The organism is Microvirga sp. jy35 (assembly GCF_056148915.1).
The window spans coordinates 1-49159 of record NZ_JBWBEW010000039.1 but is presented as its reverse complement, the minus strand read 5'-3'; the positions used below and the strand labels follow the sequence as shown (position 1 = coordinate 49159).

The window sequence follows — 49159 nt, the reverse complement described above, 5'->3', positions numbered from 1 at the left end:
ACCTCTACCACGCGCTCCAGGCCTGCCTGATCCCACTGTTCCCCGCCACCGGCAGCCTGACCAAGGTCATCCCCGAGACGACCTCTTAGACCGTTCCACTAGGTTCCCTGACACTCTTTCCTTCTGTCATCATTCGCGGACGCAACCGCAAAGTTTGGTAGTAACCGAAGTCTATTGTGCTGATGCCCCACTCAGCCGGCTGCGCAACATCTGCACCCGTTACCCCCGCATCACCGCCGCGTTCTGGCGCGAGATCCTCATCGATGCGGCGGTCTTCCGCGAGTGGGTGACTAATGTCGGCCGGCGCGAAGGCATGAGCCGCATGGCCCATGTGCGGTGCGAGTTGCTGGTGCGCCGGCAGGCTGTGGGCCTGGTCGAGGACCATGCCTGCGACCTGCCGATCACCCAAGGCGAGTTCGCCGACGCGCTCGGCTTCACCACGATGCACGTCAACCGGGTGCTGCAGCAGATGCGGGCCGAGGGCCTGATCGATCTGAGCGGCGACCGGCTGAGCATTCCCGATTGGGACAGGCTGAAGCAGGTGGGCGAGTTCGACCCGACCTACCTGCATCTGGAGACTGAGCAGGCTGCCGCATGAGCCTTACCTTCCAGCCCATCCGCGTGGCAACGGGATTTGACGAGGATGGCATGCTGGTCCTCGACGAGGACCAGCGGCTGGTAGCGGTGCTGACCCATCTCTCGGACCAGTATGACGGCTTATCCGGGCAGTGGTACATGGAAGCCAAGTTCGGTGTGCTGGAAGGACTGGGTCAGCCCACATACCCTGATTTGGAGGCGGCCCAGGAAGCCATCGTCCGGCACCTTGCCAGACGGCACTGAGACGGCTTGCAACTCCATAAATGGCCTTCTTCGAGGTTGAGCGCTCATGTACCCGGAACGTCTGGAAATGGCACGGGGCTGGCCTTAGCCGCACTTCCGCACTGCTGGGACGAGCGGACTTTCGCGCGAAGCCGTGCTCCTACCAAGATTGACCCCATGCAGGCCTTGCGTGTTGAAAGGAGAAGAGCGGCTATCCCGGAACGCTGATGCACACCCCGGAAAGCTTCCGCCCACCTACCGAGTCTTCGGGCTACGGAGGAACGCGAGCAGATCAAGCGCGACATCGTCCGGCGCCTCCCACTGGGGATCATGGCCAATCTCGGGGCTGATCTTGAGCATCGCGCCAGGGATGCGCGTGGCGAGGTGCTCCTGCTCTGTCCGCGAGAAGACACCGTCTCGGTCGCCACCCAGGATTAGGACTGGACAGCGGATCCGGGCGAGATCTGGCGCGGGATCGGCCGTGAGAAGGCTGGACAGCGCGGCTTTCCAGACGTGCGCCGGGAGCTTTAGGCTCTCGGCCACAATCCGCTCGAAGAACGCTGCCGGCACCGGGCGGTGAATGGTGCTGGCCTGGAACGCGCGGACGAAGTCCTCGCCGACGGGATCGTCGAGCGCCTCGACCTCCCGCAGCAGGTCCTGCGTGACCGCGTTGCTCGCGGTCGCGGCCGAGCCGACGATGACCAGGCGTTCAACGCGCTGGGGAGCTTGAGCGGCAACTGCGCGGGCGATGAAGCTGCCCATGGAGTGGCCGACCAGGGCGGCCTCTGCGATGCCAAGCAGGTCCATGAGTTGGATGGCGTCTGCGGCCAAATCGGCGGGAGCATAGCCATTCATGGGCCGGTCGGAGTCTCCATGTCCGCGCTGGTCCGGCACGATCACGTGCCAGTCCGCCGGGAGGAGCGGGAGAATGCGGCTGTAGGATACCCAGGAATCGGAATAGCCGTGCAGCATCAGCACGGCCCGGCCGCTCTCCGGCCCCTGCGCGGCCACGTGCAGGCCGAGGCCGGACGGCAGGCGATGTTTCGCAAATCGCAAATCGGCTGACATGCCCGCCATTGTACCGCGAGCGAGAGAGGCCAAGCAATGATGGCGTGATGGTTCCACCTTCAATGGATCTGGATGGTTCCGCACTACCTGGGAATAGGATTGCCACCCGCAGGGTTCCTCGTGGTCGCGTGGCTTGACGGTGCTCCTGTGAGGTGCGGAGCGCTGAAGGTCGGAATGGAGGGCACAGGCGAGGTCAAGCGGATATGGACGGCACCAACCGCGAGAGAGCTCGGAATCGCACGCCGGGTGCTGCGGCGGCTGGAGATGATAGCGGATGAGGCTGGCCTGACGCGGCTCCGCCTGGAGACCAATCGAACTTTGACCGAGGCTCAGGCGCTCTACCGAGCGGCGGGCTACCAGGAAGTAGATCCGTTCAATGGTGAGCCATACGCCCACCACTGGTTTGAGAAGCGGCTGTGAGCTCCCCTGCGGTTCTTCTCCTGCGTGTTCTGGCGGCGTGGATCGCACGCCGCACGGTCTGACAGTACCCATGCCACACAGGCTTATCCGAAGTTCTTTCGATGGTCGCGGAATGTCGGTTCATGGCACGTTCCGGACGAGGGCCGAACTTCCGCTTTGGACAGGAACATCAGACGTTCCTGTCAGTGAACGTGTTTCGTTGCCTGACCCGGTGGAGACATTCCGTTGTGGGCTTACACAAACCGAAGTCAGGCCCTTCATCAGGGATGGACCCCGAAGAGTTTGCTCGCTGTATGAGCAGCCTCTGTGTACCCCCTTGGCACACTGCGGCCTCTCGACAGGAGACAAGACGTGGATGTCGCGCAGTGGCTACAGGGTCTCGGGCTAGCGCAGTACGAGCAGAGTTGTGCGCGACCAGCACGTGGATCGCCGATTCAGGGCATCAGCTTTGCCCAAGGAAGCATCCATGAGGGTGAACTGTTTCGGAGCGACCTCAGCGCCGCTGCCGAGCACTAGAGAATGCCGTTCACACTGATGCAGCGGGTTTGGTCGTTTAGCGTCATCAGGTGGAGCATAGGTGCCGGGAAGCAGTTTGTCGAAAAAGTAGCGCATCCTGCCGTAGCATTTACAGGCTGTTTGTTCGAGACCAGCGCGGTCGGTTACGACAACGCATCCTCGGCGCTGCGTGATGAGGCCATTAGTCTGGAGGGGACGCAGGATGGCACTAAGGGGTGACCGTTGGACGCCGAGCATTTCGGCCAGAAATTCATGTGTCAGGGGCAGGGTATCCTTGGTCTTCTACTTTCTTCCTATTGTGAAGGTTCCCCGCGATCTGAGTGAAACTCAAGCATAGCCGGATGGATTACTCCGTCAGATGGTTGCCACGTGAGGTGATCGATGACCGCGTGCGAAGTCGAGGCGATAGCTCAGGCGTTCTACGACACACTTGATGAGGCACGCGGCTGGGAGCGTGAGCTGGAGAGCTTGAAAGAGCAGCTAAGGATATACGCCCGGGCGGCCATCACAGCCCTGGATGGTCAATGCCGCCCGATCCCAGCCTCCACGATTAACCCTCTCGTTGTGAATGGGCCCCTTGAGGCAGCCCGGAGCTTCCTCATGGAGGCACAAGAAATTAGCGTCCTGTCCGCGTCATCGTTCAGAGCCGTTCTTCGAGGGCCGGATCACACATTCGACGCTGTGAACCCCGACTACTACAACCTTGTCGGCCACCGGGAACTGCTTAATACCCCAGTGCGCAGCGCTTTGCCTGAGTTGAAGGGACAGGGCTACTACGATCTGCTTGATCAGGTCTATGCAACCAGAAAGCCATTCGTGGGACGCATGCTGCCAGTGCGGCTCCAGGCAACAGCAGGTGGCCCACTTGCGGAACACCTAATTGATTTTGTCTACCGGCCGATCGAGAACGAGGCAGGGCATGTGCTTGGCCTGTTCGTCGAAGGCAGCGACCAGACTCAGTGCGCGCGAGCGTAGCCAGCCTGTCCACAGACTGTCATAGGTGAAGGCTTTGCCATCATGCACAAGCGCTGCGACCGCGCGGAGCTGAACTTCCGTCACCGACTAGATCATCGGGGTCGCGCTCAACGCGAGCACGTGACAGCCAACAAACATGGAGGAGCGCGGGCCATCGGTACCGCGCTTCTACTTTGATCCCATCCGGTATCAGCGTGCGGACATGCGGCTCATCAGTCGGCACAGGGCCTGCATGTCGGCGTCGTAGCTCTCGGGCGAAGCAGATACCGTGGCGCAGCCGCGCCGCAATCTCAGGCGCTCATCCGCGCTCATGCTGCGGATCTCAGCCCGCAGACGCTCGGCTTGCTGGGGATTGTTCGGCCGGTTCGTGCCGATGCCGCCGGTGACGGGCGGGTTGCGCCCGACCCCCGGACGCGACGGATTGGCCGTGCCGCCCCCAATGACGCCACCGCCAATACCACCAGTGCCCCCGCCACCAATAATTCCGCCACCACCCGAGGAGCCACCGCCGCCGACACCAACCCCGACGCCCACGTCGACACCGTTGGAGACGCCAATCCCGGCCCCAACGCCAGCGCTGACGCCACTAGAACCGCCGATGCTAGTGCCCACGCCAGCCGTGACGCCATCAGATCCGCCGACACTCGCGCCAAGCCCGGCATTGACCCCGCTCGATCCGCCGATGCTGGCACCGCCACCGGCGCTTACGCCCGAGGAGCCGCCGACATTGGCGCCCGCACCGGCGCTGACGCCGCTGGATCCGCCCACATTAGCACCCGCTCCGGCTGCCACGCCGCTCGAACCACCTACGTTAGCTCCGCCGCCAGCTGAGACGCCGCCGGACCCGCCGACACTTGCACCCAGGCCAGCTCCGATGCCGCTGTCACCTCCAATACTAGCGCCGAGCCCGGCCGAGACGCCGTTCTCGCCGCGGTCGCGGGATAAGGCCGGATCCCAGGTCAGACAAGTTGTCAGGAGAACTGCCGCGCTAAACACTGAAGCCCCGCGGCGAAGGCTACTCGAACCTGCACGTGAAACCATCTCGCTACTCCCTTGGAGGTACCCCGGCGGGATCCTGTGAGGAAGACTCAGCTTTAAGGAATTTAGTTCCATAGCAACGGACGAATATCTTCGGTATAGGATCCAGCTGATACTCTGATCAACACAAAGCATGATGGATCGTCTTGCGTGTCCGCGGATAAATTCGAGCTGTCGTGCGTCATTACCTTCGCCCAAAATTGGAAGCGTGGAGCCGGACCGCGCATTTCTTTGGGTTAGGTGAGGAATTGCGGAACGCGGCTTTCGAGCCGCAACCCGGCGGACTTTTTTGTTCAGTGAGCTTCGTCGTGCGTTCGCAACCAACTTTTGGAAGAGCAATCGCGCATGGAGCGGGCAAACGATTAGGTTTTGGTACCAGACTGTCCTGCAAGCGCGTCTTGATATTCCAGCTGTATTGACAGACATAAAAATGCCTGGGTCGATCAATGGGCTGGAATTGACTCAGGTTATTCAAAAGCGATGGCCTGGAATCAGCGTGGTGATCTCGTCTGGTCGTCAGCGTCCGGGAACTGATGACATATCGGAGAAGGTAGCGTTCGTCTCCAAGCCATACCTGCCGGATGCGATGATCCTCGTGATCCAGCAGACAACAACGCCGCAGATCATGACACCCCGCGCCTTTGCGTGAGCACCCCGACATTGACGGTATCCAAAAGGGTTAAACCGTTAGGAGGCAATCTTCTTAGGAACTGCCCCGCTCCACGACGGTTATTGCCTAGTCGAGCCTGATCCGTAGGACGGCTCTCTCAGCAAGTTGCATGTCGTTCGAGCTCTGATACCAGAGCACGGGGAGACTTTTGCGTCTGCGCTGGACCAGAAATTATCGCAAGGGGCAAAAAACCTATGGACCAAAACGTCGCCTACAAGGCGCAGATTCTTCCGCTTGCTCAGAACCCCCTCCACCATGTGACCACCTACCTGCTGTGCCGGAATACCCTTCTGCGCACGGGCATTGCCCAGCTTCTGACCGGATCCCAGTTTGCTCTCTTTAATGACGCGTCCACAGGTGTGCCGTCTCTTTCGGCAGCGGACGACACCGCTCCCACTCTCATCCTCATCTGCGAGAGCCTCTCGCCCGAGGGCTATGCTGAACTCCTCGAAGAGCTGAAGGGTCGCTGCCCCGGCGCGCGGCTGGTGCTCCTGGCGGATGGCTTGGAGCCGCGGGCGCTCTGGCAGTTGGTCAACGCCGGCCTGAATGGCCTGTGCCCGACGGCGATCTCTCAGGGCGCTCTCATTAAGACGCTGGAACTGGTGATGCTAGGTGAGACCTTCCTGCCAGCGTCAATCGGCCTTGCTCTGCTCGACGAGCCCTCGCTTGCCCGCAGGCCCGGGATGACGTCTCCTGCCAACGACCAGGGTGGAACACTTGGCAGGTTCTCAGAACGGGAGGCGCAGATCCTGCGGCTGCTCACGACGGGCGCCTCTAACAAGATGATCGCCCGGGAGCTTGGCCTAGCGGAAGCAACGATCAAGGTGCATCTCAAGGCGATCCTGCGCAAAGCACAAGCTGCCAACCGCACCCAGGCTGCCATGTGGGCGTCTCAGTTCTTCGGCCTCAAAGTGAATTCCCAGGATGTAGAACTTGCTGGATGAGGCGGTCAGTGGATGGACACTTTATCCTGTAGGCCGATGACCACGATCATCAGCATGACCAGCAACCCGAACGCCATCAAAATGCGGCGGTTCTGGCCGAACGGAGCCTGAGGGCGGGCACAGCGGGGGCAAACTCCCAGTCCGTCAGGGATCGTCCGTTCACAGCAGAAAATCTCCGGCACAGGTTTTCTTATCCCGTGCTTCCTACATGGCACTCAATGAGCAGGAAAACGGCTCGACAGGCTAATCTGGGCGAGCAGTGGCGCAGATTGAGCCTTGCGAAGCTACAAACTGGGAGACGAAAGACCTCCCTTAAATCCAATACGGCATCCGCGGCTTCATGTGGCTCGGGAACTTCGCGTTCATGAGCGGCTCTGCGGACGTGAAAAGCAGCCTTCGACGGAAGGCCGGGGGCGTCTCCACGATCTCAATGTCGCGTGCCGGCGACTCCAAGGAAAAGAAGTCCGGAATGCCATTACCCATGAACGGCGCTTCCTGTGTCCAGGGTGGCACCCTGAGATCCCAGCGCCGGGCCATATGCTCCCCGACGGCACCGATCCACGCGTCGTTCCAGCCGAGTTCCAGCGGCGCGGGCGCCGGGTCGAGCATCGCCTGCTGAGTATCCCTGCTGCGCTCCAGGTAAAACGCCTCCTGGAACTGGCACATCGCGTAATGAAACCAGTCTGGGTTTCCGCGAATGAGTTCAGCTACATTGGCCAAGCACTTCGGCCTGAACTTCAATGGCGGTCCCAGACCGAACCGATCAAGGCCTATCTCGAAAGCTGACAGCTTGTGTTCAACAACCTTCCGCAAGTCACTGTCCTCATCCGTCCTCCTCTGGATGTACGGCATGACAAGCTTTCTGAGGCCCTTACCCGTCCTGATGCCAGCATCGGCTGCGATCCGGAAGGCTCCCTCCAGGTCCTCGACAGTGGTGTCGGGCATTGGACGCATGGTGGCCAGGAACACCATCGCAAGCAGGAGGCGGGGCGGAGCCGCCAGCACCCGGAGCCCGGGCCTCTCCCATGAGGGATACATCCCGGTCGGGAAGTCCCCAGACTGCGGGGTGCCATCCCGGCACAGTCTGGGCAGGAGCCGATCGACCCAGCCATCCGGAAGCCATACGAACTGTCCTACCCGTTCACAGGCCTGTCGGATAGGGCCGTTCTTGCCATCGAAGGAGATGTCGACCTGTTCGATGGGGTTGCCGTCATCGTTCCAGCCATAGCGCAGGAGGAAGACGTGGCCGGAGCAGACCATGATCTCGCCAAGCATTCTCCGGTCGCGGAGCTCCTCGCCTACGAGGTTCAGAGCCTTGAGGATGAGATCAGGATTGACGAGCGAGAAGACGGACATCACGTGACGCCTTGCTAGGGATCGCCTTATCCAATGCGATTTCTACATCATGGTTTCCGAAAACGCAGGGATTGTTTCTGAGGCAAAATAACGGTCCTCGCGGTTTCTCATCAGCCTATCAGCCTCGTTTCGTTACGGGATAATGGCTGATGGCGCAGCCCACCCGCCCTAGAGAACCGACCTTCTGATCAGGCGGGAAAGGTGCCATCTGCCTGAGCGGCTGTCAGGAAAGACGAGTACAGGACCTATGAACCGCTAGTGAGCGCTCCTCGACGTCGACCAAGGATGAAGCCGTTGAATTGGTGAGTGTCAGATAGAGGAGGTTGGGCGTCGGCTCCTGAACAGGAGACCCCAGATCATAAGTAGGACGATCGCTCCAAGGACAGCTACTATCAACCCGGTGCTGTCCTCCGCCTGATACCAGCCTGCCTCTTGCCCCAGATATGAGGCCGCTATGGCGCCAATGATGCCAAGGAGGCCGGTCAGCATGAACCCGAACGGTCCCTTTCTGCCGGGTGTAACCAGTCTGGCGACGACGCCAGCGGTCAAGCCTAGCGCCACGGTCCACATGATGCTCATGAGAGCTCCTGCCGAGAGACGTCGTCCAGAGAGGCAACCCTAGTGTCCGGTTTGGGTTGCAGCCCAGAATACTGTCATCCCGCAAATGGTTAGCAGTGTGAGGCAATAACTCTAGCTCAGGTCGACCGCGGCACTAAGAAAACAGGACCGCTCATCTCGCGAAGGTCCATTGATGGCACGTCCCGGACGTGGACCGAACTTCCGCTTTGGACAGGAACATCGGACGTTCCTCAAGGTCCGCGAATTTCACTGCCTGACCCGGAGCAGACATTTGCTTCAGTGGCAAGCCTTCAGCTCGGTGTTCGGTTAGGCGCGGCACGTGCTGAACAGGAGATTCTATGACCGTCTCTGCGCACTAACTGCCTCTACCACCGCCGTAAGGACGTTCTCGATCCTGAACGGCTTGTCGTAGACAGCCGCGAACAGCTCCGGATGGCTACGGGCAATCGCTCCTTGGGCCCCGCTCAGCAGGATGATTGGGATCCGGGCCCAATCCGGATTGGACTTGATCACCTGCGCCAGCTCCAGCCCGTTCATCAGCGGCATCATGAAGTCGGTGACCACCAGCGCCGGCACCTCCTTGTCCAGCAGCTCCAGGGCCTTGCGGCCGTTCGAGGCGGTCAGCACCCGGAATCCTTCCTCCTCCAGAGCATCAACGAGTATGTCCGTGATCAGAAACTCGTCATCAACAACTAGGATCGTCGTCATTCCCCGGTCCTGCTCCCGCTCAGACAACGTGCCGTCTCAAGAACGGGTCCGGCCGTCCAGCCGGGGCGTGCCTTCCAGCGCATGCTCCGCGCCCTCGAACGTCTCCGGAAGGCTGATGCCCTGGCTGCTGATGGCCAGTTCCCGAAAGGAAGGGTCGAAGGCACTGTCCCGTACCTTCAGGATCGACAGCAGACGGCGCAGCCGCGAATGCTGGTCGACAAAGCGCAAAGTGATCAGGTTGTCGGTCACGCTGGAGATCTCAGGCATCGGAGCCAGGATCTGGCGGCTGAACAGGTCGGTCAGCTCCCGGGTGCCAACGGCCGTGACGTTCAGAGCCCGCAACTCGTTGGTGAGCGCAGTGAAGAACTCCACCAGCCGTGGGGGATGAAGTGCAGCTCGCTCAAACCCGCCAAACCCGTCGATGAATAACCGCTTCACCCCACGGCGGCGTACTGCTTCCAGAAGCTTGTGCGCAAGTCCATCTAGCAGGTTTTCCGTCGAGGGCTGCCACAAGATCTCCAGGGCTCCCGAGGCGAGCAGCGGGTCAAGATCAAGTCCGAGAGAGCGCGCCTTGAGCTTCAGGCGCTCCGGCGTCTCATAGAAGCCGAAGTGAAGCGTCGGCTCCTCTGGCGAGGCCTGAGCCAAGAAGTGCAGCCCCAGGGTGGTCTTTCCTGTGCCGGAGGCGCCAATCACCAGCGTGCTGGAGCCCTGTTGCAGGCCGCCACCCGTCATCTCATCAAGTTCTGCCACGCCTGACGTGGTCCGAGCCGTGGTGGGGCTGTCCGACATCGAGGGCTGTCCGAGAACGGCTTCGAGCCGCGGGTAGACCACCACACCCCGGTCTAGGATCTCGAACTGATGGTACCCATGCATGGCCTTCACCCCACGGGACTTGCGTACCTGGAGGCGCCGTGCCGAGCGCACACCGAAGATCTCGTCCTTGAGCTGGATCACGCCATCGACCATCGTGTGCTCGGGGCTGGACTCATCTACTCGGGAGCTGGTGAGAAAGAGAACGGTGCAGCCGGCAAAGGCCGCATGACCCTGCAACTCGGCGATGAAGGTTTTCACGTCCAGGTTGCTCTCGGCCTTCTCCCGGGCGTTGAGCAGGCCGTCGAGGATGAGCAGGGTCGACTTCGTGCGCCCGATCTCCTGACGCAGCAGCTTGACGACAGCAGTGAGCCCTTCATCGCGGAGGGTCGTGAAGGCGCTCACATAGTTGATGCCATTGCCGAGCTTGGAGGGATCGAAGAACGTCAGGGTCGAGAGGTTCTCGAACAGGCGCTCGTGGGACTCGGCGAGGAGGGTCACGTAAAGGACACGCTGACCGGAGGCGGCGTGATGGAAGGCGATCTGGTTGGACAGGATCGTCTTGCCGGCGCCGGGGTGACCCTGGATGATGTAGGACGTGCCGGCGACCAGGCCGCCGCGCAACACCGCATCAAGTCCTTCGACACCCGTCTCGACGCGGGGCAGCTCATGGGGCACAGCTTCAGCTCCTCGAAGATGCTGTCCAAAGGAAGGAGCCCCACCAGAGGCGGAGCGCAGGATCGCAAGGACAAGCCTATAGCAGCGATAGTCTTGCACCACCAGAATTGCACTCGATCAATGCCGTGGAACCCGCTGCCAATGGCAGTCCTGCGCCGGGTTACGCAGCCTTGCCCACATGTTCGTCCCGCTCGTCCACCAAGGGCGCCTTCACCTCACAGACCACCCCGGCGAGGTCATAGGTGATCTTGACGTCACCTCCGAGTTCCAGCGCCAGGCTGCGCTCGATCAGGCGTGAACCGAAACCCTTCTGCTCGGGTGGTGAAACCGGCGGGCCGCCACGCTCTTGCCAGCGAAGGATCAGATGCGGCGGATCGTCGGCCTGAACCCGCCAGGTGATTGCGATCCGGCCTGACGGAGCCGAGAGCGCGCCATACTTCGCCGCATTGGTCGCCAACTCGTGCAGCGCCAAGGTCAGGGCCAGGGCCATCTTCGGGGTCAAGCGCACATCCGGCCCGCCGGTTTCGAAACGGTCACGGTGGTACGGTGAGAGGACCTCAGCAACAACTTGCGACAGGCTGGCTCTATCCCAGTTCTCCCGTGTGAGCAGGTCGTGGGCCTTGGACAGAGCGAGAAGGCGAGCCTCGAAGGTCTGACGCACTGTGTCGCCTGATTGTCGGGAGTTGAATGTTTGCCTCGCAACAGCCTGCACCGTTGCAAGAATGTTCTTCACGCGGTGGTTCAGCTCATGCACCAGAAGACGTTGCAGGCGCTCGGCCTCCTTGTGCCTGGTGATGTCGCGGGCAATCTTCGATGCACCCACGATCCTGCCTTGGGCATCCTTGATCGGGGAGATCGTCAGGGAAACCTCGACCAGACTGCCGTCCTTGCGCTGGCGGGTGCTCTCGAAATGCTCGACGCGCTCACCCCGGCGGATGCGGGCGAGGATCCTCTCCTCCTCATCCTGCCGGTCCTCAGGGAACAGGATCGTAATGGGCCTGCCAATGATCTCCTCGGCCCTGTAGCCGAAGAGCCGTTCCGCCCCCGTGTTCCAGCTTGTGACGATGCTCTCAAGGTTCTTGCTGACGATGGCGTCATCCGACGACTCGATGATCGCAGCGAGCCATCCCTCGACCTCTTCAACACGCTTGCGTGCACTGATGTCGCGGAAGTAAACGGACAGCCCGCCATCGCGGGTTGGGGAGATGCTCAAGTCCACCCACTGATGCACAACCGGAGACACCACCTCCAGGCGTGTGGGCTGACGCTCCTGCATGGCCTTCAGAAACGCCTTCCAAGGTTCAGAGGCGGCTGCTTGTGGAAACTGCTCCAGAAAGTCCTTGCCGATCAGGTCCTCGCGACTGCGGTTCCATCGTTCTGCTGCGGCGCGGTTGACGTAGGTAAAGCGCCAGTGGTGATCGACGGCAAAGAAGGCGTCGGCAACACTTTCCAAGATGTCGAAGCTCTGCTCGCGTGACGCCCCGACGCGGTTGCTTTTGGTCCGTCCTTGCTTCGTCGAGGGTTCACACGGCATCGCGCGACCTTACGGCAGGTGTTCTGCTCCTGCTCTCGTTCCGACGCTCGTGATCGTCCAGGAGCCGCAGCGCGGCCCGCACCACTTCACTGGCGCTCCGATAGCGTCCAGCCGCCACCTTCGCAGCAATCATGGCTGTGAGTTCCGGGGTCAATGAGGCGGTAATGATCGACTTTGAAGGCATGGCAGGACGGCCCGATAAGAAAAGTTCTTACCCTTGTAGGGGTACGCTGCAAGGTCTGCAAGGAGATGGAAGGCATCTCAGTGTCCAAAGTCCAAGCCGAGCTTCGAGAATGCGGGAGTGAGCAGATCATGTCACGCCCACGCTTAACGGCCGAGATTGGCACTCCTGAGACATAAATGTTTGGTCCGCTTGAGGACTCAAGAGCCGACGTTCGTTGATCGGCCGGAAGGTGAAAGTCTGACCCAATTCAGACCTTCCCGCGTGCGCGAAATGGCTGACGGCCTCGCGGGGCGGGCGGATTCCTGGTGGTCTACCCTCACCCGAGTTCAAGGAACGCCATGAGTTCCTCCGCAGCGGCCCGGCCGGCCCGGTTGGCCCCGATGGTCGAAGCGGAGGGGCCGTAGCCGACCAGATGCACCCTTGGGTCCTTCGCGACCTGCGTCGCCAGCCGTCCGGTCATGACGATGCCACCTCCAGGCTGGCGCAGCATGAGCGGCGCCAAGTGATCGAGGGAACTGCGAAAGCCGGTGCACCAGAGGATCACGTCGGCGCGGAGCGCAGTCCCATCTGACCAGCGAACCCCTTCCTCCGTGATCTCGCTGAACATGGGGCGCCGGGTCAGCACCCCGCGTGCCCGCATCGCTGCGACGGCAGGAGTGACGGGGATCCCAGTGACCGAGACAACGGACGCAGGCGGCAGGCCGCGGCGCACCCGGTCCTCCACCATCGCCACGGCGGCGCGCCCGACCTTCTCGTCGAACGGACCATCCCGGAATTCGGGCTCCCTCCGGGTCACCCAGGTGGTCGCGGTGACGCGAGACACCTCATCGAGCAACTGGATCGCCGAGATGCCAGCCCCCACGACAATGACATGCCGGCCCGAGAATTCCTGGGCGGTGCGGTAATCCTTCGTGTGCAGTTGCCTGCCCTTGAACCGCCCGGCTCCGGGCACGTCGGGAACGTAGGGGCTCTCCCAGGTTCCCGTGGCGTTGATGAGCCCACGTGCGGACACCTGGATCCGGTCTGTCTCGACCCCGAAGTGATCGTGCCTGTCGCAGACGACCCTCACCGTCACCGGGCGATAAACCGGCAGTTCGAACCGCTTCTCGTAGGCCGCGAAGTACTCCGGGACGGCGATGCTCGCCCGCACCTCAGGGCTGCCTGTGCCGATCACCTCGGAAAAGGGCATCCCCGGCAGGTCGTGGATGCGGTTGACCGTGCTCAGGGTCAGCGAGGGCCAGCGGTCCTGCCAGGCGCCCCCCGGTCCTGGAGACTGGTCGAGCACCACGAAACCCTTGTGCGGCGCCAATCCCAGCCTCTTGAGATGGTAGGCCGCCGAGAGCCCAGCCTGACCGGCACCGATGACAACGATCTGGCCCTTGAGCGCGATGCCCGGGGCGGCGGCATTTGGTGGCGAAGAAAGTGGTGAGGGGCTGTCCATCGGCACGCAGGCTCGTCTCCTGGATGCTTCTGCAAGCCTGATCACCGCCCGCGTAGGACAACCTTGCCCTTGCGACCGGGTTCAGTGCTGGCGCGCACGGCGTCGGCGATCCGATTAAGCGGGAAGGCGGCGTCGACCGGGAGCGTAAGCTTGCCACTGGCAGCCTCGGCGACGACTTCCTCGAGCAGACGGCCGATTACGTCGGGTGCGAGGCGCGGCTTGGCACCCCAGAAACCCCGAATGGTGATCTGTTGGAAGATAGCGACAGACGGCTCAATGCGGATTGGCTGGCCGCTCAGGGCGCCGAAGATGACGATCTCGCCGCCGTCAGCCACTAGGCGCGCAAGTTGCGCCGGGCCATCCCCGCCCACGGAGTCGAGCCCGGCGCGGATCAATCCACCGCCGACAAGATCGCGGGCGCGCGCTTCCCAGCCGGGCTGCTCGGTCGACACGACGTTGGTGATGCCGGCGGCTGCAAGTTCGGCGACCGCCGCGTCACGCCGGACAAGGCTGAGTACATTGACGCCCTTTTCCGCGCCGAAGCGCGACACAAGACGCCCGACCGCGCCATTGGCACTGTTCTGCACGAGCCAGTCGCCGCGCTGAAGGCCAAGGTCGGCCAGCACCATCTTGGCGCTGAGTGGCATGGCGATGAGCTGACAAGCTGTCTCATCATCAATGCCATCGGGCACGGGGCGTGCGTACCTTGCATCGACCAAGTAATAGTCGGCCCAGGTCTGTTGGGCGCCGCCGATCACGCGCTGCCCGACTTGGAGGTTTTCGACCCCGGCGCCGAGTTCCTCCACCACGCCGAGCGCCTCCGTACCGCCGATCGCCGGCAGCGGGGGCTTGATGCCATAGGTGCCAGCCACGGTCATCAGGTCATGATTGTGGATGGGGGACAGGATCATCCGGAGCAGCGCCTGCCCCGGACCGGGCGCTGGCCGCTCACGCTTGGCAAGGGTCAACACCTCGGCCGGATCGCCGAACCTTTCGAATACAACGCTCTGCATGAGCAATTCCTTTGTCGAAATAGGTTCTTCAATTAGGTTGGGTGGTCCTGAGGGCAAGATTTGGCACGAGGCGGAAGAAACGCTTCGGTCTGCTCATGAGGCGGCGAGCAGACCTTCATTCCATCTGCTGTTCGTTACACTTTGACCCAGTGCGGACCTTAGGTGTCATTCGTCCGCCCAGCATTCGGTAACAAATGTCACAAGAGCGCCCTGAATGATCAGGGTATCAGTCGGTCGGCTCGGAGTTCCGCAAACAGGTCGAAGAAGGCATCGTCGGTGGGCTGGTAGGCGGTAAAGCCGAAACGTCGGCTCTTCGACATGTCGGTCACCACCTCGATCGGCCGTCCGAGATCGGCATCCGTGTGCCAGGGGGATGCGAGACGGCCAAGGTCCGGCTCGGCCAGACCTTCTCGCTCGGCAATGTGACGCCAGGTGGGAGCATCCTCCTTCATCTGCGCTTCCAGCGGCAGGACGGAGCCGTCGAAGGGGACAGGCTCAAGATCGAACCACTCGGCAAGGCGGCCCCACATCCAGCTCCACCGGAATACATCGCCGTTCACCACGTTGAATGCTTGATTGAAGGCAGCCGGGGTTGTCGCAGCCCATAGAAGATGCTTGGCGAGCTGCCGGGCATCGGTCATGTCGGTCAGGCCGTTCCATTGGGCCGCCGAGCCGGGAAAGCGGAACGGACGCCCGGTCTCACGGCAGAGCGTGGCATAGACCGCCAGCGTCGTTCCCATGTTCATGGCATTGCCCACCGCCTTGCCGATGACGGTGTGCGGGCGATGGATGCTCCAGGTAAATCCGTCGCGCTCGGCGGCGGCGAACACCTCGTCCTCTTGGGCATAGTAGAAATTTTCGACGTCGAGCCGCCCCTGCTCCTCCCGGAACGGCGTCTGCGGGAGCGTGCCCTTGCCGTAAGCCTCGAAGGGCCCGAGATAGTGCTTGAGGCCTGTGACCAGCGCGACATGCCGAACGGTGCCCGCGGGACGAAGCCCATCCAGGAGGTTGCGCACCATGGCGGCGTTAACGCGGATGTTCTCCGCTTCGGTCGCCTGGCGCGACCAGGTCGTGATGAACACGGCCTCCGGCTTGACCTCGGCAAGATCCGTGGAGAGCGAGGCCTCGTCCTGGAGGTCGGCGGCAATCGGCCTCACTCCCGTCTGCGGGGTCGGTCTTCTGGCGAGACCGAGTACATCCCAGCCTTCAGCCGCGAGGTGCGCCGCCGTCGCGCTCCCCACGATCCCGCTCACGCCTACTACCAGTGCTGTCTTGGCCATTGCAGCCTCCATGGTCCGGGGTGGTAGCTAGGCATCGCAGCCGTCGGCGCCTAGAGGGAGCCGTCCACGCACTTACCTGCTACCCACCGGTCTTTGCTACCGACCACCCCGGATCGGTCTTCGTGGGCGGGATTGCGTGTGTGCGCAATTATCCCGCCCGCCTATGTCTCGCTTACGAACGACGGCTCAACGTGCCACGTCTATCACAACCTTACCGACATGGTTCCCGCTCCCGATTCGCCGGTACGCCTCGCGGTACTCCGCAAAGGGAAACACCTGATCGATGACCGGCCTGACTTCGTGCATTGCCATGGCGGCGAGCAAGGCCTCGAAATTCTCCCTGGGGCCGATGGCCGTGCCGGCGATGGTGAGGGATCGCGAGAGGATGTTGATCGGGGGCAGCCCGCCGCCAAAGCCGCTGACGAAACCTACGATTGTGATGTCACCGCCTTTGCGCGTCGACGCGGCGGATTTGACGATCGTCTTGTCCCCGGCAATGTCGACGACCTTGTCGACGCCCCTGCCGTCGGTGAGAGCAAGAATCTCGCGATCCCAGTCGGGGAACGTGCGGTAGTTCACGACCGACTCAGCGCCCAGTTCCTTGAGCTTCTCGGCCTTTTCATCCGTCGACGTGATCGCCAGAACGCGAGCACCGAACATGCGCGCCACCTGGAGTGCGAACAACGCCACGCCACCCGTGCCCTGGACCAGCACCGTCTGGCCCGGCTGAAGGGGCGACACCAGATTGAGGGCCGTCCAGGCCGTCACGGCCGCGCAAGGCAGCGATGCGGCCTCGACGTAGGACATGTAGGCAGGCAAATGAACGATTGCGTTTTCGTGCAACAGGATGTGGTCTGCCAGCCACCCATCCGTGGTCATGCCGAGGCTGTCCAACTGATATTCCGGACGCGGCGGGCCGCCGATCCAGTGGGGGTGGCAACCGGCCGTGACACGGTCGCCGACTTTCGCCCGCGTCACGCCGTCTCCGACCGCCACGACCTCGCCGGCACCATCCGACAACGGTACTCCGTTCTCCTTGGTTGGCCCACTGTATTGGCCATCCAGGATGGCCTGGTCCCGGTAGTTCAGGGAAGCGGCGTGAACCCGGATCATCACCTCATGGCGGCCCGGCGTCGGCACAGGCTCGTCGTGCAGTTCCAGGCCCGGCTTGTCGCCGGAAGTCCATCTGACAGCCTTCATTCTTCTGATCCTCGTTGGGGCAGCCCGGGTATGACTGCCCGAGAGCCTGCTGATCGGATTGATGGGATCACTGCCCGGCTCCGGGCGTGGGCCGGCAAGACCGAAATCCAAATTGGTGCAGCACGTTCCCGCTGGACATCGACAAATCAGGGATGTGCAAGGCCGTTACCCAATCCCGTGAGCGGGTGTCGGCCGCCTGAGGTCGCAGGCAGCCGAACTCCAACCCGTCGCTTCCTAGTTGGGCAGTCGCGCGACCAACGCGCGCAGTGCGGGCATATCGGCACCCTGCGCTTCCCCGAGGGCCAGTGCCTCACGGAGAAGCTGATGATCCTGACCGTTCACCTTGCCGCCGTGATGGTAGCGGTAGAAGGCGGCCAGATCGAGCGGCATGGCGTCCGTCTCCATCCGGCGATGGAACTCCAGGATCGTTTTCGCATCGGTGCTTTCGCTGGCGGCCAGACCCGTCTGCCCGTACATCGGCAAGCGTTGAAACTCCCGCATGGCCTCGCTGCCGAGTTGCCATGTCTCGTCCGCCGGGTCGATGTCCGCGGTTACAGGCCAACCCAGCAGTTCCCAGGCTGCCAAGGGCGCAAAATGCGCGACCCACAGCCTGACCTCTTCCGCCAGGAAGACATCGCATTTCGAAACGCCGCAGCGGTCATAGAGTGCCGCAAACCCATGCGCCACCTGCGGCGCGTTGAGAGCCACATAGAAGCCGGATGCGGAGAAGTGGCGATATGCGTAGTCGGCCCTCGCCAGCAGGTCCGCATTCACGCCGGGGTGCAGCGGGATCGCAGCCGGTCCCACCTCGTAGACGAGGTTTGCAAGACCGCCGCTGGTGACCTGCGTCTCCGCAAGCCCGGACCGCTCCAGGAACCAGGACCGAAGATCGATGCCCACGCTGCCGATGATCACCTCCGTCTCGGTGCCCCGGAAGGCACGCCCGATCTCGTCCACCAGCCTCTGGCCGGCCTCCGCGCGAAGCGCCGCTCCATCGAGCGTGATGACCAGGAAGTCGAACGAGGTTCCGGCCAGCTCGGCCGGGTCGGTGAGCAGCCCGTAGCCGGAGAACGTCTTCAGGCTGTGGTCGTCGTAGGAGTAGAGGACCTGCGGCCTCGACAACTGCTCCTGACGATGCGGTCGCACCAGGAAGGTGACGGCAGCTCCCGCCAGGCTCAGGTGATAGCCCGTGCTGACGCCCATCGAGCCGGCGCCAACGATGCAAACGGATGGGGTACTTGTTTTCGTCATGAGGAAACTCCGGTTTCTAGGGTTGGGGCGCAGGACAGAGCCTGGATTTCTCCGCCCGAACCTCACGCCGTTGGATGCGAGGCAATTCTTTCGATGAACCGTGCGTCAGCCTTCAGCCGATCCGGCCGGCTGCGGCCTCCAGCTCATCCAGGAGGTCGGATGCATGCTCCGGCAGGGGACAGGGCAGCCGGGCGAGGCTCGAGAGCATCAAGCCAACGGCTGCGAGCAGGAGCAAGGAGGATCGCTTCCCATCCTCGCCTCCGCTTTCCCGTGCGATGCAAGCCATGAGGGATCGCAGTTCCTCACAGGGTTCCTCCCGCTCACGGGCCAGCAGCAGCGGTGCAAAGGACCGTCCACCGCGTTCATAGTCCCGGCGCAGGTGCCGCACGAACGCCTGGAGGACTGGCACCGAACCCGCCTTGGCCTCCCGCAGCGTGTCCGCCATGCGGGAGGCCATGCGTCGCTGCATGCCGGAGATCAGGCTGTCCTTCGAGCGGAAGTGATACAGCAGGCCGCCCTTGCTGACCCCAGCGGCCTGCGCCACCCCGTCAAGGGTGAAGCCGGCGATGCCGCGGGAGCAGACCAGCTCCTCCGCGGCATCGAGGATGCGGTCGTGGACCAGGTCCGTCGTGTCGCAACGCTGGGCTGTCACGTCCAACACCCCCGTCATGGATGGGCCGCCGCGGCGGTCCCGGGGAGTGCCTCCGGAGCCTGGACTGCGTCCCCTTCGGGCGCATCCTTCCCGGCGACCTCTTCCGACGGCCGCCTCGTTCGCAAGGTCTTCAGGACGAAGACGAAGAAGGCGGGAACGAAGAAGATCGCCAGCACAGTGGCCGAGATCATGCCCCCCAACACACCCGTGCCGATGGCGTTCTGGCTTGCCGCGCTCGGTCCCGTGGCGATCGCGAGCGGCACGACGCCAAGGGCAAAGGCCAGCGACGTCATGACGATCGGCCGGAAGCGCAGGCGCGCCGCCTCCACCGCCGAGTCCAAAAGCGACCTGCCTTCGGCATAGTAGTCCTTGGCGAACTCCACGATCAGGATGGCGTTCTTGGCCGACAGGCCGATGATCGCGATCAGGCCGACCTTGAAGTAGATGTCGTTGGGCATATCCCGCAGCATCACGGCCAGCACCGATCCGATGATGCCAAGCGGCACCACCAGCATCACCGACAGCGGGATCGACCAGCTCTCGTAGAGTCCCGCCAGCAGCAGGAAGACGAACAGGATGCTCAACCCGAACAGGAGCGGCGCCTGCGAGCCGGAGGTGATCTCCTCCAGCGACTGGCCCGTCCACTCGAAGCCGAAGCCCTCGGGCAGCTCGGACGCGAGCCGCTCCATCTCGGCGATGGCCGCGCCCGAGGAGTATCCGGGAGCCGGCTGGCCCGACAGCCTGACCGCCGGATAGCCGTTGTAGCCCACGATCTGCGGCGAGCCCTTGCGCCATTCGGCAATCGCCAGGGAGGACAGGGGCACCATGCCGCCGTTGGCGTTACGCACGTTGATCCTGAGCACGTCCTCGATCTGGAGGCGGCTGCGGTCCTGCGCCTGGACGATGACGCGCTGCATTCGTCCCGCATTCGGATAGTCGTTGATGTAGGACGAGCCGAGGTTGGCGGTGATCGCGTTGTTGATGTCGGAGAACGATACGCCGAAGGTGTTGGCCTTCTCGCGGTCGATGACCAGCATCACCTGGGCGGCATCCGGCATGCCTTCCACCCGGAGGCCCGTGACGATGGGGCCGCTGCCGGCCTTCGCCATGAGCTCGGCATTGGCCTTCTTGAGCGCTTCCTGACCCAACCCGCTCCGGTCCTGGAGCCGGAACGAGAAGCCGTTCGTCGTGCCGAAGCCCTCGATCGGCGGCGGTGACAGCGCGAAGGCCGTGGCGTCTTTGAGCCCGAAGAGCTTCATGTTCGCCCGGTTGGCGATCTCCTGGACGGAGTTGCCGTCGCCGCGCTCCGCCCAGTCCTTCAGCGTCACGAAGGCGATGGCGGCGTTCGCGCCCATGCCCGAGAAGCTGAAGCCCTGGATGGCCACGACGTTCTCGACTGCCGGCTCGTCCCTGAAGATTGCCTCGATCCGCTCGACGGACGCGCGGGTGCGGTTGGCGCTGGCCTCCGGCGGGGCCTGGATGTCAACGATCAGGAAGCCCTGGTCCTCGTTGGGCACGAAGGCCGTGGGCAGGCTGATGAAGAGATAGCCCAAGCCCACGACGAGGGCGAGGTAGACCACCATCATCCGTCCGGCACGACGCGCCATCCCTGTCACGACGGTGGAGTACCCGGCAGTCAGCCTGTCGAACTTGCGGTTGAACCAGCCGCCAAGACCGCGCTTTTCGTGGTGCCCGTGCTTGATCGGCTTGAGGAAGGTCGCGCACAGGGCAGGGGTCAGCGAGAGCGCCAGGAAGGCGGAGAACAGGATCGACACCACCATGGTCAGGCTGAACTGGCGGTAGATGACGCCGGTCGAGCCCGGGAAGAACGCCATCGGGATGAACACGCAGGACAGCACCAGCGTGATGCCGAGGATCGCGCCCGTGATCTGGCCCATGGCCTTTTGGGTCGCGGCCTTGGGCGAGAGACCTTCCTCAGCCATGATGCGCTCGACGTTCTCGACGACCACGATGGCGTCATCAACGAGGATGCCGATGGCCAGCACCATCGCAAACATGGTGAGCACGTTGATCGAGAACCCCGTCGCGTACATGACGGCGCAGGTTCCAAGCAGCGCCACAGGCACCACCAGCGTCGGGATGACGGTGTAGCGGATGTTCTGGAGGAAGACGAACATCACCACGAACACGAGGACCATCGCCTCGAGCAGCGTGTGCACCACCTTCTCGATCGAGGCCGAGACGAAGGGGCTGGTGTCGTAGGGGATGGAGTACGCGATGCCGGAGGGGAAGAACTTCTCCAGTTGGGCCATCCTGGCCTGGATGGCTTTCGAGACCGCGACCGCGTTGCCCGTGGACGAGAGCTGGATGGCGATAGCAGCGCTCGGCTGGCCGTTGAGGCGGCTTGAGAAGTTGTAGGTCTCGGCCCCTTCCTCGATCCGGGCGATGTCCTTGAGCCGGACCGTGGAGCCGTCGGGGGTGGCCCGCAGGATGATGTCGCCGAACTGCTGCACGTTGGTGAGCTGCCCCTGGACAATGACGGTGGCGGTGATGTCCTGGCTGACCGGGTTCGGGGCGGCGCCGATCTGGCCCGCGGCGACCTGGGCGTTCTGGGCCGCGATGGCCGCATTGACGTCCACGGGCGTCAGGTTGAGGCCGACCATCTTGTCGGGGTCGATCCAGACCCGCAGCGCCCGCTGGGCGGCATAGAGCTGGGCCCGACCGACACCGTCAATGCGGCGGAGCTCGCCGATGATGTTGCGGTTGATGTAGTCGCCCAGCGCCACCGGGTCGCGGGTACCGTCGGTGGAGGTCAGCGAGACCATCATCAGGAAGCCGGAGCCTGCCTCTTCGACGTTGATGCCCTGGGAGCGCACGGTCGCGGGAAGGCGGGCCTCAACGCGCCGGATGGCGTTCTGCACGTCGACGGAGGCCTGGTCGATGTTCGTGCCGGCCGCAAAGGTCGCGTTGATGCTGACCCAGCCCGAGCTGTCGGAGGTGGATTCGAAGTACAACAGGCCCTCGACCCCGTTCAGCTCCTCCTCGATCTGGCGGGTGACGCCCTGGTAGATCTCCTGGGGCGATGCGCCCGGGTAGGTGGTCGTGATGGTGAGCTGCGGCGGGGCCACCTTCGGGTACTGCGCGATGGGCAGGAACGGGATCGCGAGCACGCCCGCGATGGAGATGAAGAGCGCGAAGACCCAGGCCAGGATCGGGCGCCGGATGAAGAGCTGTGCCATGATCGGTTACTCGACCGCCTTGCTGGTCGTGGATGTGGTGGTGGGTTCGGCTGATGCGGACTTCCAGGGTTCGGGCGCGACCTTGCCGCCGGCCTGCACCTTCTGCACGCCGTCGACGACGATGCGCTCGGAGCCGTCGAGGCCTGCCTCGACCACCCAGTCCTGACCGAGGGAGCGGCCGAGCGTGAGGGTGCGCGCCTGCGCGGTGTTGTCGTCCCCGAGGACATAGACCTGCGGTTGGCCCGTTGCGGTCCGCACGACGGCGCGCTGGGGAACGGTCACGCCGGCCTGCCGCACCCCCTGTTCGAGACGCACGCGCACATACATGCCGGGCAGGAGGTCTCCCTTCGGGTTCGGGAACTCGGCCCGCAACGTCACCTGTCCGGTGGTGGGCGCCACGCTGGCGCTGGCGAACAGGAGGCGGCCCGGCTGCCCGTAGACGGTGCCGTCGTCCATGACGAGCTCGACGCGCGCCTCGCCCGGGGCAGGGCTGGCGAGCGTCTTCTGCTCCACGGCTCTCTTGAGCGCCAGCAACTCCTGGGCCGACTGGGTGAAGTCGGCATAGACCGGATCGACCTGCTGGATGAGCGCAAGCGCGGAGGCGCCCTCGGCGGTGACAAGCGCGCCTTCCGTGACGAGGGCGCCGCCGATGATCCCGGTGATCGGGGCCCGGACCTCGGTGTAGTCGAGATTGATCCTGGCCTCCGCGAGGGCGGCCTCGGCCAGACCGACGTCAGCGTCGGCCTGGGCCAGGTTGGCGACGGCCTCGTCGTAGGCCACGCCGCTGGTGACAGCTCGTTCCCGCAGGGTCTTCTGGCGCTCGAGCTGCTGGCGGGCATTGGCCTGAATTGCCTTGGCCTTTTGCAGCGATGCCTCGGCGCTGTCGATGCGGACGCGGAACAGACGGGGCTCGATGCGGAAGAGCACGTCACCCTGCTTGACCCGGCTGCCCTGCTGGAACACGCGCTCCTGGAGGATGCCCGAGACACGGGCGCGGACCTCTGCGGTGCGGGTCGCCGCGATGCGGCCGGGCAACTCGTTCACGACCGGGACCGGCCGCGCCTGGAGCTGGATCACCCCGACCGCGGGCGGCGGCATGGCCCCGGCGGCTTGCGCAAGGGCGCCACCGGACGCGAGCACGAGGAACGTGGAGGCGATCAGGCACGCCTTCAGGCGCGACCGTTGTGTGCTGTACATGATGGGGTCCGTGACTATTGGTCTTCGGGGAAAGAGGCGTAGATCGTGCGGATGCCGTCGAGGATCGCGGACCGCTCGGTCTCGTCCCACTGATGGAATCCGAAGAGTTCAAGGCACGAGAGGCCGTTGAGGGCCAGGAAGGCCATGAGCGCAGCCTTGGGGCGCGGACCATGGGTCATTTCGTTAAGCGCGGTGGCGGCCCACTCCCGCATGCGCGTTTGCAGCTCTTCCTGACCCGGCATCGAGGCGCTGAGGGCGAGGACCACCGCCTTGTCGGTGTCGTTCGGTTTCTGGCCGTAGACGGCGATCCTGGCGAACAGCTCAGGATGGGGCGTGTCGGCGTGTTCACCAATGGCCTTCGCTATGCGCTCGTGCTCGCGCGAGATCTGGCGGTCGACGAGCGCCTCCAGCAGGTCTGCTTTGCACTTGTGGTCATAGACGACCGTCGATTTGCTGATGCCGGCTTCCTGGGCAACGGCATCGATCGACAACCCTGCCGCGCCCACGCGAGTGACCACGCGCTCGGCGGCGTCGAGGATGTCATCCGTCATGATCTTGCGGGGTCTACCCATGTCTGCTCCAGTGGTTTCTACGTTTATTTACGAACGTTCGGTCGAAAATTCAAGCGCCGATCCATACTTTAGTCGATAGTGACTATATCCGAGGTGATCTCGGCCTCCGGTCGATCCTCTGGCCGTGTCTGGAGCTGAAACACGCCCACAGCAAATGGGGGCATGGTCGCGCTGCACCGCACCAGCTTCGGCATCAATGCGTGGCGACGACCGCGCCGCCTGAAGTTGCACCCTTTCGGATGAACAGCGCGGCGACAAAGGCGGCGAGCGCGAGGAAGCTACAGACCAGGTAGGACTGCTGCGCACCGTGCGCCATCGCCGCGTCCACGGCCTCGCCACCCTGGACATAGCCCGCGCTGGCGGCGCCCATGATGGAGAACGTGATGGCGATGCCCGCCGCACCGGATAGCTGCTGGATCGTGTTGACGATGGCGCTGCCGTGCGGAAGAAGGTGCGTGTTCAGGACGCCGAGGGAGACCGCGAACAATGGCGTCCACATCAGGGCCTGCCCGACGATGATGAAGAGGTACGCCGCCAAGAGCATCCAGATGGATGTTCCCGGCCCGAGCGTCGACAGCCACCACTGACCTGCGGCAGCGACGAGCGCGCCCGTAATAACCAGCGGACGTGGCCCGATGCGGTCGTACAGGCGCCCGACGAGAGCCGAGACGATCGCAATCGTGAACCCACCGGGGGCCATGAACAGGCCTGCCTGCACGGCGCTGAGTCCATACGAGGTCTGAAGGATCACGGGCATCAGGGTCATCATGCCGTACCCTGCCGTCATGAAACACACCATTGTCAGGGCGGAGGCGCTGAAGGTGCGGATCGAGAATGGCCGCATGTCGAGTTGAGCACGTTCGAACCTTTGCAGGTGCACCTGCCTCATGACGAAGGCCGCGACGACCACGATCCCGATGAGGAGCGAAGTCCACGGAGACACCACGGCATGTCCTGCACCCTCGCCAAGCGAAGCCAGTCCATAGACAAGGCTGGCGAACCCGACAGCGGAAAGAACCACGGAGAGGGGATCCAATCCGATCTTTCGTGGTGTGCTTGGCACCCGGATCATCAGGTTCCCGACGATCAGGGAACCAACGGCAATCGGCAGGATGGCGATGAAGATCCAGTGCCAGCCAAGCTGCGACAGGATCACGCCTGAGACAACCGGCCCAAGGGAAGGCGCGAGGGATGTGGCAACGGTGACCGACGCCATGACGCGTCCCCTTCGCGCTGCTGCCACGAGGGAACTCACGGCCGTGAACGCCAGGGGCGTCACGATCGCCGTGCCGACGGCTTGGATGATGCGGCCGATCAGCAGGGTGTTGAAACCTGGAGCGATGATCGCGACGATCGTTCCAGCGACGAACAGCGACATCGCCAGCGTAAAGACCGTCCGCATCTGGAACCGCTCGGTCAGAAAGCCGGTCGCAGGGATCACGACGGCCATCGTCAGCATGTACCCCGTTGTCAGCCACTGGGCGGTCGAGGCCGTGATGGCGAGATCTGCCATGACGCGCGGCAAGGCGACCGCCATCAGCATTTCGTTGAGAATGACGGTGAAGGTGGAAATGACCAGCACCGCAATCGTGACAGCAGCTTCCCGTGTCAGTTTCCCGCCACCGCCTCCCGCTTGCGCGGGCCGGGGGTCGGTCGCGATGGGTGTTCCCGGGGCAAGGCGCTCTTCGGAGTGCTTCAACTGCGGCATGGGTGCCGCATCGGCTTCACAGACTACGGCATTCATTAGCTTGCCCCTTATAATATAGCTCGCTAGATATTCGGTTAAACCCAGGCGGCTGTCGATGGCTGAGAAAGGCTCACGCGCGGGCCTGACGTGTCTAGCGGCTTATAATCTAGTGCACTAGGTAACACGATCTGAAACCGTTGCAAGTGCCGATCATGCTCCGGCGTTGATCTGGCCGGAACGCTCCCATGCATGGGCTGCATCGCGGCGAGCCAGGCCAGCGAGCCTGCTTGACAGGCCACTCCAAACCATTAACTGGTATGCTAGATGATAGTGAGCTAGAGGAAAATGACTTCAGAGCGGCACAATGTTGGCGAGCAACTGGCCTTCGCGCTTTATGGTGCGGCAAACCGCATGGCACGCATGCACAAGCCGTTCCTGGAGCCGCTCGGCCTGACCTTCCCCCAGTACCTGGTGATCCTCGAGCTGCTGGATGGCGCGCCCCTGACCGTCGGCGCCCTTGGCACCCGCCTCGGTATGGACACGGGCACGATCACGCCGCTGGTCAAGCGGCTGGAGGGCTCCGGCTTCGTGACCCGAACACGGGATCCGGCTGATGAACGCCGCGTGCAGGTCGACCTGACCTCCCGGGGCCGCGCTCTTGAAGCTGAGGTCCGCGGCATCCCCGGCAGGATCAAGACGGCCTGTCAGCTCACCGACCAGGGCGCGGAAGACCTGCGTCGCACGCTCGAAGGGCTCGCCCACCCGGCAAGCGAGTGAAACCTTCAAGGAATTCATAGGAGAGACCATCATGAAGATCGGCATCTTGGGCACGGGCCACATCGGCAAGACGCTGGTGACAAAACTGAGCGCGGCTGGACACGACGTGAAGGTCGCCAATTCACGCGGCCCCGAGACAATCGACGCTGACATCCTCAAGAACGGTGCCCGGGCGGTCACCTCCGCAGAGGCGGTCACCGGGGTTGATGTGGTGATCATGTCCACGCCGCTTGGCGCCATCCCCCGGATCGCACCGCTGTTCGCAGACGTGCCCGCCGAAACGGCCGTCATTGACACGTCCAACTATTATCCCAAGCGTGACGGCGAAATTGCCGCGATCGAAGGCGGGCAGACCGAGAGCGAGTGGGTCGCCGGGCAGATCGGTCGCCCAATTGCCAAGGCGTGGAACGCAATCACGTCCGCCTCCTTCGCCGACAAGGGCGCGCCGGCAGGGGCAGCGGGTCGCATCGCAATCCCCGTTGCCGCCGATGGCGACCGGGAACGCGACGTGGCGATGACGCTGGTCGACGAAACCGGTCTCGACGCGGTCTATTCAGGCACGCTTGCCGAGTCTTGGCGCCAGCAGCCCGGATCGCCTTGTTACTGCACAGACCTCAGCCGCGAGGAGATGCCTGCCGCGCTCGCATCCGCAGAGCGTGCGCGGCTGCCCAAGCGACGCGACCTGGCGATTGAGGCGATCATGGAACGGGTGGGCGACAGCACCACCAACCCCGACTCTGACTATGCCGTGCGGCTGACCCGCGCGCTGTTCATGTGAGCCCTCGCGCAATTCCCTGCGAAGCACCTGCGCAACAGGAGTCGGAGCGCAGGAAGCTCTCCCATGCGGGGGGTCTCCGCAGGTACGAGGGGGAAGGAAGTTCTGCTCGTGTGTGAGGGTGATACGGCGCCTTCACAAAAGTTCGAAACAACCCGGACTCGGAAGGTCTCCTAATGGCACTTCTAGGAAGTACGTGGTCTTTCCGGAAAGGTGCGATTAGCGGACTTCTACACGGTCGCGATTAAGGGCTCAGGTTGACCCGAAGCGGAACATCCCCACACCCGGGGTCATCACGATCTTCCGTCCAGATCCCTAGGTTTTGATTCCAATAGGAACAAGCGGAGGAAAAGGCTATCATCGCACCCGCATAAGGGTTCGGCTGTGTACCAATCTGGGGACGGCGCCACTATATTTGACATCCAAATCGATGCTGCCGAAGCGTCGAGCAGTGTTACTGACGCCGAACAGTCAATCCTTTTTCCAGACAAGGACGTGCTATTCACCGCTGACTTCAGGAGATCCGGAGCTGATCTCCTGCTTCTAGGACACGAAACGACGGCAATTATTGCCGGTTATTTCGGTGATAATAGGCGCCTGAGCATCACGACGCATGAAGGCGCGAGCTTAACAGGCGCTACCGTCGAGGCCTTGGCAGGTCCTCACCTGTCAGGACAATACGCGCAGGCAGCCGATACGGCCGCTGCTTCGGCGCCGATCGGCCGTGTCGAGAAAGTGTCTGGATCGGCAACCGTACTGCGGAACGGCGTTTCAATCGAATTGCACTTCGGCGATGTTGTGGCCAAAGGCGATGTCGTGCAGACGGGTGCGGACTCGTCACTGACTATCAAATTCCACGATGGAACTGTGTTCAGCCTGTCTTCCAGTGCCCGCATGGTGCTGAACGACATGGTCTATGCTGCGGACTCGAGCGCGAACTCGGCGCTGTTCACGCTTGTCCAAGGCGTCATAGGGTTCGTCGCGGGACGGATTGCCAAGACCGGCGACCTCAAGGTCGATACGCCCGTGGCCACCATGGCCATTAGGGGAACGGCAGTTCAAACCGAGATCGCAGCATTCAGTGGGATCACGAAATTCTCACTTCTCACCGAGCCGAATGGAACTGCGGGGTCGTTCGTTCTTCTGGACAAGAACGATCCGTCCCGTGTGATTACGTCCGTGTCCGATGCCCGCGTAGCGACGCTCTTGACGCCATTGGCCGGCTCCGAGCCGCGCATCACGCAAATCACGAAGACAGCCGATGACATTCGGGGCGAGAGCGATATCGTGAGGGATCTGTTCCAGTTCGTTTCCACCCAGTTCCGCCGTGGTGGGGGCAGCAGCGATGTCGAGGATGGGCCGATCGTTCCCGCGAACCTGCCTCAGCGGATCGATCCCCTCGATCCATCGCAACTCGTCGTCACACAATTTACCCCGGAGCGCGCCGCAGCCCGCGAAATCGTTCTTCCACCTCCCATTGTCGCACCAGCGCCGATCCGCGGCTCAGCCATTGAAGATGGACTGCTCGTGCGGCTGGGCGCCCTGCCGGATGCGATAACGCAGGCCGGCGGGATGTTGCCGCCCGTGATCGTGCAATCAAGGTTGCCTCCCGGCGTGAGATATCTTGACGCCTCGCGGAGTTTCTCTCTGGATCCGTCGCATCCGGCGTATCAGAAACTAGGGGAGGGAGAGACCGAGACTGTCATTGTCGACTATCTGCTGATTGATGGTGGCATCCGCGTCCCGTCTTCGATTTCCTGGACGATCACCGGTCGAAACGACGCTCCGGTTACCGCAAGCGACCGCATTGTCGCTGTTGACGAGGTGGGGCAGACAATCCTTACCGTACGCGACAACGACCGCGATGTGGATAGCGACTCCCTCCAAGTCATTAACTGGACAGCACCGCTCGAAGGCTCAGTCATCCGGAACGCCTCCGGGGATCTAGTCTTCGACACTAGCGACGATTTCGTCGCCCTTAGCACCGGCGAAACCGCCACGGTGACCTTCGCCTATACGGTTTCCGATGGTAAGGGAGGAACCGATACTGCAGACGTCACCTTGCAGGTTCGAGGGGAAGGGACGTTCCTATCACCCCACCAAGTTGCTTCGGAGAACAGCGTTCTCGCTTTCAACCATCAGCCAGTTTCGATTGGGATCAGTGCGCCGTCCGCGACCACGACGGCGACCGCGGATCTAGACCTGATCATAGGTCTCGGGCCGGTTCTCCAGCGGCAGATGAATATCGTCTACCTGATCGACATCTCGGGCAGTACGTCGGATCAGTTTGAGGGGTCTCCGGTCAGCGATCTCAACGGCGATGGCGAAGCCAATACCGTTCTCGATGCGGAGATTGCCAGTCTGATCGCGCTCACCGAGCGGGTGAGGGGGCTCGGGTTTTCAGTTGCTGATGTGACGATCACGGTGATCCCCTTCAATGGCAGCGCCGATCCAACCGATGCAACAGGTAGAGGCGCTGTGACTGCGGCGACCTTCAGTCTCGGTCAAGCGGGCGATGCGGCAATACCGGATTATCTGAAAGGTCTGAATCCGGGCGGACAAACAAACTTCGCCGATGCTCTTCGGGCCGCCAACAATCGGCTGCAGAGCCTGGATCAAGGTAACGAGGGAAACTTTCTGTACTTCCTCTCCGATGGCAACGGACAGGGCTCCTTCGATGCCGAGCTCACGAACTTGAATGACCAATATGAAGTGAAGATCACCGCTCTCGGCGTCGGGCAGGAAGCCAGTCTCTCCCAACTCAATCGAATCGACAATACGGGCGGGGCTTCCTTGCTGACGGCACCCGACCAGATTGACATCTCCGTCCTGGGAGCACCTCTTTCCGGCGGGACGATTGCCGATATCGATCTCTTCGTAAACAATACGGAGATCGTTGGGGTCGGCCCGGAGGACCTCGTCCCAACAGCCGACGGGCTTGCCCTCGATATGTCGATCGGAGGGTTGAAGCGGCTTGTTGGCGACGGCAATACCGTGTCGGCGATCGTCACATTTGTCAGCGGAGAGGTTCTGGCGACCGAACTGACCATCGTAGGCGCGTTACCCCGTTCCATAGACGACGTCCTCTGAGGGGATTATGCACCGGTCCTTAAGCTTGCCTAGCCTCTCCCATGATTTTACGGCCAGACGGCAATCGAAGTATTGTTGCACGAGCGAAGGCGGCAACATCATTGTAACCCGTGCTAGTGCCCGAGCGGATCGACGGCCGTGAGCCTTCTTTTGAAAAGAATGCGACGCTTCGGGATCGGACGGATTGTTGGCCTCCTGCTTCTCGTCTCGTTGCTCGCACTGCGGATCTGGGATCCTGGCCCCGTCGAAGCTCTCCGCCAGAAGTCGTTCGACGTCTACCAGCTGATGCATCCGCGTGCCGCGCGCCAGGACCTTGTCGCCATCGTGGATATTGACGAGCAGAGCCTGCGGGCTCTGGGGCAATGGCCTTGGCCGCGCACTGTTATGGCCGACATGATCTCGAAGATCGTCGAGCGGGGCGGCACAGTGATCGGCTTCGATGTGCTCTTTCCCGAGCCGGACCGAAGCTCGCCTGAGGTTGCAGCCGAGACGTTCCGGGGAATGGACGACGCGACATGGGAGAAACTCCGGCACCTGCCTGGCAACGACGCCGTCTTCGCCGATACCATTCGGAAAGCCCAGGTGGTGCTTGGCCAGTCAGGCTATCGCGTCTCGGGCGCAGCGGCCGTCGCACGGCCGGCGATCCAGGCGGGCATCGCTATCCTCGGTCCGGACCCGCGCCCGTCCCTTGTCGACTTTCCGCACCTGCTGCGCAACCTCCCCGTTCTTGACGAAGCCGCTCAGGGCCACGGGATCTTTTCCATTATTCCTGAGCAGGACGGTGTCGTTCGTCGCGTCCCGGTCGTAGCGGTCGCTGATGGGACCATCGTCCCCGCGCTTTCACTCGAGATGCTGCGGGTCGTTAAAGGATCGGGGGCCATTCTCATCAAGACGGATGCGAGCGGCGTTCGGAGTGTGGGCGTTGACGATCTCGAAATCCCGACGGACGGTAAAGGCCGGGTCTGGATCCATTTCTCACTCCTCAACCCCGAAAGATATGTTTCCGCGATCGACTTGATGCAGGGCAGGGCGCCTGCCGACAGCCTCGCCGGGAAAATGGTGTTAATCGGAACCTCGGCTGCTGGTCTTCTCGATCTCAAAATCACCCCAATCCACCCGGCACTCCCAGGGGTCGAGCTGCATGCCCAGCTTCTGGAGAGCGCCCTGACGGGATCGACCCTGAGCCGGCCGGGCTACACGGCCTTTGTCGAGATCGTACTCGCGACACTTTTAAGCCTGACCCTGATCGCGCTGGCGCCAAAGGTGAATGCCGGAACCCTTTTCGTCCTCGGGGGCACCACCGCCGCCGTGACCTTAGGCGTGTCATGGTACTGTTTCTCCTTCCTCGATCTTCTGATCGACTACACCTTCCCGCTGGTCTCGAGCCTTCTGATTTACACGGTTCTGGTCTGCACGAACTATGTCACTGTTTCTGCGGACCGTTACCGGATCAGATCGGCCTTCAGTCAGTATCTCTCTCCTGACCTCGTAGAGCAGCTGGCGCAATCGCCGGAAAAGCTGACGCTGGGCGGGGAGCAACGCGAGCTGACCGTGCTTTTCTCGGATGTTCGTGGCTTCACGGCTATCTCCGAGTCCTACAAGAACGATCCGCAGGGACTGACAGCCCTCATCAATCGGCTTTTCACCCCGCTTACCAGGGACATCATGGAGCGGCGTGGGACGATTGATAAGTACATGGGTGACGCGATTATGGCCTTCTGGAATGCTCCTCTCGCCGATCCGCTTCATGAGGTAAACGCATGCGAGGCTGCGTGCGCGATGCTGGACAGTCTTAAAGCATTGAACGAGCAGCGCCAGCGCGAGCTCAGCGACGATCACCCGGTCCCGCCGCTGAGGATCGGGATCGGGTTGAATACTGGCCTCTGTGTTGTCGGCAATTTCGGCTCCGATCTGCACTTCAACTATTCAGTTCTGGGAGACACGGTTAATCTTGCTTCCCGCTTGGAGAGCCTGACAAAGCAGTATGGCGTTTCCATCGTTATCGGGGACAAAACCGCCCAGGCGGTCCGCACCAGGTTTGCCGTTCTCGAGATTGACCATCTGCAGGTGAGGGGAAAGCGGGAGCCGGAGCGGATCTTCACTGTTCTGGGACGCGCTGATGTCGGCGCAAGCCTGGACTTTGCGGAATTGACCGAACGAAACAGCGCTATGCACACCGCCTATCGCTGCCGGGAGTGGTCGCAGGCGCTCGAGATAATCCTTCTATGTCGGGAGTTGGGCAGTAAATTCGGACTCGATGAATACTACGATATCTACACTCACAGGCTCCGCCATCTGATCGATACCCCGCTATCGTCCAGCTGATGCGGATACGGCTTTGTGACGACAGAAACGGCACAGGTCATTTCTGGCGGCATATGCGCTATCCTGGCTCTCGAACAGGCCGCAGCGAGCGAATTGGAGTATGCGGAAGTCATCAAACTGGCGTGACGCGTCCGCCGCTACTGCTGAAGCGCGAATGTCTCCCAATGGCACGCTCAGGAAGTGAGCCGAATGTCAGTTCTGACAGCTAGGACCGAACGGTCCTCTTACCGAAGTCGCCTTTGCGTCAGAACGCATACCTCACGCCACAATAAGGAAGCTTGTCCGCCAGCAAGGATTGGAAACGCTCAAGCCACTTCTTCTTCCAGGCCGCCTTGTAGCGCAGGTTCAACATCCCGCCTTCGGACCGCTTCACCTCCTGAAGGTCGGGACGCCAAAGGAGAGCCTCGGCCTTCGGGTGCCAGCGCAGGTTCACCTCGTGCAGTTGCTCATTGTGGGTGAGGAAGATGATCTCGGCGCGCAACTGCTCCTTGGCCTCAGGCGAAAGAGTATCGTCGATCTGCTCGAACAGGGGGTGATAGTCCCGCTCCCAGCCCTCGTAGACGATCACGGGCGAGAAGTTCAGGTGGACCTCGTATCCGGCCTGCACGAAGTCGTTGATCGCCTCGATGCGTTCGGTGATCGACGAGGTTCGCACGTCGACGACCTTGGCGATCCTCTCGGGCATAAGAGAGAAGCGGATGCGGGTCTTACGCTGAGGATCGTACGACAGCAGGTCCCGGTTCACGAACTTGGTCGCAAACGACCCCTTGGCGTTGGGTATGCGCCGGAACAGATCGGCCAGATCTCGGACATTGTCGCAGATCGATGCATCGACCGAGAGATCACCGTTCTCGCCGATGTCGTAGACCCAGTGCTGGGGGTCAATCTGATCCGGAGACGGCAGGGCACCCTGGCGTGCCGCGTGCCGGGCGATGGCCGCGCAGGCCTCCTCGATGTTAACCAAGATCGAGATCGGGTTGGCATACCCCTTGCGGCGCGGAACGTAGCAGTAGGCGCAGGCCATGGCACAGCCATTCGAGGTCGACGGAGCAATGAAGTGGGCGCTGCGGCCGTTGGGGCGCATGGTCAGCCCCTTTTTTACGCCAAGGACCAGTGAGCTGCGCTTGAGCCTGAGCCAGTCCTCCGCATTGCCTTCGTTGCCGTGCAGGGAGGGGATCTTCCAGTGCGATTCGACATGCAGGCGCTCGGCAACGGGATAACGGGCGAGGATCTCCTGGCCGCGTGCATATCCTTCCACGGCAGGCTCGAGATAGATCCGCTCGATATCGATCAACTGCTTCGTCAGGGCCATGCGTGGTTCCGATGGTGGATGTGACCTGGCGCATCCGTTGCAGACGGGAGGCTGGGGCGCTCAAGATGAGGCTATTCCTATATGGTGAGTTGCCGTCGAAACGTCAGGGCGGCAGGCAGGTGGATCACGCCTCCACGAGCATGTCGGGCCCAAATCCGAGCCCGGTGACGAACTGGTTCCAACTCTCGGGCCGGAGCGCCCCACCGGTCGCCTGCCGATGGCCGCTGCCGTAGTTCTCATCGGCGCCCTCGGGGGCATGGTCTCGGAGGAAGGCAATGAGATCACGGTCGAGGGCGGTCCGTGTGGCAAAGTGGACCCAGCCCGGGCGATAGCCCGTGTTGGCGGCAATGACAATGTTGTTCCTCAGCCGGCCACGCCACGCTTGCGCCACGAGCGGGTGGATCTGGCATGGCGAGTGGAACCGGATCAGCGCCACGTCGCCCTTCACCTTGGGAGGGACGCGCCGGGCCGCGTCCAGATCCAGCTTGACCTGCTCGCGAGCCGCCTGGAGGAGAGCCGTCTCCGGATGCTCGCCGGAGAGGATCTCCTTCGGGCCCTTTGCCTTCATGAGAAGGTCGAGGGCTGGCCTGGCATCACCCGTGGCGCTCCGGCGAGGTGCATTGAGCAGCGCCGTCGCCTCCCGCAGGGCGGTGATGCCGTATTGCTTGCGGGCCTCCTCCATCTCCGGGAAGCCGGACTTCTCGGCCATGTCGCCGATGATGCCGAGCGCAGCGATCCAGAGCAGGTCGTCAACCTCGGCAATCACTGACGCGCACCAGTAGGCCAGCAGGCTTGATGTCGGGACCTGATCCATCTCAATTCCCGAGATGACGGTTGCGGATCCGGGAACCCCCGTCGGAACGTGGTGATCGATCACGACCGTCTCGACCCCCTCCAGGACCACACCCTTGCGGACGCCCAGGTCGGTCACGATCAGGCCTCCCACTGGAACGCCGGACAGCTCGGTGCGCAGGGCATGGGCCCACGGGTTCTCGCCTCGGCCGAGGATCCGAACCTGACAGTTTGTACCGTGGCGGCTCAAGGCGCGGGCGAGCAGCGCACTGGCCGATAAGCCGTCCGCATCATTGTGCCCGAGGATGAGCACAGGGGCATCAGCCCGGAACCTGTTTAAGGCCTCGCGGAAGGTCTGCTGAATAGTCGAAATTTAGGCCTGAAGGCATTCTGATGCCCCATGTTTATCCAGAACACCTCGGTCCATTAGTCATCGCCGGCAGTCTCTGGGATATTCGGCGCTCCCTCCGCGCGTAAACTCTTGAGAAAGCGATGCGCAATATCTCGCACTGCTTCATCATTTCGGGAACCATCGTCAGCCAAGTCCCACAGGTGAGACAAACTACCTTCCAGTTCGTCCAGTAACTCGGGATGGCGGTGTGCAAGAAATCGTATGGTGCCGAAAAGGAGATGCTCAACTGCCATCTCCCGGTGACGGGCCTCAACTGCTTGAGTAGAGGCGGGCTGTTCCTGCGATCTGCTCATAGCAAACCAAAGCCTTTCGTAGGTATCACCTTGTTAAGCCTCTACAAAGCAGTTGTGGCTTGTATGAAGCACTGGGTAGACACAACGGCTAAGTCTTGGATCAGTCACAACGAACTGGCAACGTGGTTGTAGGGACGAGGTTTCAGCTTGGCACTCTGATGCCGCTCGCGGGAGCGTCTTTGCAATATCTAATTGCGTCAGAAATGATGCTGCGCCTGTGTAGATTGGCAGACATGACTAAAATGGAGTCTCGAGGAGCGCGCAGACCACCTCCATTGTGCAAGCTGGGATGTTTGAAGGCCCTTATCAATTGATGGAGCAACCTCCATCTTACGCAGCAGGAAGAACGTTCTCACCCCCTGTGGACATTAAAAGAGCAAGCTTGATCAAGGATCAGGATCGCACAGCATCCTGTTATCTCAACACAGCAAGCGGCGCTGACGTCCGCATCATAGGGGGCTTCTCCATGCCACACCATGTTGTCCCTTTCTGGTCCAAGGCTTTGACACCACAGGCCAGTCGACCCGTAACGCGACCTGTATTCCTGGAGTGTTGATGTCATGCAGAGGCAAAACACTCAGGTTGAGTATGGGCAGCGGCTTAGGCGGGTTCTCACCTATGTTGAGGAGCACCTCGACGAGGATCTCAGCCTCAACAAGCTAGCCCAGCTTGCATGCCTATCCCCCTATCACTTTCATCGGATCTATCGATCGATGCCGGGAGAGAAGGTCGCTCAGACGGTGAGACGCCTGCGGCTGCATCAGGCTGGTGCGGACCTCTCCTCAAGCGGCACTCCGACCACCGAGGTCGCCAAGCAGGCTAGGTTCAGCACGGTCGAGGGCTTCACCCGTGCCTTTGCCGATGATTGCGGCTTACCTCCTGGTGTCTTCCGAGACAGACAGAGCACTGGACGTCAAGGTGATCCACTGATGGATAGGGCGGCAGTTTCGGAGTTCGGCGGGGTCTGCATTGCAGGTCTTGAGCACAGAGGAGCTTACACGCTGACTGGTCACGAGTTTGCACAGCTCTCGGCCTGAGCCGCCTCCCGCAGCCTGTTCGACACACCACGCCGCTGGTTCGGTGTGTTCTACAGCGATCCCGATGTGGTGCCGGAGGCGGATTTAAGATCCATAGCCGGTGTAGAAGTCAGTTCAGATGACATTGATGCTGCCGTCCTTGTCAGCCATCTCCCCCGGTGCCGTGTCGTGTCACTGACCCACAAGGGAGCATATGCGGAGTTGTATCGTGCGTATGAGTATCTTATACTGGGATTGGCTACCTGACTCTGGGGAGGAGCCAGACGATCAGCCCTGCTTCGAGCAGTACTTGAACAATCCACGTGACACTCCGACGGCCGGGCTTCTGACAAAGGTGTTCCTGCTCCTGAAGGGCCGAGCCGAGGGGCCCGCAGCATGTAGATATGCGTGCTTGGATCAGCGTGTACAGACTCCAAGTCCCGCCCCCAGCACTTCTCGGAAGTTACCTGAGTGTCATTTCTGGCAGCGAATACTGGACCTTCATGACGGGTAAGGGAACTACCGTGCTTGACTAGGGCCGTGTGAAAACGCAATTTCGAGCGACGTGCGCTGGCCGCTATTTGGGTGTGAAGCCTATACTGAGCATAGCGCAGCGGCTGACCTGTTCTCCGACGTGTTGGCCAGCACCGTCGAGAACGGTCAAAGCCTGGACCAACTCGTGTTCACCGTTTCCAACGTCACCGACAGTGCGTTCGAGAACGTCTCCTTCGATGGCACCGTCATCAGCTTGGTCAACGGCACGGGTACGACCTCCGGCTCTACCTTCGCCTACACTGTCTCGATCGTAGGCAGCACCGCCACCGTCACTCTATCCAAAACAGGTGGCATCTTGCCTTCGGCTATGACTTCCCTCATCGACGGCATGGCCTACGGCCATACCAGTGAGGACCCCACCCCTGGCCCACGCACGATTACCTTTACAGGTCTGCGTGATACCGGCGGCATGGCCAATGGTGGTGGCAACACCGCCGTGCTTAATTATGCCTCCACCGTAACTGTTACACCCGTCAATGACGCGCCCCTCGCGCAGGACACGGCCATTTCACTTGATGAGGATAGCCCCTACAAGTTCTCGGCAGCCGATTTCGGCTTCTGCGATCCGAACGATGGCGACTTCCTCAACTCGATCGAGATCGTCAGCCTTCCCGAAGAGGGAATTCTCACGCTCCTCAGCTTTGGCATGGGAGGCCCGAACTCCGGCCCGGTTGCTGAAGGAGACATCACCTCTGCCTCTATGCTCGACAAGGGCAAGCTGGGCTACAGCCCGGTCGAATACAGCAATGGTACTGGCTTCGCAGGCTTCTCGTTCCGGGTGAAGGACGCCGGCGGCACTATTGTCCTCGTTAGAGAGAAGGGATGAGCGGGTCTTCCCGGTCACACCCAACACTGTGCGTCTTGCTTGGGAAAGACTGAGGCGCAGGGCTGGCTTGGAAGACCTGAGGCTACATGACGTTAGGGATGAGGCTGTATCCCGCTTCTTCGAGTATGGCCTCACGGTGCCAGAGGTCGCCCTGATCAGTTGACATAGAGACCTAGGAATGTTGAGCCGATACACTCACCTGAGGCCGGAGAAGGTCACTGAGAAGTTGTCTAAAGCAACGGCTGGTTAGGATTGAAAGCGAAGAACTGAAAAGCTTTTCCGCCATTCCTACCGCAACAATCGTGGGCGTCATCAGTTTGGATTCGAAGGTGCGTACTTCCTCCCGAAACCTTCTAACTAGCCCCATCAATCGAGCGATCTTGGTGGGGCTTCTTTCGTCAGCCCTTCCAACCCCTTCCGTTGTACCTCTGTTCGGCCAACGCTCCCACACGGATAATGGCCAAGAGCAAAAGGATGCTAATCCTAGTCAGGTTAGGGGTTACTGCTAGGGTTGTGTCCTTACCCGGCCAATCATAACGGCTCCGATGTATCCAAATGATCCGTTCCCGATCGAGAACTGTTCTCAACGTTTGAGGAAGGCGATCTTAGCTGAATTTCGAGGGCGATCCCCTACACTTGAAGAGGTCAGCAGCATCCCTTCCAAACAGTGGCTAAAGGTTCCAGGCATGGGGGAAACCATGCTCATGGAGCTAGAAGCAATCATGCGGAGCCAACTAGATCAGACGACGGGTCCGGCCTCTGTGCAGATGACTGATGCTGATTTGATGGCTCGGCTGGAACGATTGCAGCGTGACCTGAAGCGTTTCCGCCGTGATCTTCTCGTTCGCATGAGTGACCCTCAGCCAAACGGCGATAACCCTGACAGTACGAATCTACATTAGGTAGGTTCAATGGCTCTGGTGTGCCTCCGCACAGACCTACCTGAGAAGACTGTTATGCTGAGGCTATTCCTCCTAAGACTTTCCAGCCCTATCCGATGAGCAGTCTGGTAGGGCTTCTTTCTCTTTGTCGGACTTGGTCTCCGATTGATCAGCCGTCGCCTCCTTGGCCTCGTTGAACGGCACAGTCAGGAGTAGTCCACCTGCTTGGTCCGCAATCTCGACCACGTAACCACTTTGCTGCTCGCGTGAAAGATCACCCCAATATGGGACGACCTCCATGAAGACATTGGCCACTCTCTGGGCGGCACGCTGAGCAGTATCAAGATCAGGAAGGATCAGGGTCTGAGGATATCTGACCCGGCTGTGTTGGTTATACAGAAAGAGGTTGTAGAAGGGCATGATGGCAGGAATATTAACCAAGAATACTGCCTTAGCAACCTACTCATAGGTGTTATTTCAGGCTATGCTCACAAGCTACATAGTGGGGCAGTAGGTGGAAGATACAGAGTTTTACTGCTGCGATATAAGCCCCTCGACGATAAAATTTCCTATGCTAAGACCAACAGCAACCATTTACTCAAGAGCATCTTTCAAAGCACGTCAGAATGTGTAATTTCCATGGCGGAACTTCTTTTCGCCACAAAGCGTTGTGGACCCAAAACAACTAACCCGCCAAACCGTCACCTACTTCATCACTCGATGCTTGGAAGCCAACAAACAAAATGAGCGATTACTCTGCCCCTGAAGCTCGCCTTGGATTCTGCGGACCTGAGGACCGAGTTATTTCACTCAATGTCCCCCTTGCGATAGAAGATGGGCGGAACAGTCCCTATCACTCGCTCGATATTGAGTATGACTCAGAGCAACCTGACACGCTGACGATTCGTCTGTTAGAATTGGATCAGCACGGTTTCATCAGGGCTGCGCTACAAAGCGCCTCCTTCCCCGCTGTTCTGCTGGCTGACCTGGTGAGTAAGCGGAAAGCCACCGCTGAGGAAGTCGCTGAATGGAAAAGCATAGCTGATGAGGATTGACGGTAGATTTCGAGCGTAATCCGAAGATGGACGCCCATATCCCAGCGCCACAGGGCAAGGCCTACGGTCAGCTAATCAGCGGCCCTATTCACTGGTTCTCAGATTGGTCTACCCCCGACGTTCCCCGCTCAGGAGCAGTGGTCTACACAGTCTGGGATCGGGAAGACTCTTTCATTTACGTCGGTATGTCAGGCCGGAGTTTTACAGGCGGCACTGAGGGCAACGGAAAGGCTGGTCCTTGGGGAAGGCTCAACAGCCATGCCAGCGAAAGACGAAGCGGTGATCAGTTCTGTGTCTACGTCGCTGATCGGCTTGTCCTCCCAACCTTGCACAATCGCATCGCAGAGATAGTGGATGGCTCACTGTCGCTCGATAAGGCTACCCGCGATTCCATCAAGACGAACCTAGGTTTCAGGTGGGTTTGTATGGAAAATGGAAAGGCGGCGTTTGAGCTTGAACGGAGGTTGCAAAGGGGTGAGGCAACCTGCGGGAAGCCGTTTTTGAACCCGCTCTAAGATCGCGAGCGCTCGTAAGTTCACCTACCTACCCGTTTAGGAACTGGACCTATCCACCGTCCCGGAACAGCCAGAACAGTTCGTCCATCTTCGTCAACAACCTCAACGTGGAACTCACAGACGGCCTGAGGCAGATAACCTCTCGGCGATCTAAGCCTGATGAGCATTCGCCCCATTATCAACGCAACGCTGTGCGCCGCCTCCAGACTCAGAACATTCAAGCCTCGTGGATAATTCAGACGGCGAAAGTTGGTCCAGACGTAAACGTCATAGGTTGGCATAGCTACACTAGGGTAGACAAAGAACTAAACTCTGTATTGCGCCTTAGGGGCTACTTCTGCGATACCCGCAGGTCAGTTCACTCGGCTGCAAGACAACTGTCCTGCCATCAGGCGTTCCTTCTCATAAGCCAGAGCTAAACTCAGAGCCGCCCACCACCCTTCCGCTTCTCGGACCTTAGGAACCGCTTGTTCATAAGCTGCTAGCGCGGCCCCTTCCTCATCAAACAAGTTGTTGAGTGGACCGAACGACTGCTGCTGATACGCGCGAGGTCCAAAGCCTGATCCAGCGTCTCGCGGATCGTTGCGAGCGCATAGGCAGCTTTACGTCACGTAAGCCGCGCCTCTTCAAGCTCACGATAGGCTTCGTGAAGGGCACCAAGGCAGACGAGATAGGTCGCATCCCGATGACTGCTCTCCTGATCTACAGGAAAGCCATACTTGCAGTTTCCCAGTCCGACCGCTTTAACGTGGATTATGAATGAGATCTTCGTCGTGACATTCTTTAGAGGTGGCGCTCTAATCCCAAGCGAGTCCTAAATAGACCGCGGCCAGCACCGCGATAATGGTCAAGCCAAGTGCTGCCAACAACGGAAGCAAGAAAGACCTGAGGTCATGGGTGCTCATCGACACCTCCCATAGTAACACTCAGGGATAACGCTGGCGGATCCTCAAATACTCCGTGCCATCGGATGTTCAGCAATGGTTCACCCAGAGAAGACGATCTTTAAGCATCGGTTGCCCGACCGAACTCCCGGCCAAGCCCAAGCTCCCATATCCCTCTCATTGCTAGACTTGGTCGGGTTCTAGTCTGGGTGGTGTTGGGAATAAGAGAGCGCGTTGGAGTGCCTTCGAACGGGTGGCCCACCACAGTCTCGATAACTACTAAGGGGTGTTCTTGATGCGCCACGTTCCACGCAAGTCACCTGATGATCCCTTTGCGGGTTTGCGTTTGCCCATGAGTGCCTGGAAGGCAGTGGAGGATGCAAAGATCACCAACTTGGAACAACTCAAGACCCTTGCTCCTATACTCAACGAGGTTCCAGACTTTGACGCAGAGACGGCTCAAATCATCCAGGACAGGCTCAACCGCTTGGCTTTCAAGAGACGCGTTCGTGTCAGGTTGATCTTTCCCAAGCGCTCCCCTCGGAAAGCCATCCGCAGGAGAGCCCATAGCAGCCGATGATCCTCGTGCGGCAAAAAGAAAGCGCCTCTCGGCTTCAAGAGGACGCTCTAAGGTCCGGCCCGTAGGGGCAAATAACAAGGCCGGTCCTACATGCCTACACAGTCAAACCCATGCTGTCTGTCGGGTATCGGACACTTCTGAGACAAACCTCCTGATTGCTGCAAAAGACCTCAGGTGAGGCACATTCCCGTCAAGATTGATGAGGAACCTAGGTGGTACTTGGAGGTGTCTCATGACGCACATGGACGATCAGGTTGCCAAGCACATCAAGGCGATGATCCAAAGAATCAGGTGCGAGAATACTGAGAAACACGAGGGCGACTCCAAGCCTGATACGCTCAATCAGATTATCAGGACCCTCAGGAGAGGCCCTGACCGTATCCATAACTTGGTGCCACCCAAATGCTATCCTGTGCAGGACGAGGGCTCAGGCACCTAACGGCACCCCTCTTACAAGGTAGGTTGATTGCAATAGGGACCAGAAGCGAGGGGCCTTGGCATCGCGTCTGGGGATCAGGCAATCGCCATAATACCGCCAAGGTCTGCGGCCACGGTTCCTGCCATTGCAGTAGTCAATTTCTAATGATCAACACGTTTGAACGGGTCTGCTGGTGCCGGTGAGGGGCCTTTTTGGTATCCATCGGCAGCACTGAGCCCTGGCACCGACTGGGTACCCCCTCAGATGCGTTGATGGTCGTCGCTTAAGAGACAAGAATCTTAACGGTCTCAGGCGGCATGGTTTGGGTTAGGGGCGTGCTATGGATAGCCTATCGTTACTGGTCGTCGCCATCGGGTCTGTGCTTGTCGCTCTCGTGGCATATCTCGGCGTCGTTGATTACCGCCACCCTCTTTCTGATGTGAAACTGAGTGGGATTTATCCGCGTAGGCTGCCGAAGCGCTGATGTGGTGCATCCAGACTGCCCGTTCCCGGTTATCAGATGCGAAGCTCACGAGCAGTGACAGGATATGAGCGCATCCTATGCCGTGTCCAGATGCGTGTTCCCTTGCTCGGTGCCCCTTCCATCTTGGCCGTAAGCACATCATGGATGCGCCTAAGTTCTTCCTGAATAGACGTCAGCCGGTCCAATAGTTCATCATCCGACATGCTGGTGGAGAGGGAAGCTTCCTCAGTGGCTGGTTTAACAACCGTGACACTGCGAATGATTCCAAGAGCGATAAGGCCGACCCCTGGTACTGCCAACCATTGCTTATCAGAGCGCTGAGCAACCTCCTGCACAGTGGGGCAGCGTCCCTGGAACTCCTGGAGGATCACCGTTCTGATCCGTCCTGGAACAGCATACAGAGGGAAAGTATCACCCGTGTTCATGGATCCTCCCGCAAATTCCCATTGCCTATCATCGCAGGGTGCAATTTGGGCGGATCAGCGGCGAGAACTTGGCAGCTCCCAGGCTTCGTGAACTTATATACCTTTGAGAACTTACCTGCCCACCCGTGTAGGCACTCAGACCCAAAAGAAAGCCCCAAGACAAGCTCAGGGCTGAGGGGAGTACTCAGAGGGAACCATCACAAAATGGAGGAAGAGTGAGGGCACGGACCAACAACCGTGGGTGAGCAATGTTCCAACCGGACAGGTTGATTAGCTCATGGTTCTAAAGGTGCATCAACTAGCTCAACGCTTGGTTTGATGATCCAGCCCCCCTAAATAGGTCCGGGACGCTCGTGCCTGCCGAGATGCTCGGGTGTAAACCGTTGGGCTTCGACGTGTGGGATGGCTGTAAGCCCGGAATGCCGCCTCATGGCACACGGCCGTTGTTAGTCTTATGGCGCCTTGTGCCTCAAATCCGGTCTTTGCTCCGTAACAGTCAGCAGCCTCAGAGAGACGGCTCGCCGACTAGCCGCCTCCGAACTCAAATCTCAGCTTGCTCCGCAATCAGAAGGCCATCGTCGACGTCAATGCCCGGATACCGCGCGGTGCTCTCGATTTTGGTGTGACCGAGCAGAAGCTGGACGGCTCGGAGATTGCCGGTTCTGCGGTCTGGCCCTTGATTTGGGCTTGCTGACTTTGGGCCACATGGGATCAGCGACGCGCTACCATCGCCAGTCTCCTCTGAACTTAGAACTTTGGTGGCTAGGCATTAGTCAGTCCCACTTGACTGCCGCGCCAGGAGGTTGCGCTCTACGCTCTGCAAGTGGGTGCGCATCGCCGCGGCAGCACCATTCATGTCACGGTTTTCGATAGCCGTAATAATCATCTCATGCTCGGTAAAGCTGTGATGGTCAGGCTCTGGCTTGACGGGGTTAGATCGGAGCCTACCCCAGGTTACGGCTCGACGTAGCGCGTTAAGCATATCGAAGAGCCCAAGAAGCGGCGTGTTCTGGGTTGCTTCCGCGACGGTGCGGTGCAGACGGGTATCCCAGGTCTCATACTGCCGCCAGGTCGCGGCTTCACGGGTTCTGGCTTGGCACGTCCTCAGTTCGGCAAGATGCATCGGCGTTGCCGTCAGCGCTGCCGCTCTTGCAATCTCAGGCTCGATAATCAGCCGGGCGCGCATCAGTTCGGCCGGATTGGTCCGCTTGGACAGGGCCGCGATATCCGAGAGGGTGTCCACGGGTCGGTTCCCCATGAATGTGCCTTTGCCGACATGGCGCCATATTTGGCCTTCGGCCTCGAGAGTTCCGAGCGCCTTCCTCAATTCGGTCCGAGTAACCCCAAGTGCCGCTGACAGATCCCGCTCCGGAGGGAGACGTCCATCCTCGGGGAGCGCCGCTTGAGCAAGGTAGGCCCGCAGTTGGGTCACGATGCTCCGATTGGAGCCCACTTCATCGAACGCTAGCATCTCAGCCCCTCAACCAATTCAGAATTGGTTGGCTCTTTTAATTGCTGTAACAACACAGTCAAGAGGAATAATGCTTGACAGCGTTCCGCCCAATTGCAACCAATAGCGTATTGGTCGTGAAAAACGCGGCTATAACAAGCGGATAAACCGCCTAAAGCAGGGAGTCTGAAATGTCCAAAAGGTTGTCAGGTCTAAAAGCCAGTACCGCTGCGCTCGCGATCGGCCTCGCGCTTACGATGTCGAGTGCTGCGGAAGCGGCCAAGGTTCGCGTGGTCTATGGCGACATCCCGAGCGTGGAATCCCTGCATCTCTTGGCAGCGTTTGAGCGCGCCAAGGAAAAGGGTGTCGATATCGAAGTGACCTATCTAAAATCAGAGGATATCGCGGCTCAGGCCGTGGTCGGCGGGCAAGCCGACGTTGGAGTTGGTGGTCCTTACGCGCTCGTGCAGAAGGTCAAGGCGCCCATTCGCATGTTCATGCAGCTTTCGACGCTGCGCTTCTATCCGGCGGTGAACGGCGAGTTCTACAAGACCTGGAAGGATCTGAACGGGCAGGAGGTGGCCGTCCACTCCCGCGGCTCCGGGACTGAAGCCATCATGAAGCTGATGGAGCAGCGCCAGGGCATCAAATTCTCCAAGATCAGCTACATTCCAGGCGCCGAGGTTCGTACCGGTGCTTTGCTTCAAGGCAACGTCAAGGCTTCCATCGTCGATGCATCTGGCCGCCGTTTGCTAGAAACCCAGGCGCCCGGTAAATTCATTATCCTGCCGCTCGAGGGCGTGAACGCAACCGATGAAGCGCTCTTTGCGAACACGAACTTCCTTGAAAAGAACGCCGCGGATGTCGACAAGATTGTCGAGGCCATCGTCACAACTTGGCGTGAAGTCACGGACAAGCCGAGCGTCGTGACGGAGTGGCGTGCCAAGTACAAGCTGCTGCCCGACCTGCCTGCGGCCCAGGTGAATGAGATCGGCCCGTACTTCGAAGAACTCGCGAAGGGTAAGGCATTCCCTCTCAATGGCGGCGGCGCAGCCGCGGCAAAGGATGACTTCGCCTTCTACACCCTCTCGGGTCAGCTCACCGGCGAGCCCGCAAGCCTGAAGGTCGAGGACTTCTGGGATACCCGCTCGCTGGATCGCGTTCTGACAAAAATCGGTAGCAAGTAAGGGGCCGTTATGATGGCTTCCTCCGAAGTGAACGGCCCCGCGCGGGCCGTCCATTCGCCGGCAGGTTGGGGCTTGAGCCTTGGCCAGCTATTCACGCAGCACCCGATTGCCTCGAGAATGGTCTCGCTGGGGCTCTTCTTCTTGATCTGGGAAATCGCCGGGCGCGTGCCGATCAGCTATGCATTTCCGACGTTTCTGGAGACACTCTCTGCTTTCCTCTCAATGCTGCTCGATGGCAGCCTGTTCGTGGCTTACGGCTCGACGCTTCAGCCTCTGATCATCGGCATTGCCATTTCGGGGGCTGTCGGGGTGACGCTCGGCATCGTGATGGGTTTGTCACGTACAGCTGAATGGCTTGTGGCCCCTTTGTTCATCGTCCTGCAATCGGCCCCGATGGCAGCTCTCATTCCGCTGATTACCTTCGTGTACGGAATCGGGCTGGCGGCAAAGACCCTTGCGGTCATCATGCTTGCTTTGCCCGTCATCGTGCTGAACGGCTACAAGGCAGTGAGGAATGCCAACCCTTCGCTGGTAGCCATGTGCTACTCGTTCCAGGGCACGAAACTTCAGCAAATCGCCAAGATCATCATCCCGGATGCCAGCCCCGTGATCTTTGCGGGCCTGCGCTTGGGGCTCGCTGCAGGCTTCATCGGCGTCATCCTGGCAGAACTCCTGATTACACCGACCGGAATCGGTGACCTGATCACCTATCACCGCTCAGTGGCCAATTATGCAGAAATGTATGCCGCTGTTGTTTCCATCATTCTGGTCTCGACCCTGACGCTCGCAGCTCTCGAAGCATTCGAGATGCGCGTGCTTCGTCCAGAGAAGAGGAGAGGCTGACATGACTTTATCCACTGCTTCCATCCATGCTCTGCCTCAAGCCGAATCTGCCGCTGTTGAGGTTCGAAGCATTTCCAAGAACTACAAAGAAGTCGAGGCGCTGCGATCGATCGACCTCGACTTTCCCCGAGGCAAGCTCACGACACTGCTCGGTCCGTCCGGCTGCGGCAAGACCACCCTACTCAAGATCATCGCAGGCCTTATCGAACCGACCTCCGGCGAGGTGCGGGTCAACGGCAAACCCGTCACTGGACCTGGCCCAGAGCGTGCCTTCGTGTTTCAGGACTTCGCCCTGATGCCGTGGGCGACGGTAATGCGCAACGTGGCTTTTGGGCTTGAACTAAAGGGAATGGGCAAGGCGGAACGCCAATCCATTGCCCGGCACTATATCGCCGAGGTCGGTCTCACCGGCTTTGAGGATAAGTACCCGCACGAGCTATCTGGCGGCATGCGCCAGCGCGTCGGCCTTGCCCGTGCCTTCGCGGTCAATGCAGAAGTTCTTCTGCTAGACGAGCCGTTCTCAGCGGTCGACGAGCAGAACCGCCGCAAGTTCCAGGAAGACCTGCTGCAATTGGTGGAGAAGGAGCGCAAAACCTTTATCTTCGTCACGCACAGCATCGAAGAGGCTGTCTACGTATCGGATCGCATTGTGCTCCTGTCGCGCCGGCCGAGTCGCGTCTCGCAGATCATCGAACCGAAAGTTGATCGCACGGCCTCCCCCGATGCCATCCGCCGTGATCAGGGCTATCTCGACACTGTCGAGGAGATCTGGCAAGGCCTCAAGCACTACGTGGATTGAGGAGGCAGCCATGACACTTTACGGTTATCGGGTGCCGATGATGGCATCTCTCCTCGTCTGGTGCGTGATTTGGGAGCTTGTCGGCCAATCGGGCCTGATGTTCCTCGTTCCGCCTCTCTCAGACGTGCTGGTGGCTGGCTTTGCCATGGTGCAGACCGGCACCTGGCAGTCGGCCGCAATCATCACGTTGCACAGTTTTGCGGTCGGCATGGCGTTTGCCATTGTGGTCGGCATTACACTCGGTGTGCTGATGGGGCGGTTCAAGGCGGTGGACGAACTGTTCAGCATCTGGGTCAACATCTTCGTCAGTGCGCCGCTCTCGGCCCTAGTTCCGGTGTTGATGATCCTATTCGGCATGGGCGAGACGACGGTTATCGTTACGGTCTTCCTCTTTGCAGTATGGATCATCGTGTTGGATACGCGAGCCGGCATTCAGCATGTGCCGAAGTCGCTTATTGAGATGGGGCGCTCATATGGTGCCTCTACCTTCGCTCTTTACGGAAAAATCGTTCTCCTTGCCGCTCTGCCGGAGATCCTTGCAGGGATCAGACTCGGTCTGGTGCGCGGCGTAAAGGGTGTGGTGATCGGTCAGCTTCTGGTGGCGATCATCGGTTATGGCGAACTGTTTGAACTTTATTCACGCAGCTTCGACATGGAGAACTTCTGGGCGCTGACGATCATCCTCTTCGCTGCAGCGATGCTGATGTCCGCGGCCATCGAACACATCGAGAAAAAAGTCGACTATTACGCAGGAGTAAGATGATGAATGCACCTCTCGCCATAACTGACTACGTCGTTCAGCCGGCACCCATTGCAACCTTGCCAGTTCAGGGCAGTGACAAACTATTCCCCATTCACCGTATTTATTGCGTGGGCCGCAACTACGCCGAGCACGCGATCGAGATGGGACATGATCCGTCCAAGGAGCCGCCGTTCTTCTTCCAGAAGAACCCCGACAACCTCGTGACCGATGGCAAGTTCCCGTACCCGAGCCAGACATCGGACGTGCACCACGAGATCGAAATGGTGGTGGCGTTAAGCAAGGGCGGTACGGACATTTCCGCGGAAGCGGCCCTCGATCACGTCTTCGGCTATGGCGTCGGCCTCGACATGACCCGTCGCGACCTCCAGGGCGAGGCTAAGAAGCTGGGTCGTCCTTGGGAAGTCGGCAAGGCATTCGAAGCCTCTGCTCCTTGTGGTCCTCTGGTCCCGGCGAGCGAGATCGGACATCCGACCTCAGGCGCTGTTACACTCAAGGTCAATGGTGAGGTCCGTCAGCAGGGCGACCTGAACCAGCTGATCTGGAAGGTGCCGGAGATGGTCTCATATCTTTCCAGTCTCTTTACCCTTCAACCCGGCGACATCATCATGACCGGCACGCCTGCTGGCGTCGGCGCGGTTGTGCGCGGTGACGTTCTCGAAGGCTTCGTCGAAGGTGTCGGCAGGCTCGAAGTCGTAGTCGTCTAGGCTGCAAACCCCGCGCATGTGAAATAAAAAAGCGGGCGAGGCGCTTAAACAGCACCGCAGCACACAGTGCTGCGGTGTAATTCTAGGGCGGGACCACCGCCAGTGTCTAAATCAAGCAGGAGCCACACGTGGCGAAGATCAAGGTTGCCAATCCGGTCGTCGAACTCGACGGCGACGAGATGACCCGCATCATTTGGCAGTTCATC

At 60.7% G+C, this 49159-nt stretch carries 46 protein-coding genes; 21 read left to right on the top strand and 25 right to left on the bottom strand.

All coding sequences use genetic code 11. From position 1 onward, the window contains the following. Positions 1-154: 154 nt before the first annotated feature. Together AC0QTX_RS22015 and AC0QTX_RS22010 are read left to right on the top strand one after the other, a co-directional pair. Positions 155-598: a Crp/Fnr family transcriptional regulator gene (locus AC0QTX_RS22015; RefSeq protein ID WP_474605960.1), complete on the top strand. Its 444-nt coding sequence runs from the start codon at positions 155-157 to the stop codon at positions 596-598. Next, on the top strand, positions 595-840 hold the full coding sequence (locus tag AC0QTX_RS22010; RefSeq protein WP_474605959.1) for a hypothetical protein: 246 nt from the start codon (positions 595-597) through the stop codon (positions 838-840). The genes AC0QTX_RS22015 and AC0QTX_RS22010 overlap by 4 nt, the downstream gene beginning before the upstream one ends. Positions 841-1074: 234 nt before the next feature. Here the strand turns inward: AC0QTX_RS22010 and AC0QTX_RS22005 are convergent, their stop codons facing one another. After that, the gene (locus AC0QTX_RS22005) at positions 1075-1887 is read right to left on the bottom strand and encodes an alpha/beta fold hydrolase (RefSeq protein ID WP_474605958.1); all 813 of its coding nucleotides are present in this window, start codon (positions 1885-1887) and stop codon (positions 1075-1077) included. 72 nt (positions 1888-1959) lie between these two features. Here AC0QTX_RS22005 and AC0QTX_RS22000 point away from each other — a divergent pair, with 72 nt between their 5' ends. Beyond that, positions 1960-2307: a GNAT family N-acetyltransferase gene (locus AC0QTX_RS22000; protein WP_474605957.1), complete on the top strand. Its 348-nt coding sequence runs from the start codon at positions 1960-1962 to the stop codon at positions 2305-2307. Positions 2308-2691: 384 nt separating this feature from the next. Here AC0QTX_RS22000 and AC0QTX_RS21995 read toward each other — a convergent pair whose 3' ends face one another. Next, the gene (locus tag AC0QTX_RS21995; RefSeq protein WP_474605956.1) at positions 2692-3060 is read right to left on the bottom strand and encodes a hypothetical protein; all 369 of its coding nucleotides are present in this window, start codon (positions 3058-3060) and stop codon (positions 2692-2694) included. A 144-nt stretch (positions 3061-3204) separates the two neighbouring features. On the opposite strand from AC0QTX_RS21995, the gene AC0QTX_RS21990 reads away from it, so the two are divergent. Next, positions 3205-3798, top strand: a complete 594-nt coding sequence (locus AC0QTX_RS21990) for a PAS domain-containing protein (protein WP_474605955.1) — start codon at positions 3205-3207, stop codon at positions 3796-3798. A gap of 189 nt (positions 3799-3987) precedes the next feature. Here the strand turns inward: AC0QTX_RS21990 and AC0QTX_RS21985 are convergent, their stop codons facing one another. Further along, entirely contained in the window at positions 3988-4794 is an 807-nt protein-coding gene (locus AC0QTX_RS21985; RefSeq protein WP_474605954.1) for a hypothetical protein, read from the bottom strand. A 331-nt stretch (positions 4795-5125) separates the two neighbouring features. On the opposite strand from AC0QTX_RS21985, the gene AC0QTX_RS21980 reads away from it, so the two are divergent. Next, positions 5126-5485, top strand: a complete 360-nt coding sequence (locus AC0QTX_RS21980; protein WP_474605953.1) for a response regulator — start codon at positions 5126-5128, stop codon at positions 5483-5485. Between the two features lie 215 nt (positions 5486-5700). Then, a complete protein-coding gene (locus AC0QTX_RS21975) occupies positions 5701-6450 on the top strand; it encodes a LuxR C-terminal-related transcriptional regulator (RefSeq protein WP_474605952.1) in 750 nt (249 codons plus the stop codon). A 312-nt stretch (positions 6451-6762) separates the two neighbouring features. Here the strand turns inward: AC0QTX_RS21975 and AC0QTX_RS21970 are convergent, their stop codons facing one another. From AC0QTX_RS21970 to AC0QTX_RS21895, 16 genes are all read right to left on the bottom strand, one after another. Next, positions 6763-7806 carry a hypothetical protein gene (locus AC0QTX_RS21970; protein WP_474605951.1) on the bottom strand — a complete coding sequence of 348 codons (1044 nt, stop codon included), beginning with the start codon at positions 7804-7806 and terminating at the stop codon, positions 6763-6765. Between the two features lie 309 nt (positions 7807-8115). Next, positions 8116-8385: a GlsB/YeaQ/YmgE family stress response membrane protein gene (locus tag AC0QTX_RS21965; protein WP_474605950.1), complete on the bottom strand. Its 270-nt coding sequence runs from the start codon at positions 8383-8385 to the stop codon at positions 8116-8118. 336 nt (positions 8386-8721) lie between these two features. Next, complete coding sequence (locus AC0QTX_RS21960) at positions 8722-9093, bottom strand: response regulator (RefSeq protein ID WP_474605949.1); 372 nt, start codon at positions 9091-9093, stop codon at positions 8722-8724. A gap of 36 nt (positions 9094-9129) precedes the next feature. Beyond that, on the bottom strand, positions 9130-10581 hold the full coding sequence (locus AC0QTX_RS21955) for a DUF7125 family protein (protein WP_474605948.1): 1452 nt from the start codon (positions 10579-10581) through the stop codon (positions 9130-9132). Between the two features lie 160 nt (positions 10582-10741). Next, positions 10742-12034 (bottom strand): sensor histidine kinase, encoded by a 1293-nt coding sequence (locus AC0QTX_RS21950; RefSeq protein ID WP_474605947.1) that lies wholly within the window; start codon positions 12032-12034, stop codon positions 10742-10744. Positions 12035-12104: 70 nt separating this feature from the next. After that, the gene (locus AC0QTX_RS21945) at positions 12105-12299 is read right to left on the bottom strand and encodes a type II toxin-antitoxin system ParD family antitoxin (protein WP_474605946.1); all 195 of its coding nucleotides are present in this window, start codon (positions 12297-12299) and stop codon (positions 12105-12107) included. A gap of 316 nt (positions 12300-12615) precedes the next feature. Next, entirely contained in the window at positions 12616-13740 is a 1125-nt protein-coding gene (locus AC0QTX_RS21940; protein WP_474605963.1) for an NAD(P)-binding domain-containing protein, read from the bottom strand. 41 nt (positions 13741-13781) lie between these two features. Then, a complete protein-coding gene (locus tag AC0QTX_RS21935; protein WP_474605945.1) occupies positions 13782-14753 on the bottom strand; it encodes a zinc-binding dehydrogenase in 972 nt (323 codons plus the stop codon). Between the two features lie 218 nt (positions 14754-14971). Then, positions 14972-16033: an SDR family oxidoreductase gene (locus tag AC0QTX_RS21930; protein ID WP_474605944.1), complete on the bottom strand. Its 1062-nt coding sequence runs from the start codon at positions 16031-16033 to the stop codon at positions 14972-14974. Between the two features lie 186 nt (positions 16034-16219). Next, on the bottom strand, positions 16220-17233 hold the full coding sequence (locus tag AC0QTX_RS21925) for a zinc-dependent alcohol dehydrogenase family protein (RefSeq protein ID WP_474605943.1): 1014 nt from the start codon (positions 17231-17233) through the stop codon (positions 16220-16222). 234 nt (positions 17234-17467) lie between these two features. Then, positions 17468-18484 (bottom strand): ketopantoate reductase family protein, encoded by a 1017-nt coding sequence (locus tag AC0QTX_RS21920; protein ID WP_474605942.1) that lies wholly within the window; start codon positions 18482-18484, stop codon positions 17468-17470. Positions 18485-18596: 112 nt separating this feature from the next. Next, positions 18597-19154 carry a TetR/AcrR family transcriptional regulator gene (locus AC0QTX_RS21915; RefSeq protein ID WP_474605941.1) on the bottom strand — a complete coding sequence of 186 codons (558 nt, stop codon included), beginning with the start codon at positions 19152-19154 and terminating at the stop codon, positions 18597-18599. Further along, positions 19151-22336 (bottom strand): multidrug efflux RND transporter permease subunit, encoded by a 3186-nt coding sequence (locus AC0QTX_RS21910; RefSeq protein ID WP_474605940.1) that lies wholly within the window; start codon positions 22334-22336, stop codon positions 19151-19153. Before AC0QTX_RS21910 ends, AC0QTX_RS21915 begins: the two co-directional genes overlap by 4 nt. 6 nt (positions 22337-22342) lie before the next feature. Beyond that, positions 22343-23533, bottom strand: a complete 1191-nt coding sequence (locus tag AC0QTX_RS21905) for an efflux RND transporter periplasmic adaptor subunit (protein WP_474605939.1) — start codon at positions 23531-23533, stop codon at positions 22343-22345. 14 nt (positions 23534-23547) lie between these two features. Next, positions 23548-24105 (bottom strand): TetR/AcrR family transcriptional regulator, encoded by a 558-nt coding sequence (locus tag AC0QTX_RS21900; RefSeq protein WP_474605938.1) that lies wholly within the window; start codon positions 24103-24105, stop codon positions 23548-23550. A 193-nt stretch (positions 24106-24298) separates the two neighbouring features. Further along, complete coding sequence (locus AC0QTX_RS21895) at positions 24299-25849, bottom strand: DHA2 family efflux MFS transporter permease subunit (protein ID WP_474605937.1); 1551 nt, start codon at positions 25847-25849, stop codon at positions 24299-24301. A gap of 288 nt (positions 25850-26137) precedes the next feature. Between AC0QTX_RS21895 and AC0QTX_RS21890 the strand changes: the two genes are divergently transcribed. The 4 genes from AC0QTX_RS21890 (at position 26138) to AC0QTX_RS21875 (ending at position 32759) form a co-directional block, all read left to right on the top strand. After that, positions 26138-26569 (top strand): MarR family winged helix-turn-helix transcriptional regulator, encoded by a 432-nt coding sequence (locus tag AC0QTX_RS21890; protein ID WP_474605936.1) that lies wholly within the window; start codon positions 26138-26140, stop codon positions 26567-26569. A gap of 31 nt (positions 26570-26600) precedes the next feature. After that, positions 26601-27347 carry an NADPH-dependent F420 reductase gene (locus AC0QTX_RS21885; protein ID WP_474605935.1) on the top strand — a complete coding sequence of 249 codons (747 nt, stop codon included), beginning with the start codon at positions 26601-26603 and terminating at the stop codon, positions 27345-27347. 381 nt (positions 27348-27728) lie between these two features. Continuing rightward, positions 27729-30434 carry an Ig-like domain-containing protein gene (locus AC0QTX_RS21880; RefSeq protein WP_474605934.1) on the top strand — a complete coding sequence of 902 codons (2706 nt, stop codon included), beginning with the start codon at positions 27729-27731 and terminating at the stop codon, positions 30432-30434. 159 nt (positions 30435-30593) lie between these two features. Then, the gene (locus AC0QTX_RS21875) at positions 30594-32759 is read left to right on the top strand and encodes a CHASE2 domain-containing protein (RefSeq protein WP_474605933.1); all 2166 of its coding nucleotides are present in this window, start codon (positions 30594-30596) and stop codon (positions 32757-32759) included. A gap of 244 nt (positions 32760-33003) precedes the next feature. Here the strand turns inward: AC0QTX_RS21875 and AC0QTX_RS21870 are convergent, their stop codons facing one another. Together AC0QTX_RS21870 and AC0QTX_RS21865 are read right to left on the bottom strand one after the other, a co-directional pair. Then, positions 33004-34071: a spore photoproduct lyase family protein gene (locus AC0QTX_RS21870; protein ID WP_474605932.1), complete on the bottom strand. Its 1068-nt coding sequence runs from the start codon at positions 34069-34071 to the stop codon at positions 33004-33006. 124 nt (positions 34072-34195) lie between these two features. After that, positions 34196-35176: a DHH family phosphoesterase gene (locus AC0QTX_RS21865; protein ID WP_474605931.1), complete on the bottom strand. Its 981-nt coding sequence runs from the start codon at positions 35174-35176 to the stop codon at positions 34196-34198. Between the two features lie 952 nt (positions 35177-36128). Between AC0QTX_RS21865 and AC0QTX_RS21860 the strand changes: the two genes are divergently transcribed. From AC0QTX_RS21860 to AC0QTX_RS21845, 4 genes are read left to right on the top strand one after another with little or no spacing between them, the layout of a single operon-like run. Continuing rightward, positions 36129-36605, top strand: coding sequence for a helix-turn-helix domain-containing protein (locus tag AC0QTX_RS21860; protein ID WP_474605930.1), 477 nt, complete (start codon positions 36129-36131; stop codon positions 36603-36605). Positions 36606-36620: 15 nt separating this feature from the next. Then, complete coding sequence (locus AC0QTX_RS21855) at positions 36621-36851, top strand: GyrI-like domain-containing protein (protein ID WP_474605962.1); 231 nt, start codon at positions 36621-36623, stop codon at positions 36849-36851. Then, positions 36799-37098: a GyrI-like domain-containing protein gene (locus tag AC0QTX_RS21850; protein ID WP_474605929.1), complete on the top strand. Its 300-nt coding sequence runs from the start codon at positions 36799-36801 to the stop codon at positions 37096-37098. Before AC0QTX_RS21855 ends, AC0QTX_RS21850 begins: the two co-directional genes overlap by 53 nt. A 51-nt stretch (positions 37099-37149) precedes the next feature. Then, positions 37150-37965, top strand: coding sequence for a hypothetical protein (locus AC0QTX_RS21845; RefSeq protein ID WP_474605928.1), 816 nt, complete (start codon positions 37150-37152; stop codon positions 37963-37965). Positions 37966-38939: 974 nt separating this feature from the next. Here AC0QTX_RS21845 and AC0QTX_RS21840 read toward each other — a convergent pair. Then, positions 38940-39287 (bottom strand): DUF6894 family protein, encoded by a 348-nt coding sequence (locus AC0QTX_RS21840; RefSeq protein ID WP_474605927.1) that lies wholly within the window; start codon positions 39285-39287, stop codon positions 38940-38942. 302 nt (positions 39288-39589) lie between these two features. On the opposite strand from AC0QTX_RS21840, the gene AC0QTX_RS21835 reads away from it, so the two are divergent. Continuing rightward, positions 39590-39901 carry a hypothetical protein gene (locus tag AC0QTX_RS21835; RefSeq protein WP_474605926.1) on the top strand — a complete coding sequence of 104 codons (312 nt, stop codon included), beginning with the start codon at positions 39590-39592 and terminating at the stop codon, positions 39899-39901. A 535-nt stretch (positions 39902-40436) separates the two neighbouring features. Here AC0QTX_RS21835 and AC0QTX_RS21830 read toward each other — a convergent pair. After that, a complete protein-coding gene (locus AC0QTX_RS21830; RefSeq protein ID WP_474605925.1) occupies positions 40437-40697 on the bottom strand; it encodes a DUF6894 family protein in 261 nt (86 codons plus the stop codon). 236 nt (positions 40698-40933) lie between these two features. Between AC0QTX_RS21830 and AC0QTX_RS21825 the strand changes: the two genes are divergently transcribed. Then, positions 40934-41179, top strand: a complete 246-nt coding sequence (locus AC0QTX_RS21825; protein WP_474605924.1) for a hypothetical protein — start codon at positions 40934-40936, stop codon at positions 41177-41179. A 1635-nt stretch (positions 41180-42814) separates the two neighbouring features. On the opposite strand, the gene AC0QTX_RS21820 is transcribed toward AC0QTX_RS21825, so the two are convergent. Next, positions 42815-43207 (bottom strand): hypothetical protein, encoded by a 393-nt coding sequence (locus tag AC0QTX_RS21820; RefSeq protein ID WP_474605923.1) that lies wholly within the window; start codon positions 43205-43207, stop codon positions 42815-42817. Positions 43208-43976: 769 nt separating this feature from the next. Next, positions 43977-44678 carry a FadR/GntR family transcriptional regulator gene (locus AC0QTX_RS21815; protein ID WP_474605922.1) on the bottom strand — a complete coding sequence of 234 codons (702 nt, stop codon included), beginning with the start codon at positions 44676-44678 and terminating at the stop codon, positions 43977-43979. 170 nt (positions 44679-44848) lie between these two features. On the opposite strand from AC0QTX_RS21815, the gene AC0QTX_RS21810 reads away from it, so the two are divergent. Genes AC0QTX_RS21810 through AC0QTX_RS21790 form a run of 5 tightly spaced genes read left to right on the top strand, consistent with a single transcriptional unit; the run spans position 44849 to position 48953 of the window. Next, complete coding sequence (locus AC0QTX_RS21810; RefSeq protein WP_474605921.1) at positions 44849-45844, top strand: ABC transporter substrate-binding protein; 996 nt, start codon at positions 44849-44851, stop codon at positions 45842-45844. A gap of 9 nt (positions 45845-45853) precedes the next feature. Next, positions 45854-46687: an ABC transporter permease gene (locus tag AC0QTX_RS21805; protein ID WP_474605920.1), complete on the top strand. Its 834-nt coding sequence runs from the start codon at positions 45854-45856 to the stop codon at positions 46685-46687. Position 46688: 1 nt separating this feature from the next. After that, on the top strand, positions 46689-47486 hold the full coding sequence (locus tag AC0QTX_RS21800; protein ID WP_474605919.1) for an ABC transporter ATP-binding protein: 798 nt from the start codon (positions 46689-46691) through the stop codon (positions 47484-47486). Between the two features lie 10 nt (positions 47487-47496). Continuing rightward, entirely contained in the window at positions 47497-48249 is a 753-nt protein-coding gene (locus AC0QTX_RS21795) for an ABC transporter permease (protein ID WP_474605918.1), read from the top strand. After that, positions 48249-48953, top strand: coding sequence for a fumarylacetoacetate hydrolase family protein (locus AC0QTX_RS21790; RefSeq protein ID WP_474605961.1), 705 nt, complete (start codon positions 48249-48251; stop codon positions 48951-48953). The genes AC0QTX_RS21795 and AC0QTX_RS21790 overlap by 1 nt, the downstream gene beginning before the upstream one ends. Positions 48954-49159: the final 206 nt, after the last annotated feature.

Excerpts from the sequence above, each read along its gene's own strand:
- AC0QTX_RS21795 (WP_474605918.1), top strand. The coding sequence starts at position 47,497 with ATGACACTTTACGGTTATCGGGTGCCGATGATGGCATCTCTCCTCGTC.
- AC0QTX_RS21920 (WP_474605942.1), bottom strand. The coding sequence starts at position 18,484 with ATGACGAAAACAAGTACCCCATCCGTTTGCATCGTTGGCGCCGGCTCG.
- AC0QTX_RS21820 (WP_474605923.1), bottom strand. The coding sequence starts at position 43,207 with ATGAACACGGGTGATACTTTCCCTCTGTATGCTGTTCCAGGACGGATC.
- AC0QTX_RS21970 (WP_474605951.1), bottom strand. The coding sequence starts at position 7,806 with ATGTCCGTCTTCTCGCTCGTCAATCCTGATCTCATCCTCAAGGCTCTG.
- AC0QTX_RS21905 (WP_474605939.1), bottom strand. The coding sequence starts at position 23,533 with ATGTACAGCACACAACGGTCGCGCCTGAAGGCGTGCCTGATCGCCTCC.
- AC0QTX_RS21925 (WP_474605943.1), bottom strand. The coding sequence starts at position 17,233 with ATGAAGGCTGTCAGATGGACTTCCGGCGACAAGCCGGGCCTGGAACTG.
- AC0QTX_RS21875 (WP_474605933.1), top strand. The coding sequence starts at position 30,594 with ATGCGACGCTTCGGGATCGGACGGATTGTTGGCCTCCTGCTTCTCGTC.
- AC0QTX_RS21810 (WP_474605921.1), top strand. The coding sequence starts at position 44,849 with ATGTCCAAAAGGTTGTCAGGTCTAAAAGCCAGTACCGCTGCGCTCGCG.
- AC0QTX_RS22000 (WP_474605957.1), top strand. The coding sequence starts at position 1,960 with ATGGTTCCGCACTACCTGGGAATAGGATTGCCACCCGCAGGGTTCCTC.
- AC0QTX_RS21915 (WP_474605941.1), bottom strand. The coding sequence starts at position 19,154 with ATGACGGGGGTGTTGGACGTGACAGCCCAGCGTTGCGACACGACGGAC.
- AC0QTX_RS21860 (WP_474605930.1), top strand. The coding sequence starts at position 36,129 with ATGCAGAGGCAAAACACTCAGGTTGAGTATGGGCAGCGGCTTAGGCGG.
- AC0QTX_RS21790 (WP_474605961.1), top strand. The coding sequence starts at position 48,249 with ATGAATGCACCTCTCGCCATAACTGACTACGTCGTTCAGCCGGCACCC.
- AC0QTX_RS21830 (WP_474605925.1), bottom strand. The coding sequence starts at position 40,697 with ATGCCAACCTATGACGTTTACGTCTGGACCAACTTTCGCCGTCTGAAT.
- AC0QTX_RS21910 (WP_474605940.1), bottom strand. The coding sequence starts at position 22,336 with ATGGCACAGCTCTTCATCCGGCGCCCGATCCTGGCCTGGGTCTTCGCG.
- AC0QTX_RS21800 (WP_474605919.1), top strand. The coding sequence starts at position 46,689 with ATGACTTTATCCACTGCTTCCATCCATGCTCTGCCTCAAGCCGAATCT.
- AC0QTX_RS21995 (WP_474605956.1), bottom strand. The coding sequence starts at position 3,060 with ATGCTCGGCGTCCAACGGTCACCCCTTAGTGCCATCCTGCGTCCCCTC.
- AC0QTX_RS21935 (WP_474605945.1), bottom strand. The coding sequence starts at position 14,753 with ATGCAGAGCGTTGTATTCGAAAGGTTCGGCGATCCGGCCGAGGTGTTG.
- AC0QTX_RS21850 (WP_474605929.1), top strand. The coding sequence starts at position 36,799 with ATGCGGAGTTGTATCGTGCGTATGAGTATCTTATACTGGGATTGGCTA.
- AC0QTX_RS21815 (WP_474605922.1), bottom strand. The coding sequence starts at position 44,678 with ATGCTAGCGTTCGATGAAGTGGGCTCCAATCGGAGCATCGTGACCCAA.
- AC0QTX_RS21945 (WP_474605946.1), bottom strand. The coding sequence starts at position 12,299 with ATGCCTTCAAAGTCGATCATTACCGCCTCATTGACCCCGGAACTCACA.
- AC0QTX_RS21885 (WP_474605935.1), top strand. The coding sequence starts at position 26,601 with ATGAAGATCGGCATCTTGGGCACGGGCCACATCGGCAAGACGCTGGTG.
- AC0QTX_RS21900 (WP_474605938.1), bottom strand. The coding sequence starts at position 24,105 with ATGGGTAGACCCCGCAAGATCATGACGGATGACATCCTCGACGCCGCC.
- AC0QTX_RS22005 (WP_474605958.1), bottom strand. The coding sequence starts at position 1,887 with ATGTCAGCCGATTTGCGATTTGCGAAACATCGCCTGCCGTCCGGCCTC.
- AC0QTX_RS21835 (WP_474605926.1), top strand. The coding sequence starts at position 39,590 with ATGAGCGATTACTCTGCCCCTGAAGCTCGCCTTGGATTCTGCGGACCT.
- AC0QTX_RS21940 (WP_474605963.1), bottom strand. The coding sequence starts at position 13,740 with ATGGACAGCCCCTCACCACTTTCTTCGCCACCAAATGCCGCCGCCCCG.
- AC0QTX_RS21965 (WP_474605950.1), bottom strand. The coding sequence starts at position 8,385 with ATGAGCATCATGTGGACCGTGGCGCTAGGCTTGACCGCTGGCGTCGTC.
- AC0QTX_RS21930 (WP_474605944.1), bottom strand. The coding sequence starts at position 16,033 with ATGGCCAAGACAGCACTGGTAGTAGGCGTGAGCGGGATCGTGGGGAGC.
- AC0QTX_RS21975 (WP_474605952.1), top strand. The coding sequence starts at position 5,701 with ATGGACCAAAACGTCGCCTACAAGGCGCAGATTCTTCCGCTTGCTCAG.
- AC0QTX_RS22010 (WP_474605959.1), top strand. The coding sequence starts at position 595 with ATGAGCCTTACCTTCCAGCCCATCCGCGTGGCAACGGGATTTGACGAG.
- AC0QTX_RS21890 (WP_474605936.1), top strand. The coding sequence starts at position 26,138 with ATGACTTCAGAGCGGCACAATGTTGGCGAGCAACTGGCCTTCGCGCTT.
- AC0QTX_RS21960 (WP_474605949.1), bottom strand. The coding sequence starts at position 9,093 with ATGACGACGATCCTAGTTGTTGATGACGAGTTTCTGATCACGGACATA.
- AC0QTX_RS21990 (WP_474605955.1), top strand. The coding sequence starts at position 3,205 with ATGACCGCGTGCGAAGTCGAGGCGATAGCTCAGGCGTTCTACGACACA.
- AC0QTX_RS21895 (WP_474605937.1), bottom strand. The coding sequence starts at position 25,849 with ATGAATGCCGTAGTCTGTGAAGCCGATGCGGCACCCATGCCGCAGTTG.
- AC0QTX_RS21805 (WP_474605920.1), top strand. The coding sequence starts at position 45,854 with ATGATGGCTTCCTCCGAAGTGAACGGCCCCGCGCGGGCCGTCCATTCG.
- AC0QTX_RS21870 (WP_474605932.1), bottom strand. The coding sequence starts at position 34,071 with ATGGCCCTGACGAAGCAGTTGATCGATATCGAGCGGATCTATCTCGAG.